Annotated in this window: 42 protein-coding genes (2 of these 42 cut by a window edge); 18 read left to right on the top strand and 24 right to left on the bottom strand. The window is 61.6% G+C overall.

Features of this window, described 5'->3' with window-relative positions:
* The 3 genes in view from NTD85_RS13355 to NTD85_RS13345 are tightly spaced (at most 3 nt apart) and all read right to left on the bottom strand, a layout consistent with a single transcriptional unit that may run on beyond the window.
* Nucleotides 1-341, bottom strand: the 5' portion of a protein-coding gene (locus NTD85_RS13355; protein ID WP_003223514.1) for a response regulator transcription factor. The gene continues 328 nt to the left of window position 1, outside the view; 341 of the gene's 669 nt are visible here — the first part of the coding sequence; it begins with the start codon at nucleotides 339-341; its stop codon lies beyond the left edge, outside the window.
* A 3-nt stretch (nucleotides 342-344) separates the two neighbouring features.
* Entirely contained in the window at nucleotides 345-665 is a 321-nt protein-coding gene (locus NTD85_RS13350) for a PepSY domain-containing protein (protein ID WP_003223510.1), read from the bottom strand.
* Entirely contained in the window at nucleotides 665-973 is a 309-nt protein-coding gene (locus NTD85_RS13345) for a PepSY domain-containing protein (RefSeq protein ID WP_003223509.1), read from the bottom strand. The genes NTD85_RS13350 and NTD85_RS13345 overlap by 1 nt, the downstream gene beginning before the upstream one ends.
* Nucleotides 974-1234: 261 nt before the next feature.
* Here NTD85_RS13345 and NTD85_RS13340 point away from each other — a divergent pair, with 261 nt between their 5' ends.
* The 6 genes from NTD85_RS13340 (at nucleotide 1235) to NTD85_RS13315 (ending at nucleotide 7978) form a co-directional block, all read left to right on the top strand.
* The gene (locus NTD85_RS13340; protein WP_262142375.1) at nucleotides 1235-2314 is read left to right on the top strand and encodes a patatin-like phospholipase family protein; all 1080 of its coding nucleotides are present in this window, start codon (nucleotides 1235-1237) and stop codon (nucleotides 2312-2314) included.
* A gap of 95 nt (nucleotides 2315-2409) precedes the next feature.
* The gene (gene queD, locus NTD85_RS13335; protein WP_003223505.1) at nucleotides 2410-2766 is read left to right on the top strand and encodes a 6-carboxytetrahydropterin synthase QueD; all 357 of its coding nucleotides are present in this window, start codon (nucleotides 2410-2412) and stop codon (nucleotides 2764-2766) included.
* A 448-nt stretch (nucleotides 2767-3214) separates the two neighbouring features.
* Complete coding sequence (gene codB / locus NTD85_RS13330; protein WP_262142374.1) at nucleotides 3215-4486, top strand: cytosine permease; 1272 nt, start codon at nucleotides 3215-3217, stop codon at nucleotides 4484-4486.
* A gap of 14 nt (nucleotides 4487-4500) precedes the next feature.
* A complete protein-coding gene (gene codA, locus NTD85_RS13325; protein WP_262142373.1) occupies nucleotides 4501-5736 on the top strand; it encodes a cytosine deaminase in 1236 nt (411 codons plus the stop codon).
* Between the two features lie 113 nt (nucleotides 5737-5849).
* On the top strand, nucleotides 5850-6506 hold the full coding sequence (locus NTD85_RS13320; protein WP_262142372.1) for a carboxymuconolactone decarboxylase family protein: 657 nt from the start codon (nucleotides 5850-5852) through the stop codon (nucleotides 6504-6506).
* Between the two features lie 320 nt (nucleotides 6507-6826).
* The gene (locus NTD85_RS13315; protein WP_262142371.1) at nucleotides 6827-7978 is read left to right on the top strand and encodes an MFS transporter; all 1152 of its coding nucleotides are present in this window, start codon (nucleotides 6827-6829) and stop codon (nucleotides 7976-7978) included.
* Between the two features lie 118 nt (nucleotides 7979-8096).
* Here NTD85_RS13315 and NTD85_RS13310 read toward each other — a convergent pair whose 3' ends face one another.
* From NTD85_RS13310 to NTD85_RS13295, 4 genes are all read right to left on the bottom strand, one after another.
* Nucleotides 8097-10520, bottom strand: a complete 2424-nt coding sequence (locus tag NTD85_RS13310) for a TonB-dependent siderophore receptor (RefSeq protein ID WP_262142370.1) — start codon at nucleotides 10518-10520, stop codon at nucleotides 8097-8099.
* Between the two features lie 98 nt (nucleotides 10521-10618).
* A complete protein-coding gene (locus NTD85_RS13305) occupies nucleotides 10619-11602 on the bottom strand; it encodes a FecR family protein (RefSeq protein WP_262142369.1) in 984 nt (327 codons plus the stop codon).
* A 40-nt stretch (nucleotides 11603-11642) separates the two neighbouring features.
* Nucleotides 11643-12143, bottom strand: a complete 501-nt coding sequence (locus NTD85_RS13300; RefSeq protein WP_003223490.1) for a sigma-70 family RNA polymerase sigma factor — start codon at nucleotides 12141-12143, stop codon at nucleotides 11643-11645.
* A 95-nt stretch (nucleotides 12144-12238) separates the two neighbouring features.
* The gene (locus NTD85_RS13295; protein WP_262142368.1) at nucleotides 12239-12616 is read right to left on the bottom strand and encodes a cytochrome c; all 378 of its coding nucleotides are present in this window, start codon (nucleotides 12614-12616) and stop codon (nucleotides 12239-12241) included.
* 224 nt (nucleotides 12617-12840) lie between these two features.
* Between NTD85_RS13295 and nhaA the strand changes: the two genes are divergently transcribed.
* Nucleotides 12841-14049, top strand: coding sequence for a Na+/H+ antiporter NhaA (gene nhaA / locus NTD85_RS13290; RefSeq protein ID WP_262142382.1), 1209 nt, complete (start codon nucleotides 12841-12843; stop codon nucleotides 14047-14049).
* A 169-nt stretch (nucleotides 14050-14218) separates the two neighbouring features.
* On the opposite strand, the gene NTD85_RS13285 is transcribed toward nhaA, so the two are convergent.
* The 3 genes from NTD85_RS13285 to NTD85_RS13275 all read right to left on the bottom strand — a co-directional run bounded on the left by NTD85_RS13285 (nucleotide 14219) and on the right by NTD85_RS13275 (nucleotide 21249).
* Nucleotides 14219-14599, bottom strand: coding sequence for a hypothetical protein (locus NTD85_RS13285; RefSeq protein WP_262142367.1), 381 nt, complete (start codon nucleotides 14597-14599; stop codon nucleotides 14219-14221).
* 339 nt (nucleotides 14600-14938) lie between these two features.
* Nucleotides 14939-19408, bottom strand: coding sequence for a hemagglutinin repeat-containing protein (locus NTD85_RS13280; protein ID WP_262142366.1), 4470 nt, complete (start codon nucleotides 19406-19408; stop codon nucleotides 14939-14941).
* 113 nt (nucleotides 19409-19521) lie between these two features.
* Nucleotides 19522-21249 carry a ShlB/FhaC/HecB family hemolysin secretion/activation protein gene (locus NTD85_RS13275; protein ID WP_262142365.1) on the bottom strand — a complete coding sequence of 576 codons (1728 nt, stop codon included), beginning with the start codon at nucleotides 21247-21249 and terminating at the stop codon, nucleotides 19522-19524.
* Between the two features lie 354 nt (nucleotides 21250-21603).
* Here NTD85_RS13275 and NTD85_RS13270 point away from each other — a divergent pair, with 354 nt between their 5' ends.
* Both NTD85_RS13270 and NTD85_RS13265 read left to right on the top strand, forming a co-directional pair.
* Nucleotides 21604-22725, top strand: coding sequence for an HlyD family secretion protein (locus NTD85_RS13270; RefSeq protein WP_262142364.1), 1122 nt, complete (start codon nucleotides 21604-21606; stop codon nucleotides 22723-22725).
* The gene (locus NTD85_RS13265) at nucleotides 22722-24314 is read left to right on the top strand and encodes a DHA2 family efflux MFS transporter permease subunit (protein ID WP_262142363.1); all 1593 of its coding nucleotides are present in this window, start codon (nucleotides 22722-22724) and stop codon (nucleotides 24312-24314) included. The genes NTD85_RS13270 and NTD85_RS13265 overlap by 4 nt, the downstream gene beginning before the upstream one ends.
* 138 nt (nucleotides 24315-24452) lie before the next feature.
* Here NTD85_RS13265 and NTD85_RS13260 read toward each other — a convergent pair whose 3' ends face one another.
* The 3 genes from NTD85_RS13260 to NTD85_RS13250 all read right to left on the bottom strand — a co-directional run bounded on the left by NTD85_RS13260 (nucleotide 24453) and on the right by NTD85_RS13250 (nucleotide 27508).
* Nucleotides 24453-24893: a carboxymuconolactone decarboxylase family protein gene (locus tag NTD85_RS13260; protein ID WP_003223476.1), complete on the bottom strand. Its 441-nt coding sequence runs from the start codon at nucleotides 24891-24893 to the stop codon at nucleotides 24453-24455.
* Nucleotides 24894-24990: 97 nt separating this feature from the next.
* Nucleotides 24991-26433: a mechanosensitive ion channel domain-containing protein gene (locus NTD85_RS13255; protein WP_226501910.1), complete on the bottom strand. Its 1443-nt coding sequence runs from the start codon at nucleotides 26431-26433 to the stop codon at nucleotides 24991-24993.
* A 208-nt stretch (nucleotides 26434-26641) separates the two neighbouring features.
* Complete coding sequence (locus tag NTD85_RS13250) at nucleotides 26642-27508, bottom strand: pirin family protein (RefSeq protein WP_262142362.1); 867 nt, start codon at nucleotides 27506-27508, stop codon at nucleotides 26642-26644.
* Between the two features lie 289 nt (nucleotides 27509-27797).
* On the opposite strand from NTD85_RS13250, the gene dkgB reads away from it, so the two are divergent.
* The gene (dkgB, locus tag NTD85_RS13245; protein WP_262142361.1) at nucleotides 27798-28601 is read left to right on the top strand and encodes a 2,5-didehydrogluconate reductase DkgB; all 804 of its coding nucleotides are present in this window, start codon (nucleotides 27798-27800) and stop codon (nucleotides 28599-28601) included.
* Nucleotides 28602-28605: 4 nt separating this feature from the next.
* Here the strand turns inward: dkgB and NTD85_RS13240 are convergent, their stop codons facing one another.
* The 9 genes from NTD85_RS13240 to NTD85_RS13200 all read right to left on the bottom strand — a co-directional run bounded on the left by NTD85_RS13240 (nucleotide 28606) and on the right by NTD85_RS13200 (nucleotide 41111).
* Nucleotides 28606-31824, bottom strand: coding sequence for a transporter substrate-binding domain-containing protein (locus NTD85_RS13240; RefSeq protein WP_262142360.1), 3219 nt, complete (start codon nucleotides 31822-31824; stop codon nucleotides 28606-28608).
* Between the two features lie 8 nt (nucleotides 31825-31832).
* Nucleotides 31833-32459, bottom strand: a complete 627-nt coding sequence (locus tag NTD85_RS13235; protein ID WP_262142359.1) for a response regulator transcription factor — start codon at nucleotides 32457-32459, stop codon at nucleotides 31833-31835.
* Between the two features lie 143 nt (nucleotides 32460-32602).
* Nucleotides 32603-33037 carry a chemotaxis protein CheY gene (locus NTD85_RS13230; protein WP_103484482.1) on the bottom strand — a complete coding sequence of 145 codons (435 nt, stop codon included), beginning with the start codon at nucleotides 33035-33037 and terminating at the stop codon, nucleotides 32603-32605.
* A gap of 87 nt (nucleotides 33038-33124) precedes the next feature.
* On the bottom strand, nucleotides 33125-34408 hold the full coding sequence (locus NTD85_RS13225; protein ID WP_262142358.1) for an EAL domain-containing protein: 1284 nt from the start codon (nucleotides 34406-34408) through the stop codon (nucleotides 33125-33127).
* Complete coding sequence (locus NTD85_RS13220) at nucleotides 34401-34766, bottom strand: hypothetical protein (protein WP_003223458.1); 366 nt, start codon at nucleotides 34764-34766, stop codon at nucleotides 34401-34403. The genes NTD85_RS13225 and NTD85_RS13220 overlap by 8 nt, the downstream gene beginning before the upstream one ends.
* A 230-nt stretch (nucleotides 34767-34996) precedes the next feature.
* Nucleotides 34997-35713 carry an MgtC/SapB family protein gene (locus tag NTD85_RS13215; protein WP_103484485.1) on the bottom strand — a complete coding sequence of 239 codons (717 nt, stop codon included), beginning with the start codon at nucleotides 35711-35713 and terminating at the stop codon, nucleotides 34997-34999.
* Nucleotides 35714-35870: 157 nt separating this feature from the next.
* On the bottom strand, nucleotides 35871-38570 hold the full coding sequence (mgtA, locus tag NTD85_RS13210; protein ID WP_103484486.1) for a magnesium-translocating P-type ATPase: 2700 nt from the start codon (nucleotides 38568-38570) through the stop codon (nucleotides 35871-35873).
* Between the two features lie 592 nt (nucleotides 38571-39162).
* A complete protein-coding gene (locus NTD85_RS13205) occupies nucleotides 39163-40497 on the bottom strand; it encodes a lysine N(6)-hydroxylase/L-ornithine N(5)-oxygenase family protein (RefSeq protein ID WP_103521839.1) in 1335 nt (444 codons plus the stop codon).
* A 131-nt stretch (nucleotides 40498-40628) separates the two neighbouring features.
* Complete coding sequence (locus NTD85_RS13200; RefSeq protein ID WP_045122362.1) at nucleotides 40629-41111, bottom strand: sigma-70 family RNA polymerase sigma factor; 483 nt, start codon at nucleotides 41109-41111, stop codon at nucleotides 40629-40631.
* Nucleotides 41112-41434: 323 nt separating this feature from the next.
* On the opposite strand from NTD85_RS13200, the gene NTD85_RS13195 reads away from it, so the two are divergent.
* From NTD85_RS13195 to NTD85_RS13185, 3 genes are read left to right on the top strand one after another with little or no spacing between them, the layout of a single operon-like run.
* Nucleotides 41435-42598, top strand: coding sequence for an efflux RND transporter periplasmic adaptor subunit (locus tag NTD85_RS13195; protein ID WP_003223449.1), 1164 nt, complete (start codon nucleotides 41435-41437; stop codon nucleotides 42596-42598).
* The gene (locus tag NTD85_RS13190) at nucleotides 42599-44572 is read left to right on the top strand and encodes a MacB family efflux pump subunit (protein ID WP_262142357.1); all 1974 of its coding nucleotides are present in this window, start codon (nucleotides 42599-42601) and stop codon (nucleotides 44570-44572) included.
* 7 nt (nucleotides 44573-44579) lie between these two features.
* Complete coding sequence (locus tag NTD85_RS13185) at nucleotides 44580-45974, top strand: efflux transporter outer membrane subunit (RefSeq protein WP_201138249.1); 1395 nt, start codon at nucleotides 44580-44582, stop codon at nucleotides 45972-45974.
* Nucleotides 45975-46165: 191 nt separating this feature from the next.
* Here NTD85_RS13185 and NTD85_RS13180 read toward each other — a convergent pair whose 3' ends face one another.
* Nucleotides 46166-47791 (bottom strand): PvdJ/PvdD/PvdP-like protein, encoded by a 1626-nt coding sequence (locus tag NTD85_RS13180; RefSeq protein WP_262142356.1) that lies wholly within the window; start codon nucleotides 47789-47791, stop codon nucleotides 46166-46168.
* 207 nt (nucleotides 47792-47998) lie between these two features.
* On the opposite strand from NTD85_RS13180, the gene pvdM reads away from it, so the two are divergent.
* The 5 genes from pvdM to NTD85_RS13155 all read left to right on the top strand — a co-directional run bounded on the left by pvdM (nucleotide 47999) and on the right by NTD85_RS13155 (nucleotide 55929).
* Nucleotides 47999-49369 carry a pyoverdine-tailoring dipeptidase-like protein PvdM gene (gene pvdM, locus NTD85_RS13175; RefSeq protein WP_003223442.1) on the top strand — a complete coding sequence of 457 codons (1371 nt, stop codon included), beginning with the start codon at nucleotides 47999-48001 and terminating at the stop codon, nucleotides 49367-49369.
* The gene (locus tag NTD85_RS13170) at nucleotides 49366-50652 is read left to right on the top strand and encodes an aminotransferase class V-fold PLP-dependent enzyme (RefSeq protein ID WP_262142355.1); all 1287 of its coding nucleotides are present in this window, start codon (nucleotides 49366-49368) and stop codon (nucleotides 50650-50652) included. Before pvdM ends, NTD85_RS13170 begins: the two co-directional genes overlap by 4 nt.
* Before the next feature lie 36 nt (nucleotides 50653-50688).
* Nucleotides 50689-51576 carry a formylglycine-generating enzyme family protein gene (locus tag NTD85_RS13165; RefSeq protein ID WP_226501899.1) on the top strand — a complete coding sequence of 296 codons (888 nt, stop codon included), beginning with the start codon at nucleotides 50689-50691 and terminating at the stop codon, nucleotides 51574-51576.
* A gap of 108 nt (nucleotides 51577-51684) precedes the next feature.
* Nucleotides 51685-53334 (top strand): cyclic peptide export ABC transporter, encoded by a 1650-nt coding sequence (locus tag NTD85_RS13160; RefSeq protein ID WP_262142354.1) that lies wholly within the window; start codon nucleotides 51685-51687, stop codon nucleotides 53332-53334.
* Nucleotides 53335-53448: 114 nt separating this feature from the next.
* The gene (locus tag NTD85_RS13155) at nucleotides 53449-55929 is read left to right on the top strand and encodes a TonB-dependent siderophore receptor (protein WP_177434675.1); all 2481 of its coding nucleotides are present in this window, start codon (nucleotides 53449-53451) and stop codon (nucleotides 55927-55929) included.
* A gap of 968 nt (nucleotides 55930-56897) precedes the next feature.
* Here NTD85_RS13155 and NTD85_RS13150 read toward each other — a convergent pair.
* Nucleotides 56898-57671 carry the 3' portion of an alpha/beta hydrolase gene (locus NTD85_RS13150; RefSeq protein WP_262142353.1) on the bottom strand. It continues 183 nt past the right edge of the window, so only the last 774 of its 957 coding nucleotides appear in the window; the start codon falls outside the window, past its right edge — the gene reads right to left on this strand; its stop codon occupies nucleotides 56898-56900.

Below are 57671 nucleotides of genomic sequence, written 5' to 3'. Positions count from 1 at the left end.
GACTGCACCCGCAAATGCAGCTCTTCGGGATGGAACGGTTTGGTCAGGTAATCATCGGCACCGGCCTTCAGGCCTTCGATGCGCTCGGCCCAGGAATCGCGGGCGGTGAGGATCAGCACCGGGGTCGACAGGCCCCCGGCGCGCCATTGCGCCAGCACCTCCAATCCCGGAACGCCGGGCAGGCCGAGGTCGAGAATGATCAGGTCATAGGGCTCGCTGCTGCCCTGATAAACCGCATCGCGCCCGTCCGCCAGCCAGTCCACCGCGTAGCCTTGGCGCTGCAGGCCAGCGATCAGTTCGTCGGCGAGCGGCACGTGGTCTTCCACCAGAAGCAAACGCATCGGTCAATCTTCCTTGTCTTTGAGTAATTGGCCGGAATCGGCTTTCAGGTGCAGTTCGCGCGCCACGCCCTCGACCGTCAGCAACTCGACTTCATAAACATAGACGTCGTGCTTTTCCTCCAGCTCGACTTCCAGCAGTTTCGCTCCGGGGTAGCGATCCAGTGCCTGTTGCAGCACCTGTTCCAGCGGCAGGATCACCCCCTGCTGACGCAGACGCAGTGCTTCATCGGGGCCAAGATCACGGGCCACCGCCACCGAGCAGAATGCCAATAGCACCAGGGCCAGTCGGCTGCCGGTGCGTGGCTGTAACAAATACGGCTTCATTAAGTATCCTGATGATCCTTGAGCACTTGCCCACTGACCGCGTCCAGTTCCAGGTCCCACTCCAGCCCTTGCGGGTCACGCATTTCGATCTGGTAGATGTACTTGCCGTACTGCTCTTCCAGCTCGGTATCGGTGATGGTCGAACCCGGGTGTCTGGTCAGCGCCGTGGCGTTGAGCTTCTCGAAGGACACGATAGTACCAGCGTCGCGCAGGCGCAGGGCTTCATCGGGTCCAAGATCGCGGGCGTGGGCGAGGCTGGCGGTCAGGCCGATGATCGCGGCGATGGACAGGGCAGTCAGGGTTTTCATGGGTGTCTCCGTATTTTTATGTGCAGCTACGGTGGGCACCTTAGCGGGATGAACTTAACTGAAACTGAATTGCCATCATTGCCCCTGGCACCAACCTCATTTGCAGATTCATGCAAAACCCTGTGGGAGCGGGCTTGCTCGCGAATGCGGTGGGTCAGCAATAATGATGGCGACTGACACACCGCATTCGCGAGCAAGCCCGCTCCCACAGGGTCAAGTAGTGCGCCTATAATCCAAAGCTTGCTAACGATCGAGACCGGTATGACCGCCATCCACATCAAGTTCCCAGCCCTCACCCTCAAGGCCGGCCCTCGGGCCATGGCACGCATTCGTGCCCAAGGGCTGAACGCCGCTGACGTCGGCACCCTGCCCGGTGCGGCCGGCGGGCCGAAGGCATTGGGGATTCAGGGGCTTGATCTGGCGTTGTTCGGCGAATGGCTGCCGAGCGCGCCGCGCGAGCGCTCGCTGATCGGTGCGTCGGTCGGCTCCTGGCGCTTCGCCAGCGCCTGCCTGCCGGATGCCGCCGAAGGCATTCGCCGCCTCGGCCATTTGTATGCCGAGCAGAACTTCAACAAAGGCGTGACCATGGCCGAGATCAGCGCGAGCTCGCAGCGCATGCTCAATGACCTGCTTGACGGCCGCGACGCCAGCATCCTCAACAATGCCGACTACCGCCTGAACATCATGGTGGTCAAAAGCCACGGACGCCTGGCCGACGATCATCGTGGCCGCCTCGGCCTGGCGCTGGGTTCGGTAATCGCCGATAACCTGCGCGGTCGCGCGCGCCTGTCGCGACACTTCGAACGGCTGATCATTCACGATCCGCGCCTCGCCCCGCCGGTCAATGCGCTGCACGACTTCCCGTCGCGCTTCGTCGCCCTCAATGCCGGCAACCTGCGCCAGGCGCTGCTAGCCTCGGGGTCGATCCCGATGGTCATGGAAGGCGTGCGCGACCTGCCGGGTGCCGGTGCCGGCACCTTCCGCGATGGCGGGCTGCTCGACTATCACCTCGACCTGCCCTACAGCGGCGACGGCATCGTGCTCTATCCGCACTTCACCGACCGGGTGATTCCGGGCTGGTTCGACAAGACTCTGCCTTGGCGCAAGGCCTCGGTCGAGCGCTTGCAGGACGTGCTGTTACTGGCACCGTCGAAGGAATATCTGGCGCGCCTGCCCTACGGCAAACTGCCGGATCGTAACGACTTCAAGCGCTTCATGGGCGATGCGCCGAGCCGCCAAAAGTACTGGCACGCGGCGATGGACGAAAGCCGCCGCCTCGGCGACGAGTTTCTTGAACTGGCTGCCAACGGTCGCCTCGCCGAGCGCTTGCTGACCCTTTAGTCAGTGTTTTCCCGCATCGCCAAACACAAGCTGGTAAACTCGCCGCCTGCCCGAATCGCTGCGGCGAACGCCACCTGAACAGAGCCGAAAATACTGTGGAAATCTTCAAGGAATTTACTTTCGAATCCGCCCACCGCCTGCCGCACGTACCGGACGGCCACAAGTGCGGGCGCCTGCACGGTCACTCGTTCAAGGTGGCGATTCACCTGAGCGGCGACCTCGATCCGCACACCGGCTGGATCCGCGATTTCTCCGAGATCAAGGCGATTTTCAAGCCGCTGTACGAGCGTCTGGATCACAACTACCTGAACGACATTCCCGGCCTGGAAAACCCGACCAGCGAAGTCCTGGCCAAATTCATCTGGAATGAAATGAAGCCCCTGCTGCCGGAACTCAGCGCGATCCGCATTCACGAGACCTGCACCAGCGGTTGCATTTATCGCGGTGAGTGATTCAACACAATCCCCCCTGTAGGAGTGAGCCTGCTCGCGATAGCGGTTTGTCAGACACATTGATTTCAGATGTGCCGATGCCATCGCGAGCAGGCTCACTCCTACAAAGGACTGGTGTTTTGTCAGGAAAATAGAGAACAGCCCCCCGAGGCTGTTTTTTTATGCCTATGCTTTTTGGCTTCCCGCGACATCCCCGACATCTGCCCCCAACACAGTTCAAAACTGTGGGAGCGGGCTTGCTCGCGAAAGCGGTGTATCAGTCGCCATCTGCATTGGCTGATCGGGCGCATTCGCGAGCAAGCCCGCTCCCACATTGGGCCTGTATGTGTTCTGGTGCACTGCTTTCGCCCCGAAATCCCTGACTCAGCTATACATAATCCGCATAACGGTCTTTGGCACGACCACTGCAACCCACCCCGCGTCTCCCCAATCCAGCAAGGAACGCCCCATGACGCAGAACGATCCCGGCAACGACTACCCCCTCAGCGAAGTCCCGATGCATGCACGCAAAGGCCTGGCCTCAACCGCTATGGTGCTGCTCGGTTTCACCTTCTTCACCGCCACCATGTTTGCCGGCGGCAAGCTCGGCGTCGCGTTCAGTTTTGGCGAGATGCTCGCGGTAATCATCATCGGCAATCTGCTGCTCGGGCTCTACGCGGCAGGGCTGGGTTACATCGCGTTCAAAAGTGGCCTGAATTCGGTACTGATGGGCCGTTTCTGTTTCGGCGAGGTCGGCAGCAAGCTCAGCGACCTGATCCTCGGTTTCACCCAGATCGGCTGGTACGCCTGGGGCACTGCGACCGCCGCCGTGGTGCTCGGCAAATACTTCGATCTTGATGAGGGCACGGTGCTCGGCCTGATGGTGCTGTTCGGCCTGGTGTTCTGCGCCACGGCGTATGTCGGTTATCGCGGCCTGGAGATCCTGTCGTACATCGCAGTGCCAGCGATGATGTTGCTGCTGATGCTGTCGATGTGGGTGGCGACGGTGAAAGTTGGCGGCTTCGATGGTTTGCTGGCCGTGGTGCCGAGCGGTTCGCTGGACTGGTCGACCGCGATCACGCTGGTGTTCGGCACTTTCGTCAGCGGCGCGACCCAGGCGACCAACTGGACACGCTTCTCGCGGTCGGCACGGGTTGCCGTGCTGGCGAGCCTGATCGGTTTTTTCATCGGCAATGGCCTGATGGTGCTGATCGGTGCCTACGGCGCAATCGTCTATCAGCAGCCGGACGTGGTTGAAGTGTTGCTGCTGCAAGGTTTCGCCATGGCCGCGATGGCCATGCTGTTGCTGAATATCTGGAGCACCCAGGACAACACCATCTACAACTTCGCCGTCGCCGGCTGCAACCTGCTGCGCACCGGGCGGCGCAAAACCGTGACCCTGGCGGGCGCGGTGATCGGCACCCTGCTCGCCCTGCTGGGCATGTACGACATGCTGGTGCCGTACCTGATTCTGTTGGGTACGGTAATTCCGCCGATTGGCGGGGTGATCATGGCCGACTTTTTCTTCCGTTGGCGCGGGCGCTATCCGCGTCTGGCCGACGCACGGCTGCCGGCGTTCAACTGGCCGGGGCTGGGGGCTTACGCGGTCGGCACACTCGCTGCGTTCCACTCGCCGTGGGTTGCGCCGCTGGTAGGGATTGCTGCCGCCGCGCTAACGTATGTCATCGTCACCGGCCTGCTCGGCGCCCGTCGCGCCGCCGTGCCATTACAAGACCTATAAGAAGGATTCGCCTGATGCACATCATCAACGCCCGACTGCGCAACCAGGAAGGTTTGCACGAATTGCACCTGGAAGACGGTCTGATCCGCAGTATCGGTCGCCAGACCGAAGCTCCGACCCTCAACCCCGGCGACCTCGACGCCGGCGGCAATCTGGTGGTGCCGCCCTTCGTCGAGCCGCACATCCACCTCGACGCCACGCTGACGGCCGGCGAGCCACGCTGGAACATGAGCGGCACGCTGTTCGAGGGCATCGAGTGCTGGGGAGAGCGCAAGGACACCATCACCGAAGAAGACACCAAGACCCGCGCCAAGAAAACCATTCAGGCCTTGGCCGCCCACGGCATCCAGCACGTGCGCACCCACGTCGACGTCACCGATCCGCAGCTCACCGCGCTCAAGGCGATGCTCGAAGTGCGCGAAGAATCCCGGCATCTGATCGACCTGCAAATCGTCGCGTTCCCGCAGGAAGGCATCGAGTCGTACCGCAACGGTCGCGAGCTGATGGAAGAAGCGATTCGCATGGGCGCCGATGTGGTCGGCGGCATTCCGCATTTCGAGTACACCCGTGATCAGGGCGTCAGTTCGGTGAAGTTTCTGATGGACCTGGCCGAACGCACCGGGTGTCTGGTTGACGTGCATTGCGACGAGACCGACGACCCGCACTCACGCTTTCTCGAAGTGCTCGCCGAAGAGGCACGCAGTCGCGACATGGGCGCGCGGGTCACGGCCAGCCACACCACGGCGATGGGTTCTTACGACAACGCTTACTGCGCCAAACTGTTCCGCCTGCTCGGCCATTCCGGGATCAGTTTCGTCTCCTGCCCGACCGAAAGCATTCACCTGCAGGGGCGCTTCGACAACTTCCCGAAACGCCGGGGCGTGACCCGGGTCAACGAGTTGCTTGAAGCCGGGATGAACGTGTGTTTCGGCCAGGACTCGATCGTCGATCCGTGGTATCCGCTGGGCAACGGCAACATCCTGCGCGTGCTTGAGGCCGGGTTGCACATCTGCCATATGCTCGGTTATCGCAACCTGCAGAACGCGCTGGATCTGGTCACCGATAACAGCGCCAAAGCCATGCATCTGGGCGAGCGTTACGGCCTGGAACAAGGACGCCCGGCCAACCTGCTGATTCTGTCGGCGGACAGCGATTACGAAATGATCCGCAGCCAGGGCCTGCCGCTGTATTCGATTCGCGGCGGCAAGGTGTTGATGAAACGGCAAATGGCGGTGGTGGAGTTCGTCTAAGGTGTAGAGATCGGTGTCATTTCGATGCCGATCCATCCTTATGATGTCGTCCTTTCATGCCGTAGTTCGCGAAGTTGAACAGCCGCCATCCTCACGTTGCTTGAGGACATGCCATGCAACCGAAAACCGCTAACGCTCCCATGCTCACGCTATACAACGAAGGTCGTCAGACTTTCATCGACCTTGTTCCCGACGGCGGCGCCCGCCTCGATGCACTGTTTCATACAGTCCCCACGCTGGCTGAACTGGCAGTGGGTGTGGTGTACGGGCATCTGCACGCTCGGCCGGGCCTTGATCCACGCCTGCGTGAAGCGGTTTCATTTGCTGCAATCGTTGCGTCGGGCATGGTCGGGCCACCGCTGAGCGTACATTTCAAAACCGGAATGGCGGCGGGTCTGGCGCCTGGGGAAATCACCGAAGTGTTGTTGCAGGCTTCAGCCTTTGCCGGCTTCCCCCGTGCTGTGAGTGCTGCGGATCAACTCAATCATCTGTTCGAGGATGCCGGACTGACTTCGCCACCGCCCCCCACTCCCCGGGAAGTGGCGCTGCAGTTTTGTGATCAGGTTCGTGCGGGACATCCACCGATTCCTGTCAGCACTGCGCTGAAGCGCCAGTTGCGTCAGGCCGACACACTGACATTGCAAGCGTGCTCGGCACAGACAGTGATCATCGAGTGCTTCCAAGCGGACGAGGTCACGCCGCAAGCAATCCTGCACCTGATGGTGCAAGGTGATCAGGCGACGAGAGTGACGCTTTTTGCTCCCCGCTGAACGCAGAAACTGATGCAGGTTTGAGCGCTGTTTCAGGCGCCAAATGCATTGCCTGAACCACCGCCTTCGCGGGCAAGCCCGCTCCCACAGGGTTCTGCACAGAACGGGCATTTGTGAACACCGGTCATCCAATGTGGGAGCGAGCTTGCTCGCGAAGGCTGCGTATCAGTCGCCATATTCATTGGCTGATATACCGCATTCGCGAGCAAGCTCGCTCCCACAGGTTAGGATGTCGACTGCACTTCCCCAAGACCTGCGATCGAACCTCGACGCGCGATCACTGTCATTCGGGGACGCGACGTTTTTTGCCAAGGATCGATATGACCAGCCTCAACCCCCAAGACACCCTCGTCCCCGGACGCCTGCAACAGATGTCGACGCGCATCGCCTTTTTCATCGCCGGCCTCGGGATTGCCGCGTGGGCGCCGCTGGTGCCGTACGCCAAGGCCCGCGCCGGACTCGATGAAGGCACGCTGGGCCTGTTGCTGTTGTGCCTGGGAGTCGGCTCGATTCTGGCGATGCCGCTTGCGGGGATTCTCGCCACGCGCTTCGGCTGCCGCAAAGTCGCCACCGGCGGCACCCTGCTGATTTGCGCGGCCCTGCCATTGCTGGCAACGGTGTCGTCGATACCGGCGCTGATCGCCACGTTGTTCATGTTCGGCGCCGGTTTGGGCACGGTGGATTCGACCGTCAACCTGCAAGCGGTGATCGTCGAACGGGCCAGCGGCAAGCACATGATGTCCGGGTTTCATGGCCTGTTCAGCCTCGGCGGGATCGTCGGCGCGGCCGGTGTCAGCGCCCTGCTCGGCCTCGGGCTGACACCGCTGGCAGCGATGCTGGTGGTGGTGGCGGTGTTGATCGGCGCACTGTTCAAAGCGGTGCCGCACATGTTGCCCTACGGCAGTGAAAGCTCCGGGCCGGCGTTCGCCATTCCCCACGGTATCGTGCTGTTCATCGGCGGGATGTGTTTCATCGTGTTCCTCACCGAAGGCGCAGCGCTCGACTGGAGCGCGGTGTTCCTCGCGCAGGAACGCGGGATCGACACGGCGTATGCAGGACTCGGTTACGCGGCGTTTGCCCTGACCATGACGGCCGGACGTCTGATGGGTGACCGGATTGTCCGGCGTCTAGGCGCCACGCGGATCATTCTGTTTGGCGGTCTGCTGGCAGCGGCAGGCCTGTTTCTGGCGACCTTCGCCCCGAGCTGGGAAGCCGCGCTGCTGGGTTATGCGCTGGTCGGCGCCGGCTGTTCGAACATTGTGCCGGTGCTGTACACGGCGGTGGGCAAGCAAACCGTGATGCCGGAAAGCATCGCGGTGCCGGCGATCACCACACTGGGTTATGCGGGGATTCTGGCGGGGCCGGCGGTGATCGGCTTTGTCGCGCATGCCAGCAGTTTGAGTTTTGCCTTCGGCTTGATGGCGCTGCTGTTGGTGGCAGTAGCCATTGGCGGCAAAGTCCTCAAGGTCTGAACACCCATCATTGTGGCGAGGGAGCTTGCTCCCGCCGGGTTGCGAAGCGACCCCAAAAAATCGGGCCTGCTGCGCAGTCCAGCGGGAGCAAGCTCCCTCGCCACAGGGTCAGGCGTCATTAGAAACCGACGCTGGCCTGTACAAAGAACGTCCGCGGTGCGCCCACATACATTCCCGAATTGTTGTCGCTGGAACGGGTGAAATACTGCTTGTCGAAGACATTTTTCACCCCGGCGCCGAGCTTCAGGTTCGACACCTGCGGCCCGAAGTCGTACCCGCCGCGCACGTTCCAGGTCACGTAACCCGGGATGTCGCCGTACTGCCCGTCAGCCGTGCCTTCGGTGATGTAGTTGCCGTTGAAGCTGCCATCGGCGTTGACCCCAGTGCCCGGCGAGCGCTGTTTCGATTGGGCGAAACCGTCGATGTTGTACGTCCAGCGATTGATGTCGTAACGCAAGCCCACGGTCGCCACCTGCCGCGAATAGAACGGCAGATCACGGCCCTTGAAGCCCGGAATCTCGCCTTCGTAGGTGGCGCGGGTGTAGGTGAAACCGGCGTTGGCGGTCAGGCCGTCCAGACGCGGATCGAGCGCCGCCATGTCGTAATGTACCGACGCTTCGATGCCTTGGTGCTTGGTCGCGCCAAGGTTGGTCCAGCCGACATCGTTGCTGATGTATTGCAACTCGTCATCGAAGTCGATGTAGAACAGCGTCACTTCCCCGCCCCACACGTCATCGTTGTAGCGCGTGCCGATTTCGTAGGTCTTGGCCTTTTCCGGCTCCAGACCGTTGGCGGTCTGGTCACCCGAGCCGCCCTGACCGAGCTGGAAATACTGCAGGCTGCCGAACGAAGTTTCGTAGTTGGCGAACAGTTTCCACGCGTCCGACAGGTGATACATCACGCTCAGCGCCGGCAGCGGTTCGTTGCTTTCGATGCTGCGGTTTTTCTCCGGCACGCGTTTACCCGAGGTGTCGAGTACGGCGCGGTCGTGCCAGTCGGTGCTGATGTGCTCGAAGCGAATGCCCGGGGTGATGGTCCAGTTGCCGACGTCGATCTTGTTGTCGACATACACCGAGTTGGCCTCGGTGCCACCGGTGCGGTCCTGGAACACATGGCCGTCGGACGTCGGGGTGACCACCGGCTGATTGTTGACCAGCGCCAGACGGCTCGACTGCTCGTGCATCGCCTCTTTCAGGTAGCGATAACCGACGCTGACTTCCTGAGTGGTCGGGCCGACATCAAACACCCGCGACACACGCGGCTCGACACCGAGGGTGTAGTAGGAACGCGGGTACGAGTTGAGGGTTTTCTGGTCGCGCGCGGCGATGGTGCTGCCGCGAAAGCTGTCGGTGTAGTAGGTGAGGATTTCTGCCTGGGTGCGCTCGTCGATCTGGCGAATCCACTTGAACGACACGTCCTTGCGCCGCCCGCTGAAATTGTCGTAATCGCGCACCGAATCATACGGTTTGTCGTCGTACTGCTTTTGCGTCAGGCCGCCGGGCATGTCGGCACTGGCGTCGTAGTAATGGAAGTTGAGGCTGAAATCGTCCTGATCGGTCGGCGCCCAATGGGTCTTGAGCAGCACGTCGTCGATGTCGTTGTCGTTGTTGCGCTCGCGGTAACCGTTGCCGTTGACCCCGGAATACAACAGCGCCACGCCCATGCCGTTGTCGGCAGTGCCGCCGAGGAACGCCGTGTCGATGTGCTTCCAGCCGCCGTAACGGGTGGTCTCCAGCGTGGTGCCGATTTCCCCGGTGGCTTTTTCCGGAATGGCGCGGGTGACGAAGTTGATCACCCCGCCGACGTTCTGTGGGCCGTAACGCACGGAACCGGCGCCGCGTACCACGTCGATGCTGTCGAGGTTGCCCGAGGAGATCGGCGCCATCGACAGTTGTGGCTGGCCGTACGGTGCGAACGCGGCGGGCACGCCGTCAATCAGCACCGTGGAGCGTGGCGACAAGCGTGAAGTCAGGCCACGCACGCCAACGTTCAACGCGATGTCGCTGCCGCCGGTGCCGTTGGAGTCCTGCACCTGCACACCGGGCACGCGCTTGAGCACGTCACTGACGTTCATCGCGCCCTGCTCGACCATGGCTTCGCGGCGGATCACCGTGCGTGCGCCCGGGTGGTTCTGCACCACGGCGGCATCGGCGTCGCCGAGCCAGTCGCCGACCACTTTGATGTCGGTCACGCCCAGTTCCAGTGGGCCATTGCTGGCGGCAGTTGCGGCCGGCGACAGGGTCACCGAGCCTTCGTTGATCTGATAGTCCAGGCCGCTGCCCTGCAACAATTGGCGCAACGCCTGCTCGGGAGAAATGTCGCCATCGACCGCCGGAGCCTGTTTGCCGGCGACCAGATCCGGGCTGAAAAACACCTGCAGCGAGGTTTGCTGGCCCAGCTCGCTCAGGGCCTGGCCCAACGGCTGGGCGCGGATGTGAATGGCCTCGGCGGCATAGGCCAGCGGCATCGCCGCATTGACCGCCAGCGCGAGGGCCAGCGGCAACCAAGGGGATTTTTTGTTGTTGGCTGAGGTGTTTTTCACGTCGAACGTAGTCCTGTGGATCGCAAGAGTGTGCGTCTGTTAATGCAAACCAGTTGCAGTTGAACAGGAAGACGATGAACTCGAAAAAAACCTGAATTTTATTTTGAAATTATTTCCTGACTGCCATCGGCCAGGGTGCGGACGGCCACCGGCAGGATGTTTGGCAGGGCCTTGAGCAAGGCGTCGGTGTTGTCGGATTTGAACACGCTGGTCAGGCGCAGACCGGCCACGGCCGGGTTGCTGACCGTCAGTGGCTTGTCGCGATAACGCGAAACTTCCGCCGCCACTTCGCTGAGACTGGCGTTGTTGAACACCAGTTTGCCGCTGCGCCAGGCCGTCAGTTCGGCGGGCTTGACCGCATACGCGGCAGCGACTTTGCCCTCGGCATCGACATGGGTGCCGAGGCCTGCGGTCAGGTTGATGAACTCGTTGTCCGGCGTATTGCGCCCCTGCACCTTGACCGTGCCCTGCTCCACCGCGACCCGGGTTTGCGTGACATCGCGGCGCACATCGAAACGCGTGCCGGTGACCGTGACCTTGCCACTACCGGCCTCGACCACGAACGGGCGCCCGGTGTCGTGCTGAACGCTGAACATCGCCTCGCCTTCACTCAATTCGATCAGCCGCCGATCCTTCTCATAGCGCACCTGCAGACGGCTGCGGCTGTTGAGGTCGATTACCGATCCGTCCGGCAGCGCCACATGCTTGCGCTCACCCAGCGCCGTCGCGAACTCGGCGCTATAACCGTCAGGGTGATTCAAGCCACTGAACAAACCGAGGCCGAGCGCCACTGCCAGCACACTGGCCGCCACGGCATAGCGCACCAGTGGGCGACGTTCGCGACGGCTCGGCGGGGTTTCAACGAGGGCCTTGAGGCGCGGCGCCGGCAGCAGATCCGCCGCCGTCCACAAGCCTTGCAGCAACTGGAATTCGTCACGGTGTTGCGGATGCTGGTTCAGCCAGACGTCGAAGCGCTGCTGTTCGTCGGCACTGATCAGTGGCTCCTGCAAACGCACAAACCAGCGTGCTGCCTCATCACGCACCGTTGTTTGCCCGCACGCGCAATCACGGGTATCCATCATGGAATGTCCTGTCGGGCTGGGGATGAAAAGCAGCGGCCGCTCATGACTGCATGCCGTCGAGGCGATCGCGCAAGTGGCGCAGGGTGCGGATCATATACTTTTCGACCATATTTCTGGACAGCCCCAGGCGCTCAGCGATTTCCGCCTGGGTCAGGCCTTCGATCTTCTGCCAGACGAAAATCTTCCGGCAGTTGAGCGGCAATTCCTGCAGCGCCCGTTCGATGGAGTCGGCCAGCTGGATCGCCTGCATGTAATGCTCCGGGTCGCCGGTGGACGACACACTGTGATCGATCGCCTGCGACTCCATGGCTTCCCGCCGATCCTCACGCCGATAACCGTCGACCGCGATGTTGCGGGCGGTCTGGTGCAAATACGCACGTGGCTGCTGCACCGCTGCCGAATCGGATTCGAGCACCCGCACAAAGGTGTCATGCGCCAAGTCCTCGGCCTGCGCGCGATTGCGCAGACGCCGGGTCCAGGTGCCGATCAACTCTTCGTAATGCTCGAAAAAGCCGGGTCTGCGGGGCAGCATGGGGTTCATGGCAGCGTGTGGTGGAAAGGGGCGTGAATAGTAATGCTTCCTATTAAGCCCGGCAATTCATTCCTTGGAGACCCGATCCGCCGTTCATCTCCAGGTCATCGTGCTTTTGCAATCACCTCACTCATGTATTGATGCAGATCGCGAAAATCCTGAACGCTCCAGGCGTGCGGCGCGATCTTCACGCCGTTGTCCTGCAAGGTTTTTGGAATCAGGTTTCCATTGGGACGAAGGATGATCGAGGACACGATGACGCCCGGATAATCCCTAAGGCGTTTCTTGAAGGTGGCTGTTGTCAGGTCAGGCGTTGGCGGATTGCTTTTATTGGCCAATGGCCCGGTTGCCTTGATATCGGCGCCGTGGCACACAGCACATCGCTGGACATACAGATTTTTGCCGTTGGCATTTTCCGCAACGGACAGGGAGGTCTGAATGACTGATAACAGAGCGAATAAGGTGACGAGGGTTGTTTTCATTTTTATAGAGGGTCAGAGGCTGAAACGGACGGCGCACAGCTAAGCACACATCAGGAAGCCAATTTCCACGTATCGAGAAATTGCCGGGCAGCGACCCACGTCGTCGAGTTTTTCGCAGCCGTCCCGCCTATTGTGTAAAATGCCGCCCGGGTGCCACCGCAACAACGCGGCAGGGCAGGTTTAATTCAGCGCAGGTCGGGCCGCCGCGCGGAGTTGCCGTGCCTATGAGCCACGATCCGTCACGCCTGCATGCTGCCCCTGCCCGCCAGGAGTCGCCTTCTGCGCTGGCCTTTCTCTCCCGATTCTTCGCCGCCGAGTCCGCCGGTGGTCTGATCCTGATGGCCGCGGCCCTCGCCGCACTGTTGGTCGCCAACTCGCCTTGGGCGGCCACGTATTTCTCTACCCTGCATATCAAAGTCGCTGGCTTGTCGATCGAGCACTGGGTGAACGATGGCCTGATGGCGATCTTCTTCATGCTGGTGGGCCTGGAGATCAAGCGCGAAATGCTCGCCGGTCAATTGTCGACTTGGGGTCAGCGTGCGCTGCCGGGTTTCGCCGCTTTGGGCGGGATGCTGGTGCCAGCCTTGATCTACGTCGCAATCAACTGGGGCAATCCGCAGACCCTCAGCGGTTGGGCGATCCCCGCGGCCACCGACATTGCTTTCGCTTTAGGCGTGCTGTCGCTGCTGGGCAAACGGGTGCCCGTGTCGCTGAAAATCTTCCTGTCGGCGCTGGCCATCCTCGATGACCTGGGCGCGGTGGTGATCATTGCGATTTTCTACACCAGCGGCCTGTCGATAAGCATGCTGCTGGCCTCGTTGGCGGTGATTGCACTGCTGGTGATCCTCAACCGCTGCGGTGTCAGAAAGCTTTGGCCATACCTGATCGCCGGCGCCTTCCTGTGGTTCTTCATGCTGCAATCGGGGATCCACGCGACCCTCGCCGGGGTGATTCTGGCCCTGTGCATTCCGCTGGGTAACCCGGAAGACGAGCACAACTCGCCACTGCTGTACCTCGAAGAAAAAATGCACCCGTGGGTGGCCTTCGCCGTGGTGCCGATTTTCGGTTTCGCCAACGCTGGCGTGTCATTGACCGGCATTTCTCCGAGCAACCTGCTTGAGCCGGTGCCGCTGGGCGTGGCGCTCGGGCTGTTGTTCGGCAAGCAGATCGGCATCCTCGGCCTCGGCGCCCTGGCGATTCGCAGTGGTCTGGCGCAGCTGCCGCAAGGCGCGAGCTGGCTGCAGCTGTACGGCGTCGCCCTGCTCTGCGGGATCGGCTTCACCATGAGCCTGTTCATCGGCGCACTGGCGTTCCCGGGCGCAGCGCACCTGGTCGATTCGGTGAAGGTGGGTGTGTTGCTGGGTTCGATTTTGTCCGCGCTGCTGGCGGTGGTCGTGCTGATGAGCGCTGGCAAGGCGAAGGCTTCGAACTAACCCTATGCAGCATGCAGTCTCAGTCAACTCGCGTTGACTGAGACTGAGGCGACTTGGGAGCAGCCGAGCTACGCAATCTGCAACTGTTGCGCCCCTACGATTCTGGATTCCTCAAGACATTGCGCCCGCGAAAGATCCCGCTCGCTGTGCAAATCAGTCTTTATGCACCTCAAACTTCGTCGCAAAACTGCCCATCGAAATTCACTAAAATTACCCGGACCACTGCATTTGTCTCCCCGCCACCATTGATCGTACAGGTAACACGCGCCGATCCATGTTTGATTGGCTTGATATGCGTTAACCACTGACCAATGGTTTCGTCAACACCATTGGAGATGTCAGCCTCAGTGACAAAGTGATTGAGCGAAGTCTCGGTACCGGGAATGGGTTGCTGGCCCGCCGGATCGCTACATCCCTGCCAATCCAGTTTCAATACGGCCCCGATCTGCGTGCCTGGCAACAGCCGCACTTTTACCTTTACACCGTTCATCGGATCCGCACTGCAAAGGATAGTGTTGTTAATTGAGTCTGGAAAAAGGATCACGCTCATTTTTGTAGCTCCTTGAAAGATTTGTTGGATGCCGGGACGAAATCATTCTGGGTTGAAGTACCGGATCCATATCCTGATTTTTCAAGGTCCTCTTCACAACTGTTAGAACTGACAGTTTTTTAAAGCGTCTAGCTATAACGGTTATTAATATCCGCGATATATATATTCGACCTGCGTGTGTGCCTGCGATGGTTCAGCAGTGACTATTGTCGCCGCAATGACCCCAGATCAAGACGAGCGAGCCTACTAGCGATGGCGCTGGTTCAGTCAACAGCTTCGCTGACTGAATTGACGCCTTCGCGAGCAAGCCCGCTCCCACAGTTTTTACAGCGGTGATGCTTAGCCTTTTTCGTCGATCCCGGCCTGCAGAGTCTGGCTGTCCAGATTGCCGCTCAGGGTCACCGGACCGACTTTCAGATTGCCGTTATCGAACGACACCTTGGGTGCGTTCTCCTCGGTTTTCTGCGGCAGGTCCAGTTCGGCTTTTACCCCGTACTCACGACTGACCAGATCGCTGCTACCGACCTTCGAACCGCCCAGATCCACTTTCCCCTCGCTCGCCGATATCCGCGCGCCGGTCAGCTGTGTCGCGCCGCCCACCGCGAGGTTTACGCCTTGGCTGCCACTGATGCCGGAGGCCTGCGCCACGCTGTCCTTGTGCGCGTATTCGCCCTGCGCTTTCAACGTTGGTTTGTAGTCAGTGCCGGCGAGTTTTTCCTTGTCGTCCGGTGGATTTTTCTTCGCGGTCAGGCCCAGATCGACATCGACCTTGGCTTGCGTCTTCGAGTCCTCACGGCTTTCGACGGTCAGGTCACCGGCAATCTTGCCGCTGACATTTTTCGCGTCGATCCGCGCCCCCGAAAGCTGTGCATCACCTGCGCTGTTGAGCACCACGCTGTCAGCCTTGATCTGGCTGTTCTGCTGGGTGGTGCCTTGCAGGTAGTCGACGCCGACCTTGGCCCCGGCGTTGAAGCCGTGATCGCTGCTGGCCTTTTCGTCGGCAGCGGTCGGCGTCTTGCTGCTCAGGTTGCCACCGGCATTCAGCGCGACGTTCCAGTTGTTGCGGCTCTCGGTGGACTGCGCCGACTCCTGAACCAAACCGCCCTTCTGCGCATCGATGCTGACGTTCGGCGCGCTAACTTGCGTGCCTTGCAGGTGCACCGCGTCACCGCTCAAGGCGATTTGGCTCTGGCTGTTGAGCTGGCCACCGGTCAGGGTTTGCGAGTTTTCGTTGATGCGGCCGATGTTGAAGTTGCCGCTCAAATTACCGCCCTGCTCGCGACTTTTCTCGCTGCTGGATTTGCTGCCGCCGCCCTTCAAGCCGCCGCCGATATTGCTGCCAGTCGCGGTGTGGGTATCAATGGCCGCTTGCAGATCGAGTTTGCCGTCAGCGTGCAGCTCAATGCCGCCAGCACTGTCGATCTGCGTGCCTTGCTGAACCTGATTGCCGCCGCTGCTCAGTTGCACCAGGCCGTTGCCGCTGATGCTCGCCACGTGAGCCTGCGTGTCAGTGGTCTGCTTGCCGGTGTGGTCGAGCTGGAAGCCAGCGCCGAGGTCGACGTTGGTGCCGTCGGTGCCCGGCAAGGTGCCGACGGTCAGCGAGCCGTTGCCGCGCAGGCTGGAGTCGCTGCTGCTCTGGCGGTCGTTTGCCTGATTCAGCGCCAGATCGCCGCCGGTCTTGATGTTCACACCGCCCTGCCCGCCGTCGAAACGGCTGCCAGCGAACTGCGCGTCAGCACCGACGTTGATGTTCACGCCTTGATTGCCGGCATAGCCGCCGACCACCGCCGTGCTGCCGTCCTTGCTGGCGTAGCTGTTGCCGCCCGCGCCGCTGGCGGCAACGTTCACGTCTTCGCCGGTCTTGGTGTAGACGCGCACGTCGACCTTGGCGTCCACCGAATTATCGGTGCTGCTGTGAGTGTTGCTCGCGGCATCGGCAACCAGTTTGTCAGCGCTGATGTTGACCTTGCCGTTGCTCGCACTGTACTGGGTGCCCTGGTCGCGCAGGGTGCCGGCGGTTTTCACGTCGACGCTGCCACCGTCGAAACGGCTGACCACAGCGTTGCTGCTCTGCTCGGTCTTGTCGGCGCTGCCGTGACCGATCGCCACGTCGAGGCCGACGTTCGGCTGGCCGAGATTGCTCAGGGCTTCCTTGTCCGGCACTTTGGCATTGAGCACATCCTTGACCGCACCGGCAATCGGGCGGGCGATGTCCTTGTACTCGACGTTGGCGCCGATGTCCGCCGACCAGTTGCTCTGGTTGTGCGTGGTGCTTTCGGTGTTGCTGGCCGCGCGGTTGTCGATCGCGTTGGCCGCGACGTTCAGACCGTTGCCAGCCTTGACCTGCGCACCTTCGGTCAGCAGCTTGTCGGCGTTGATGTTCAGGCTGCCGCTGCTCTGCACGTGGGTGGTTTGCGCGGTGGTTTTGCTGCTGCTGTCTTGCGTGGTGCTGTGGGCAAAATCAACGCCACTGCCGGCGCGATCGAGGCCACCGGTGTAGTAGAAACCACCGCCGGTGCTGGAGGTGTCGGTCGAAGTTTTGTGGCTGTCCTGTTCGGCCAGCAACGACACATTCTTGCCACTCAGCGTGGTATCGCCAGCAGTGGATTTGACTTCACCGCCCTTGATCGTCAGATCGCCGCCGGCCTTCACTTGCACGCTGCCGGCGCTGAGGCTCGAGCCTTGCTGGTTGACGTCGTTGCGGGTGACGGTCTGCTGCTTGTCTTCGTAGTGCACTCCGGCGCGGTATTGCTCCGGCGTTTGCTCTTTGGCGTAGGCATCGAAGCCTCGGGTCTCGGTGGTCGAACTGCTGTCGTGGGTGTTCTGCGTGGAATGCACGTTCACATCCCCCGCAGCGTCCGCCGTCAGCGCGCCGCCGGCCTTGACCGTGGAACCGGCGACTTCGATGTCCTTGGCGCTCTTGAGCTTGAGGTTGCTGTCGGAGACCAGCTCGCTGCGCACCGTGGTGCTGTCCTTGGCATTCTGCCGCGACTCGTCCTTGGTGATCCCGAAGAACTTGCTGTCCTTGTCGTGGTTGTTGCTGTGCGAGGTGTCCTGCACGCCGTCGATCACCAGCGAACCCTGATCGCTGATCACGCTGGCCTCGGTGCCGCCACGGACCTGGCTGCCGCTGATGCGTACATCGTCGGCCTTGACGATCAGTTTACCGGCGGCGTTGATTTTGCTGCCCTGATGCCGGGTCTGGCCCTTGTCGGCGTCACCGGTCTTGCCGAAGAAACCACCGCCGACCAGGTCGCCAGAATAACTGTTGTTATTGCTGCGGTTGGTGCGGGTGGCCGTGGTGACCTCCACCTGTTTGCCCGCCAGTTTCACATCACCGGCGCTGTTCAATTCAGCGCCTTCGGAACGCAACAACGCGGCGGTTTGCAGAGCGATATTGCCGCCCTTCAACTGGCTGCTGATGCTGCGCTGTTCTTCGCTGCTGTTGTTCCAGTCGGCCTTCCACAGATGCTTGCGATGGTTGCCCTGATCGGTCTGGGTGTGGCTTTCGGTGGCCGCGGTCAGGCGCAGATCGCCGCCGCTTTGCACATCGAGATTTTTCGCCGCTTCAACCTTCGCGGCTTTGAGTTCGGTGTCTTTGCCGGAGGTCAGCCTGGCGTCGCGGCTGGCGACGATCTGACTGCCGTGCTGGCGAGTTTCACTGTCGGTCTGGGTCCGGTCGTAGGTTTCCCAAGTGATGCCGATGGTGCTGTTGCTCCAGTTTTCGCGCTTCTCCTGGAGCTTGCGGCTTTCAACGGTGCTCAGGGTCAGGTTGCGCTTGGCATTGACGCTGACGTCGCGACCACTGACATCGGTGGCGGCCAGCGTCAGGTCGTTGCCGCTGTGCAGGCCGACATCACCCTGACTGCTGCGAATGCCGGCACGGGTCACTTCGAGGCTGTTGGGGATGGCTTCACCGCTGACGCTGAGGTCGCCGGCGGAACGGATCTGCACGCCGTCACGCCCGGCCACTTGCACCGCCCCCACACGCACGCCCGCGCCTTCGGCGGTGCTGACGATGTTGATGCGCCCGGCCTGCATAGCGCCGAACAGGCTGGCGTCGATGCGTTGATCCTGGGTGTTGCCCGCCGGGTCCACGGCTTTGACCTGACCGCTGGCGTAATCCACCTGATTGCGTCCGACCGTGAGGTTCAGCTGATCGCGGGCGTCGATGCGGCCCTGGCTGTCGATACGCGGGGCGATCAGGTTGACCGATCCCTCGGCGTTACGCAGGCCGCCGCTCTCGATCTGCAACTGACCGTTGGCGTCGCGGGTGCTCAGGGCTTGCAGTTTGCCGTCGTTCAATTCCGGACGCCCGACCAGCAGACTGGCGTTCGGCGTGTTGATGAAGCTGCCGCCATTCACCGAAATGCCGTTGGGGTTGGCCAGCACATAATCGGCCGCACGGCCGAAGATTTCCTGGGCGCCGTTGATGGCCGAAGGGTTGCGGCTGATCACCTCGTTGAGGATCACGCTCGCCGCCTGGCCCTGCAGTTGCGGGTTGGCTGCCAGTTGCCCGGCGAGCTGCGATTGCCCGGCCTGCAAGGCGTTATTCAGCACCAGGCCCTGACGGTCGACGTTGTAGTCGAGGAACTGGTTGTGCGACAGGCCCGAGCCGTTGGGCGCGACGATATTGACGATGGGCACGCCGCCCTGGGTCTGCAATTGCGCGGTGCCGCCGGGGCCGGGAGCGACCACCACACCGCCGGCGATGGCGCTGGGCAGGTGCACGGCGAAGAACAGGCTGGCGATCGCCCAGCGCAATTTGCCCCGAGGAGAAAGATGGAATGCAAAGGTGTGTGCTGGCATAAAAACGTCTCCATGTAAGTACGGCATCACGGCGCGCGATTTGGTCTTGGCCGTGGCTGTCGCGCTCAGATCCGACGGCTGTTTGTTCACTGCTTGATGAGTCTCGGTAGTGCTCATATCTGCAACCCCACGCGCATCAGCCAGGTCTCCGGCTCGTGCTGCAAACCGTTGGGGGTGTTGAGGGCGCGTTGGTAATCGACGTCCACTTGCAGATTCTTCCAGCCCAGATTCAGCCCGACGCTGGCACCGCTCAGGCGTTGGCCCTGGGCGCCGTGGTCAGTCTTGAGCCAGCCGTTGTCCAGGCCCACGCGCGGGGTGATCTGCACCGGCCAATCACTGCGCAGCGGCAGACGCAGAGTGTTGCGCCAGATCGCGCCGCTGGCACCGGAAGCGCTGCTGACCCGATAGCCGCGCACCGCCGAATCATCGGTGCCGAGCAACTGTTCGATGGCCGGTAAGGGGTCGGGGCTGTATTGCAGATTGAGCTGGCTTTGCCACTGCCACACTTGCGCGCCGAACTGGCCGTTGCGCCATTGACTGAGGCCGGCGCGGTACTTGCGAAACTGCGCTTTGGGCAGGTTGTTGACCGCATGATTGGCGTCGTCATCGGCGCCCAGCCAGCGCAAGCCTTGCGAATAAGTGAAATCGAGGTTCCACACCGCACGGTCGAGCCAGAACAGGTTGAGTCCGGCTTCGGCCACGGTCAGGGTCGGGCTTTGAATGCCCAGGCGGACATTTTCCAGATAGCTGTCGACGTCCTTGTGCGCCAACTGCAGATTGGCGCTGAGCTGGCGGCTCTGGTCGCGCCATAACACGCGGTCGGCGCGCAGGCTCAGTTGATCGGTGATGCCGGTGCTGTACAAGGTCGCGCTGGGCAGTTTGAACGGCGCGCGGTATTCGGCGTGGCTGGCGAACGCGCTGTAGGTCCAGTAGCCGTAGGGAATCGCGTAATACAGGCTGGCGTTGCGACTGTAGCGGTCGCCCTGATTCAACGTGTCGCTGGCGCTGAGACTCAACAGATCGTTGAGTTGCAACGGGCTGTCGAAGCTCAGGCTGACGGTATCGCGGTCACGCCCGGTGCTGGCGCTGCCAAGGTTGTCCATGCCCAGGCCCAACGCCCAGCGCGACTGCCCGGAGGTGCGCGAGCGCAGGATGATGCGCGAGGCACCCGGTTGGCTACCGGGGGCGATGTCGGCGGTCAGGTCGATCGAACGCAAGCGGTTCAGTTGATCCAGGCCCTGCTCCAGATCGCGCAGGTTCAGCGGCTGGCCGAGCATATGCGGGAACGCGCCGCCCAGTGAAACGGGCAGGCTCTGATCGGCCAGTTCGATGGACTCGATGTAGCCCTCGTCGATCATGATGTCCAGCGACTGCCCCGCCGCCGGCGCACTCAGCAAGTACGGGCGGCTGGCGATGTAGCCCTGCTCGACGTAGGCGGCGGTGATGGTCGCCAGCAGATGGTTGATCTGGCCGACGCCCATGCACGGCGCCAGCAGCGGCTCGATCCGCGCGTTGAGTTTGTCGCTGTCGATCAGCGTAACGCCGCCAATGCGCGTACCGCTCAGCGGCCAGCAGCGCTCATCGGGGGTGACAGTTTGCGGGATGGCCGGCGTGGCCGGTGCCGGACCGAACGCACCGCGCTCCAGTTGGCGCTTGCGTTGTTCCATCTGCAGTTGTTGCAGATCGCGCTGTTGCTGTTGCTGCTGGCGCAGCACTTCCTGGCCCGGCGCAACAGGGTCAGCCGCTTGAATCGAGGAAGCACACACACTCAACACAAAAGCCGACAACAGCGGGCAAAGCGAGGAACGACGACGGAAAACAGCGCAAAGCGAATACGGCACGCAACATCCTTGCAATCATAAAATGGCGTAATGCCACCCCATCAATGCGAGTGATAGTCAGAGCCTTCCTACACAAATGCAAGACGCTTCCTACAGTGCTTACATTTCTTAAACAATTGATTTTGCTGCGCTCACCGCCAGCAAAGGCGCAAGGCATAAGGGTTTCCCCGAGGGCGGATATCGAGTTCTCCAGCGCTCGACCCACTTCCCCGTCGGAACTGTTTAGCGGAACCGCTCCAAAACCTGAGTCGCAAACAGGCAACTGACGACCGGCACAAAAACTCAATTGCCACAAAATATTACTTGCGTCATATTACGACCGTAATAACGATCATCTTCCACAGGTATTACGTCATGACCAGCATGCCCACCCTTGAGCCCGAGCTGTCTGTTCCGGTCCCCCCTGCCAGGCCGCCACTGCGCAAACGTCTGCTGCTGACCGGTGCCGGGCTGATCGCGCTGGTGGTGGTCGGGGTGTACGCCGCTCACTGGTGGGGCACCGGGCGCTTTCTGGAGGAGACCGACGACGCCTACATCGGTGGCGACGTCACGGTGATCGGGCCGAAGGTCGCCGGGTACATCGAAGAGGTGCTGGTCAGTGACAACCAGCCAGTGAAGGCCGGTGACGTGCTGATCCGCCTCGACGCACGTGACTATCGCGCCAACCTCGCCAAAGCCGAGGGCGCCGTTGCCGCCGAGGAGGCGCTGCTGGCCAACCTCGACGCTACCGAACAATTGCAGCAAGCGGTGATCGGCCAGGCCCGCGCCGGCATCGATGCCGCCGGTGCCGAAACCGCCCGCTCGCGGGATGACAATGCGCGCTACAAACGCCTGGTCAGCACCAATGCCGTGTCGGTGGAAAGCGCCCAACGCGCCGACGCCACCTTCAAGACCGCCCAGGCCCTGAGTGCCCGCGCCCAGGCCGAACTGCTCGCCGCACAGCGCCAACTGGCAGTGATCGACACCCAGAAACAACAGGCCCGTGCCGCCCTGCAACAAGCCCGGGCCGAGCGTGATCTGGCACAACTGAACCTCGGCTACACCGAGCTGCGCGCACCGGTCGACGGCGTGATCGGCAACCGTCGCGCGAGGGTCGGCGCATACGCCCAGGCCGGTTCGCAACAGTTGTCGGTAGTGCCGGCCAGCGGTCTGTGGGTCGATGCCAATTTCAAGGAGGACCAGTTGGCGCGGATGAAACCCGGGCAACGGGTGAGCATCCGCGCCGACGTGCTCTCTGGCCAGGAATTCCATGGCCGCCTCGACAGCCTCGCTCCCGCCACCGGCTCGCAATTCAGCGTGCTGCCGCCGGAGAACGCCACCGGCAACTTCACCAAAATCGTCCAGCGGGTGCCGGTGCGGATCCTCCTCGATCCGGCCGACGGTGTGCTCGGTCATCTGCGGCCGGGGCTGTCGGTGACCGCTGAAGTCGACACCCGTGCGCAAGCCGAAACCAGCGCGGTGGCCGTCGCGCCATGAGTACCGCCCTCACCGCCCCGGCGCAACCGTTCAACGCCGCCGACATGGCCACCGCGACCAAAGTGTTCGCCTTCGCCACGATGTGCATCGGCATGTTCATTGCGCTGCTGGACATCCAGATTGTCTCGGCGTCGCTGCGTGATATCGGCGGCGGACTCTCGGCCGGCACCGACGAAACCGCGTGGGTGCAGACCAGTTACCTGATCGCCGAAATCATCGTGATTCCACTGTCGGGCTGGCTGTCGCGGGTGTTCTCCACGCGCTGGCTGTTTTGCGCCTCAGCGGTCGGCTTCACCCTGGCCAGCCTGCTCTGCGGCGTGGCCTGGAACATCCAGAGCATGATCGCCTTTCGTGCGCTGCAAGGCTTTCTCGGCGGCTCGATGATTCCGCTGGTGTTCACCACCGCGTTCTTTTTCTTCACCGGCAAACAACGGGTGATCGCCGCCGCAACCATCGGTGCGGTGGCTTCGCTGGCGCCGACCTTGGGGCCGGTGATCGGCGGCTGGATCACCGACATTTCCTCGTGGCACTGGCTGTTCTATATCAACCTGGTGCCGGGAATTTTCGTCGCCGTGGCCGTGCCGATGCTGGTGAAGATCGACCAGCCGGAACTGTCGCTGCTCAAGGGCGCGGACTACCTGAGCATGGTGTTTCTCGCACTGTTTCTCGGCTGCCTGGAATACACCCTCGAAGAAGGCCCGCGCTGGAACTGGTTCAGTGACAGCACCATCCTGACCACCGCATGGATCAGCGGTCTGGCGGGTCTGGCCTTTATCGGGCGCACCTTGCACGTGGCCAATCCGATCGTCGATCTGCGTGCACTCAAGGATCGCAATTTTGCCCTGGGCTGCTTCTTTTCCTTTGTCACCGGGATCGGCCTGTTCGCGACGATTTACCTGACCCCGCTGTTTCTCGGACGGGTACGCGGCTACAGCGCGCTGGACATTGGTCTGGCGGTTTTTTCCACCGGGGTGTTCCAGATCATGGCGATTCCGCTGTACGCCTTTCTCGCCAATCGCATGGATTTGCGCTGGATCATGATGATCGGGCTGGGGCTGTTTGCATTGTCGATGTGGGAATTCAGTCCGATCACCCACGACTGGGGCGCGGGCCAGTTGATGCTGCCGCAAGCGTTGCGCGGGATCGCCCAGCAACTGGCAGTACCGCCGGCGGTGACGCTGACTTTGGGAGGGTTGGCACCGGCACGCTTGAAGCACGCTTCGGGGCTGTTCAACCTGATGCGTAACCTCGGCGGTGCCATTGGCATTGCCGCGTGCGCGACCATTCTCAATGATCGCACCAACCTGCACTTCACCCGCTTGGCCGAGCATTTGAACAGCAGCAACGAGGCGATGAATCAGTGGTTGTCGCAGGTCGGTGGCAACCTGGCGACGCTGGGTCAGAGCGGTGATGTCGGGATCACCGCCGCCCTGCATCAGCTGTGGCTGCTGACCTACCGCGAGGCGCAGACCCAGACCTACGGCGATACCTTTTTGATGATCATGCTGTGCTTCATCGTCGCCACGGCGATGGTGCCCTTGATGCGCAAGGTGCAACCACCGGCCGCGCCGAGTGCGGATGCGCATTGATCACGGTTTCCGAAACGCCCCTCCCCCTGTAGGAGCTGCCGCAGGCTGCGATCTTTTGACTTTGATTTTTTAAAAACCAGATCAAAAGATCGCAGCCTCGTTTCACTCGACAGCTCCTACAGGGGCATGTGTTGCGGCTTAGAGCTGCGGGGTTTTGCGGAAGCCCACGGCCAGACGGTTCCAACTGTTGATGGTGCTGATCGCCACGCTCAGGTCGACCATTTCCTTGGGTGTGAAATGCGCCGCGACGATGTCGTAGTCTTCGTCCGGGGCGTGGGTCAGGCTCAGTTGGGTCAGCGATTCGGTCCACAGCAGCGCCGCACGTTCGCGGTCGGTGAAGAATGGCGCTTCACGCCATGCGGTCACAGCGAACAGACGGCGCGGAGTCTCGCCGCCCTTGATCGCGTCGGCGGTGTGCATGTCGATGCAGAACGCACAGCCGTTGATCTGCGAAGCACGCAGTTTGACCAGTTCGACCAGAGTCTTTTCCAGCGGCAGTTTCGAGACGGCGGTTTCCAGCGCGATCATCGCTTTCAGGGCGTCTGGGGAGGCGGTGTAGAAATCGGTACGAGCTTTCATGATGGAGTTTCCGGGGCCAGTGAATGTGTGACTAAGGTAGTCCCGCCACTGCCCCGGACAAATAGCCAATCTCCCGGAAGACGAGTAGACCACCGCGTCACACGCGATTGCGCAACCAGTGCAGGAACCCGGTTTTCGCCACCACGGTCGGCACGTCCTGGGTCAGGGTCTGGGCCTTGTGCAGGCGATAATCGAGCAAGGCTTTCATCGCCTCGTTGATGTCATGGCGCGCATCCAGGCACGGCTTCAGGTAGGTCTTCTCGATGCGGTACAGCGCGCAAAAGGTTTTCGCCGCGAAGGTCGCCGGCACCGAGGAATCGGAAAGGATGCCGGCCTCGCCGATCACCTCCCCCGGCCCCATGCGCCCGGATTCGAACGGCGTGCCATGGCGGGTCAAGGTCACGCTGACCACGCCGGATTCGATGATGAACAAATGATCGCTGACCTCCCCGGCATCGAGAATCGTCTCCCCGGCGCGGAAGGTCTGCAGGGTCATGTTCTGGCTGAAGGTGTCTTTTTCTTCCTGACGCAGCGTGGAGAAAATCGGCGAACTGTCGAGCAACGCCCGTGGCCGCGAGAGGTTGCCGGTGACAATCGGTTCGACGCTCGACAACAGATTGATCCCGGACGCCTGCAAGTGTCGGTAAGCCAGATCGAACAGCTGATTGCGCACCGAGCGCTTCTGATCCATCGACGAGACGAAACCGCTGATCTCATATTCCGCACCGGCGCTGCTGGAGCTTTTCAACGCGACGCTCGGCGAAGGATTGTCCAGCAGCGGACGGCAGCCCTGCATCGCCCGTTCCAGCGCGTCGATCACCGTGTTGGGGCGAGCGTGCGGGCTGACCTGGACGCTGACGGCCACCCCGAACATGTTGCTCGGTCGGCTGAAGTTGATGATCTTGGCCTTGGCCGCCAGCGAGTTGGGAATCACTGCCATGCTGCCCTGACTGGTTTGCAGACGCGTGGCGCGCCAGTCGATATCGACAACCCGGCCTTCGGTGCCATCGATGGAGATCCAGTCATCGATCTGATAGGGCTTGGTGGTGTTGAGCACGATCCCGGAGAACACGTCGCTCAAGGTGCTCTGCAACGCCAGACCGACAATGATCGCCAAGGCCCCGGACGTCGCCAGCACGCCTTTGACCGGCAAATCCAGCACATAGGCCAGCGCGGCAATAATGGCGATCAGGAAAATCACCGCGCCGAGCAGATCCTGCAACAGTCGCCCGGTGTGGCCGACCCGCTGCATCATCACCGCGCCGATCAGCACGGTCAGGGTGCGCGCGCCGAACAGCCACCAACCGATCTGCAATCCGGTCGCTGCCAGATGCAGCGGCACGTTGTCGGCCCACGGCGCCGGCTCCATCGGATTCAGGCCCTCGTTGAACAACAGCACGCTGAACAGGCTGAAAATCAGCACTCGCACCAGCAGCTTCCACTCGCTGCCACGGGAACTGATCAGGCGCCACAGCCCGAGATCGAGGAGGATCAGGATCAACGCGCAGAACAACGGATGTTCGCTCAAAAAAGACAACATCAAACCACTCCGACAGGGGCCAATCGCGAGAAGATCGCACAGATTGGGCAAGTGTAGGAGCAATTGATTTCAGTGGATGAACGCCCGCGTAAAAACACCCAAAAACCAATGTGGGAGCGGGCTTGCTCGCGAAGGCGGTGGATCAGTCAGACTCGCATCGACTGACACTCCGCTTTCGCGAGCAAGCCCGCTCCCACAGGGGGGGTAGTTACCCGTGCATTCGGCCGAATTGCCCGGACTGGAAGTCGGCGAATGCCTGATGAATTTCCTGCTCGGTGTTCATCACGAACGGGCCATGGCCGACAATCGGTTCGTCGATCGGCTCGCCGCTGAGCAGCAACACCACCGCGTCTTCACTGGCCTCAAGGGTCAACTGACGACCGTCGCGCTCGAACAGCACCAACTGCCCGACACCCGCCGTTTGCGCACCGTTGATCGTCACCGAACCTTTCAACAGCACCAGCGCGGTGTTGCGCCCTTCGTGCAGATCCAGTGTCAGCAACTTGCCGGCGTTCAGCCGCAGGTCCCAGACGTCGATCGGCGTGAAGGTCTGCGACGGGCCTTTCTGCCCCTCGAACTCACCGGCGATCAACCGCAGGCTGCCGGCGCCGTCCTTCAGCGCGATATTCGGAATGTCGCGATCAAGAATGGTCTGGTAGCCGGGCGCGGCCATTTTGTCCTTGGCCGGCAGGTTGACCCAGAGTTGTACCATTTCCAGTTTGCCGCCGGTTCTGGCGAAATCATCCGAGTGAAACTCTTCGTGCAGGATCCCGGACGCCGCCGTCATCCACTGCACATCGCCGGGGCCGATGGTGCCGCCGCTGCCGGTCGAGTCGCGGTGCTGCACTTCGCCATCGTAGACGATGGTCACCGTTTCAAAACCACGGTGCGGGTGCTGGCCGACGCCACGGCGCTCGGTGGTCGGAGTGAATTCGGCCGGGCCGGCGTGATCGAGCAGCAGGAACGGGCTGATGTGTTTGCCCAGGTTGTCATAGGAAAACAGGGTGCGAACCGGGAAGCCATCGCCGACCCAATGGCTGCGAGGGCTGGTGTAGATACCGATGATGTTTTTCATGGTTGCCTCCAAAAGGTGGGTGACGCAATGGATTGAGCTTAAATCCATGACGGCTGGAGGACTAGCCGGCAAAAACCGGCTTTAGTGTTCCATATTTAGAACAGTCCCACCTTTGAATCTCGTCCCTTCTGGGAGAGGGCTTGCTCGCGAAGGGGCCAGTCCAGACAACACAACTATTGGAAAAGATTCATGACTTCTGCTCAACAGTGCTTTGCCCCACCAGCGGTTTTTCTCAAGGACGCAGACGCGGATACTCCTGCCCATTCCCACTGCAACCCTGGAGTCATCAATGTCTGTTCCCGCTTTTGGTCTGGGTACGTTTCGCCTGCAAGGTCAGGTGGTCATCGATTCGGTGCGCACCGGCCTTGAACTTGGCTACCGTGCCATCGACACCGCGCAGATCTACGAGAACGAAGCCGAGGTCGGCCAGGCCATCGCCACCAGCGGCATTGCTCGCGAAGAGCTGTTCATCACCAGCAAGATCTGGATCGCCAACTTCGCCAAGGACCGTCTGATCGACAGCCTCAAGGAGAGCCTGCAGAAGTTGCAGACCGACTACCTCGACCTGACACTGATCCACTGGCCGTCGCCGGAAGATCAGGTGCCGGTCGCCGAATTCATGGGCGCGCTGCTCGAAGCCAAGCGTCTGGGCCTGACCCGGCAGATCGGGGTGTCCAACTTCACCATCGACTTGATGCAACAAGCCATCGCAGCGGTCGGCGCGGAAAACATCGCCACCAACCAGATCGAGCTGCACCCGTACCTGCAAAATCGCAAAGTGGTCGAGTTCGCCCGCAGCCAAGGCATCCAGATCACCTCCTACATGACCCTCGCCTATGGCGAAGTGCTGAAGGATCCGGTGATCCAGCAGATTGCTGAACGCCTGCAAGCGACCCCGGCGCAAGTCACGCTGGCCTGGGCGATGCAGTCGGGTTACGCGGTGATTCCATCGTCGACCAAGCGCGCCAACCTGCAAAGCAACCTCGGCGCCACTGCGCTGACATTGAGCGAAGCAGACATGGCGCTGATCGCCGGTCTGGAGCGCGGCCATCGCCTGACCAGCCCGAAAGGCATTGCCCCGCAGTGGAATTGAGCGCTCAGCCCTGAAGATGCTGCGCAAGGCCGAGCATGGCCGTGCGCAGCGCATCCGCCGAGCGGTGGACAGCCAGTGTTTCGGCGTCTCGACACGCCTGTTCGAGATCCGAGCATGCCGCCGCCACCCGCGCGGCACCGACCATTTGCGCACCGCCCTTGATGTGATGCGCCAGCGTCCGCAACCCGTCCAGATCCTGGGGCTGGCGCGCCGCATCCAGCCGTTGCAGATCGTCCTGCAGACTGCGCAATACTTGTTCGCGCAGGCGTTGCATCACCGAGTGATCGTCTCCAGCCATCTGCTCCAGCGCGCTCAGGTCGATCTCGGTCAACGTCAGAGCCGGGGTCGGCAAGTGATCGCTTTCGCCGTGACTGGCCGCCTTCAACGCCTGCTGCAGATCGTGCAAGCGAATCGGCTTGAACAGACAATCGTCCATGCCGGCCTCAAGGCAACGAACCCTCTCCTCGACTTGCGCGTTGGCGGTAAAACCGAGGATCAGGCAACGCGCCCGGCCGCTCGCTGCTTCTTCGTCACGGATCGTCCGGGCGAGTTCGTAACCGTTGCGCTGCGGCATGTTGCAGTCGGTGATCAGCACATCGAATGCTTGTGCTCGCCAGCGTTGCAGCCCCTGTTCACCGTCTTCGATGTCGACCGTACGGTGGCCGAGTTCGCTCAGTTGCCAGCACAACAGCAAGCGGTTGACCGGATGATCGTCCACCACCAGAACACTCAATGAACGCGCCGGCGTGTCCGCCACTTCAGGGCTTGCCGCTTCGGGGGCGAGCGCGGCCAACAACGGCAACTGCAGATTGATGTCGACCCGCGTTCCAAGCCCCGGCTCGCTGTCGAGGTGCAGCGTTCCGCCCATCATTTCGCAGAGGTTGCGGCTGATCACCAGTCCCAGCCCCGAGCCGCTGCGCGCCGACTGACCATGGTTGCCGGCCTGGACAAACGGGCTGAACAGGCGTTGCCGGTCATCGGCGCTGATGCCGATGCCACTGTCTTCAATCACGACTTTCACGGCCAATTGATCGGGAGCGGTCCTGGTCACCACCAGTTGCACGCTCACCTGGCCGTGCTCGGTGAATTTGATCGCGTTGCTCAACAGGTTCGACAGCACTTGCTTGAAGCGTGTCGGGTCGACCATGACGTCAACGCCACTCTGTGCATCCAGTTCGACATGCCACAACAGGCGCTTCTGCCGCGCCAGTGCCTCGAACACCCGGCACACCGAGATCACCAGCTCGCGCAGATTGGCCCGTTCCGGTGCGAGGGACAGATGCCCGGACTCGATGCGTGCGATGTCGAGAATGTCGCCGATCAGCGCGAGCAGTTGCTGGCCAGCGCCGGATGCGACTTCGATCGCCAGCTTGTCGGTGACACCCTCCTCGGCCCGCTTCAGGGCCAGTTCAAGCATGCCGATCAAGGCATTCATCGGGGTGCGGATTTCATGGCTCATGGTCGCCAGAAACGTGGTCTTGGCCCGGTTGGCGTCGTCGGCGGCCTCCTTGGCCTGCTGCAACTGCCGCAGCCATTGCTGACGCTGGCGCAACTGCCAGCGCTGCAAACCGATCCAGGCCAAGGCCAACAACAGCAGGCTCGCGGCACCGGCAAAAGCCAGGAGAATCTCCCGGCGATAGCGCTGCCAATAGCTCTCCTCGACCAACACATCATGGCTCCAGCGCTCGACCAGCTCGTCCATCTGTTGCGGCGCGATGCTCAGCAGCGCCTTGTTCAGAATCGTGTGCAGCGCCGTATCCTGCGGTGCGGTGGCCAGGGCGATGCGCGCCGGTTGATCGCCGATGGTATTGGTGATGCGCAGGCGCTCACGGTAATGGCGGGCTATCAGAAAACGCGCGACCAGCAACGAGCTGACGGTCGCGTCGGCCTGCCCCTTGGCGATCAGCTCCATGCCCTCGGCCGGGCTGCTGACCTCCACCAGACGTACGCCCGGCACGCGCTGCAGGATGTAACCGCGTAACGGATGACCGCGATAAATCGCCAGACGCTTGCCCGGCAGATCGGCGAGGTTGCGCGGACTGCCCGCCGTTATCGCACTGACCAGTACAAACGGATTGTTCAGGTACGCACGGGTGAATTGCAGCTCGGCTTCCCGTTCGCTGCTCGGGGTCACCACCGGCAGCACATCGAGTTCACCGGCCTTGAGCTGTTCGATCTGGCGATCCAGCGAACGCCCCCGGATCACCTCGAAATGCAGCCCGGTGCGCTGACTGATCAGGGTAAGCAATTGCGCTGACAGACCGTTGAATCGCCCGCTGGCATCAAAAAAAGTCAGCGGTGCGAAATCCTCGATCACACCGACCCGCACCAGCGGATGTTGCTCCAGCCACTCCTGCTCGCCGGCACTGAGGCGCACCCGCGACTGCGCGGCCATTTGCGCACGCCCCGCGCTCCAGCGCTGCTCGATAAGCTGACGACGCTCCAGGGGAATCACCGCCAGCGCCTTGTCGATGATGCGTTTGAGGCGAACTTCGCTGCGCAGCATGGCGAAACCGAAGGGGCTGGCATCCAGGCCCGACGGACCGGCCAGTTGCAAGTCATTACGGTAGTTGGTGTTGATCAGGTAATTGGCGCTGATCAGATCGCCGAGATAGCCGTCATCGACACCGAATGCCACCGCACCCAACGCATCCATCGCCGAGGGGTAACGCTGCAAGTCCGCCCCGGGATAGAACGCCTGCACGCTGGCCAGCGGCAGATAGTCCTCGACCATGGCGATGCGTCGGCCCGCCAGATCCGCCGGCAGAGTTTCGTCAAGCCGGGTCACCAGCATCGGCTGATCTTCGGCGTAGGGGCGCGACAGCATGAAATCCGGGTCGGCCAGCTCGAAATTGTTCGAGGTCCCCAGCAGGTCCAGTTCACCGCGCTTGAGTGCGGCCATCACCTCGTCGCGATGGGCGAAGCGTCGAACGTCGATCCGCACATTGAGCAGTTGCGCCAGAAGCTCGGCGTAATCGGCGGTGAGGCCTTCCAGCTCCTGCCGATTGCGGGTGATTTCGAACGGTGGGTAATCGGCTCCGGAAATGCCCATGCGCAACACCGGGTGCTGGCGCAGCCATTGGCGGTCCTGCTCGTCGAGCGGGACCTGAATATTTTCCAGTGCTGCCTGGCTCAACAATTCCAGGGGTTGTGGCGCCTCGCTGGCGCAGCAGGTGGCCGTGATACTCAACCACAGAACCCACCACCCGCGTTGCCGACTCACTTTGCCACTCAGATCAAATGATTGCGCTTGGCGAATTCGCGCAAGTGCACCGTGGAATTGATCGCGAGTTTTTTCATCAGGCGGGTCTTGTAGGTACTGACGGTCTTATGGCTCAGGTGCATGTCTTCGGCGATCGCCTTGTTCGATTTGCCCAGTGCCAATTGCTCGAGAATGCTCAGTTCGCGGTTGGAGAGCTGATCGATCAGCTGTTTTTCACTGCGGTCCAGCGGGGACGATGCATGGGTGGTGTCGGGCAACGCTGCAAAGTATGAGTAGCCCGACATCAGTGCCTGGATTGCCTTGTGCAATTGCAGCAACTGGTTGGTTTTGGTCACGTAGCCCATGGCCCCGCCCCGCAGGCATCGGTTTTGATAATGCAGCGGGTCCTGGGAGGTGAAGATCAACACCTTGCACTCGGGGTTATCGGCCTTCAGCCGCTCCAACACCTCCAGCCCGCCGAGCCCCGGCAACTTGAGATCGAGTATCACCAGTTTGGGTTGGTGCTTGCGGATCAGCGCCATGACTTCACCGGCGCTCGATGCTTCGTGAATAACCTTGAACCGTTCGGCTTCGAGGACGAGTTTCACGGCCGCCCGTACCACCGGATGATCATCGACGATCAGCGCTGACTTCATGACCGCTCCCAGTGCAAAAACATGACGATGGCGCCACTGGCATCGGCTGTTCCTGCCGCAGTGGCTGCGCAAAGACTGTTACACGGGAATCAAACCGTATCTACCTGTCAGATCTGACAGTTGCGCCAAAGGGGAATCCGTGCTCAAGCCCGACGCTGCAGGGCTGATAGCGGGTTCCAGGTGTCAGCCGCACACACCGGGGCAACATCGACGCGCGCCATCAGATGCTTGATCGCGGCCGCATTGGGCAAGGCGACATGGCTGATCTGCAGGTTTTCCTGAGCGAAGCCGGCGGGTGTCAGCGCAGGCGCCGAGGGCTCGTTATAGATCAGCGCGTGGCGCACATGCGGGTTGTTGAGGAAAAACCCCGGCAGGTCCAGCGATCCGGCCGCCAGCTCGGCGTTGATGACCACCGCATCGAAGGGTTCACAGCCGTACTCCACCAGGGTCAGCAGCTCAAGCAGACTCTGTACCGGAGCGATGCGGAAGTATTCAAGGCCATTGAACAGGCGCTCGATTTTCATCCGGTGAAAATGCTGCGGATCGGCAATCAGGATGCGCAGGGTTTTATTGATCATGCTCGATCTCCTGGAGGTCACGGGTGGAAGCGCCAAGGCTACGCAAGCCGCAGGAACAACTCTGTAGGATCTTTCCTAAAAATCCGCTCATTCATCCGCGTTTTTCCCGTGGTTGCGCCGTTGCAGCCAGTTGAGCAAATCGGCCCCGGCCATCGGTCGTGCGTACCAGTAGCCCTGCCCTTGCGTGCAGCCCAGCGCCAGCAGTTCACGACGTTGCGCATCGGTTTCGATGCCCTCGATGACCACGCTCATGCCCAGGGCTTCGCCCAGTGCCAGGGTGCTGCTGATGGCGGCGCGGCAACGGGGTTCGTGCGCAAGGTTGCGAATGAAATCGGCGTCGAGCTTGATCTCGTTGAATGGCAACTGGCACAGGCGCTGCAATGAGGAGAACCCCGCGCCGAAGTCATCGATCGACAAACGACAACCCATAATGCGCAACCGCACCAGACTCTCCAGGCTGGTGGCCGGCGCTTCGAGCAGACCGCTTTCGGTCAGCTCGAACGTCAGGCTCGAACCGCAGGTTTTATGTTCAGCCAAAAGGCTTTTCAAAGTGGACGTCAGTTGCGCATTGGCCAATTGCACGGTTTGCAGGTTGAACGCCATGTTCAAGACAAAGCCCTGAGCCCGGGCACTGTGCTGTACCCGCAAAGCCTGATCGATCTGCGCGAACAGCATCTCGTCGAGCAATCCGCAACGTTCAAGTACCGGCACAAACAGCGCCGGCGAAATCAGCCCGCGTGTCGGATGCACCCAGCGGCACAGCACCTCAACGCCACAGACTTCGCCGCTCTGCAGGTTGAACTTGGGTTGATACCAGGCATGCAATTGGCCCTCGGCCAGCGCATGGCGTACCGCCGCTTCACTGGCCAGCGTCGTGGTGCGAACCGACTGCGCCGGGCTGATCTGCCGATTGACGAATTTCTCCAGCAACTCGGCCAACACTTGGGCGTGCAGCGGTTTGCCGACATCACCGAGCAGGTCCAGCCCAAGCAGCGCAACCATCTGATGCACTGCCCGCCGCAGATCCGCCGACAGCGAACTGCTGATGATCACCGACCTGACCTGCCCCGACGCGCCGACCCGCTGCAGAAACTCCAGGCCGTCCATGCCCTCCATCTGCAAGTCGCACAGGGCGATGTCCACCGAGCCGACTTCATCGAGCAACGCCAGCGCCTGCGCGCCATCGCTGGCCTCCAGCACCTCCCGACACCCCAGCCCTTGCAGCATGTTCACCGCTACGGAGCGCTGGAAAGCGTGGTCTTCAAGCACCAGGATACGGAGCGGCAGATCGGGCATGAGGGTTGGCTCGCTGTGGGTGAAATGCGGATGAGTGTCGAGCTCGCGAGGGGGCGTCTGCGATCGCTTAACCATCGAGATGCTCCAGCACGGTGCCAAGGGTCTGCCGGTCCGGCGTATGGAGCATGAACAGCTGCCGACGCCGGGTGGCATAAATCGCCTCGGCCTGCGGCTGACCACGCCGGACATCGTGGATCACACCGTGGCGAATCTGTGGATTGCCCTGAAAGAACCGCACCGGATCAACACCCGCAGCGGCAATCAGTTCGCCATTGATGATCATCAGGTCGAATTGCTCGAACGGCTCATGGGAGTAATGCGTCAACGCCAACAGTTCACGAAACGAACGCACTGGCGTGAGGTGGCGGTACCCCAGCTCGTTGAAGACTCTGGCGATTCTGGATTGCAGAGCCTGCTGCTCTTCGACAATCACGATTCGCCTGCACTTGTAGGACATAAGGTTTAACGGCGTAAGAAAATGTGCTGAACACGCTAACCAGAAGTCGTCAGAACCTATGTAGGAAAAGTCCTAAAAGCAGGAGGAAACCTCTCGAAAACCGACAGTACGCCGCCTGGACACTGGCCAAAGCGGCGATTTTCTTGCCAGAGGCGGCGATAGCGATCGCCGAGAGCCACGCCGAATGGCGGCTCGAGGTTGTTGCCTTATTCCGTGGTACTCGGACTCCAGAACGCCTGCACCACCAGCGCTGAAGTCGAGATCCGCGCCACCAGGGCATCGAGTTCGTCACCGTCCACCGAGGTGGTCGCCAGCGTCGCTTCGATCTCGATTTCGTCAGCGCCGAAGGCGTGTACATCGACATCGCTGGCCGGGTAGTTGCTGCGCTCCAGCTCGGCTTCGAGCAGGGCGAACACGGCTTTCTGTTGCGAGCGTCGGGCGATCACGTAAACGATGTTGGTGACTTCGGCCGAGACCACATCCAGTGGCTGGCGGTTGATATTGTTGACAATCGGCCGCAGCAAGGTGTTGGCGGCGAGGATGAACAGCGTGCCGAGCACCGCTTCGGCCAACAGGTCGGCACCGGCGCAGGCACCGACGGCGGCGGAGGTCCACAGGGTCGCGGCGGTGTTGAGGCCACGGACGTTGCCCTCCTCGCGCATGATCACCCCGGCGCCGAGAAAGCCGATGCCGGAGACCACGTAGGCAACCACGCGCACCGCGCCATCAGCACCGCCGAGGCGGTTGGCCATGTCGACGAAAATCGCCGCGCCGACCGCCACCAATACGTTGGTGCGCAGACCGGCGGTGCGCTGCCGGTACTGGCGCTCGAAACCGATCAGGCCACCGAGGATGAACGCTGCGCTGAGGCTGACGAGAGTGTCGAGCAGCGAGGTGAGGTTGAGGTTGTTGATGGCTTGCATGATGAAGCTCCTTGAATAAACCACTGCCCCCTGTGGGAGCGGGCTTGCTCCGGGCGGCGATCCGACGAAGGCGGTTATTCAGTCACAGTTGTAGTGGCTGACACACCGCCTTCGCGAGCAAGCCCGCTCCCACAGGGGAACAGTGTTGTCCGAACCTTTATTGCCAGCCGAACCGGCGGATGTAGAAGCCTTTCACCGCCTGGGTCAGCGCCATGTACGCCAACAGGATCATCGGCAGGAACACGAAGTACATCGACGGCAGCGCCTGCAGTTTGAAGTAGTCGGCCAGCGGCCCCATCGGCAGGAAGATCCCGACCGCCATGATGATCCCGGTCATCACCAGCAGCGGCATGGCTGCACGGCTTTGCAGGAATGGAATCTTCGGCGTGCGGATCATGTGCACGATCAGCGTCTGGGTCAGCAAGCCCACCACGAACCAGCCGGACTGGAACAGGGTCTGGTGATCCGGGGTGTTGGCATCGAACACATACCACATCAAGGCGAACGTCAGGATGTCAAAGATCGAACTGATCGGACCGAAGAACAGCATGAAGCGTCCAACATCAGCCGGCTGCCAGCGTTGCGGCTTTTTCAGCATCTCGTCATCGACGTTGTCGAACGGAATGGCGATCTGCGAAATGTCGTAGAGCAGGTTCTGTACCAGCAGGTGCATCGGCAGCATCGGCAGGAACGGAATGAACGCACTGGCGACCAGTACCGAGAACACGTTGCCGAAGTTGGAGCTGGCGGTCATCTTGATGTACTTGAGCATGTTGGCGAAGGTGCGGCGCCCTTCGAGCACGCCCTCCTCCAGCACCATCAGGCTCTTTTCCAGGAGGATGATGTCGGCGGCTTCCTTGGCGATGTCCACCGCGCTGTCCACCGAAATACCGATGTCAGCCGTGCGCAGTGCCGGCGCATCGTTGATGCCGTCGCCCATGAAGCCGACCACATGCCCGTTGCCCTTGAGAATGCGCACGATGCGCTCCTTGTGCGACGGAGTCAGCTTGGCGAAGACATTGGTCTTCTCCACGGCGATTGCCAGTTGGGCATCACTCATGCGCTCGATGTCATTGCCCATCAGCAGGCCCTGTTGGGCCAGACCGACTTCGCGGCAAATCTTCGCCGTCACCAGTTCGTTGTCACCGGTCAGCACTTTGACGGCGACACCGTGTTCGGCCAAAGCCTTGAGCGCCGGCGCGGTGCTTTCTTTCGGTGGATCGAGGAACGCCACATAACCGATCAGCGTCAATTCCTGCTCATCCGCCAGGCTGTAAGTGTCGCGACCTTCCGGCATCGAGCGGGCAGCCACGGCCACCACGCGCAAGCCTTCAGCGTTGAATGCTGCGGTGACCTGACGAATCCGGGTCAGCAATTCATCGCTCAAGGCTTCTTCGACTTCGCCGTGCTGCACACGGGTGCACACCGCCAGTACTTCCTCTACCGCGCCTTTGCAGATCAGCAGATGCGGTTCACCACGCCCTTCAACCACCACCGACATGCGCCGGCGATTGAAGTCGAACGGGATCTCATCGACCTTGCGAAACGCCGTGCCGACCTTCAGCTCACGGTTGATTTCCACGTGCTCCAGCACCGCTACATCGAGCAGGTTTTTCAGCCCGGTCTGGTAGTAGCTGTTCAGATAAGCCATTTCCAGCACGTCATCCGAGTCTTCACCCCAGACATCGACGTTGCGCGCGAGGAAGATCTTGTCCTGGGTCAGGGTGCCGGTCTTGTCGGTGCACAGCACGTCCATGGCGCCGAAGTTCTGGATCGCGTCGAGACGCTTGACGATGACTTTCTTGCGCGACAGGAACACCGCACCTTTGGCCAGGGTCGAGGTGACGATCATCGGCAGCATTTCCGGAGTCAGGCCGACAGCGATCGACAGCGCGAACAACAGGGCTTCAGTCCAGTCGCCCTTGGTGAAACCGTTGATGAACAGCACCAGCGGCGCCATGACGAACATGAAGCGGATCAGCAGCCAGCTGACTTTGTTCACACCGAGCTGGAACGAGGTCACCGCACGGTCAGTCGCGCCGACCCGTTGCGCCAGCGCACCAAAATAGGTGCTGTTGCCGGTGGTGAGAATCACCGCCATCGCCGTGCCGGACACCACGTTGGTGCCCATGAACAGGATGTTCTCCAGCTCTAGCGGATTGCGCGTGTCGCGGTCGGCCTGGCGGGCAAATTTTTCCACCGGCATCGATTCACCGGTCATCGCCGCCTGGCTGACGAACAGGTCCTTGGCGCTGAGCACCCGGCAGTCGGCAGGAATCATGTCGCCGGCAGACAGTACGATCAGGTCGCCCGGCACCAGTTGCTTGATTGGCAGTTCGATCCGTGGCTCATCGCGGCGCATCACTGTGGCGGTGTTGCTGACCATCGCCTTGAGCGCATCGGCGGCCCGGTTGGATTTGCTTTCCTGCCAGAAGCGCAGCAGCGTCGACAGCACCACCATGGAGAAAATCACCGTGGCGGCTTTGAGGTCTTCGGTCAGCCACGAGATCACCGCCAACAGGGTCAGCAGCAGGTTGAACGGGTTTTTGTAGCAGTGCCACAAGTGGGTCCACCATGGCAGCGGCTGCTCGTGTTCGACTTCGTTGAGGCCGTACTGCGCGCGCAGTGCGTCGACTTCAAAATCGGTCAAACCGTCGGTGTGGGTGCCCAGCGACGACAGCAGTTCGCTGCTGTCGCGATGGGCCGCATCGACCAGGGTGTTGGCCAGGGTGGGCGGCACTTCACGGCTGACCGTGGTGTCGTTGATCGATTCCAGCAACGCCAGACGGCGGAAGTGCCGGGCGATGTGGCGTGTACGCAGGAAGCCTGCGAAAAATTCCTTGAGCGTAAGTTTCATGGCTGTTGCCCCTATGGTCAGCCGGGAAACCGTCGAGCAGGTACGACCATGCCTCGAGCGCCGGAAAATCCGGCACGGCAAGGCTTGGCGCGCCGGTCAGAAAAGACAGGCGTGTCGATAGGTTTGCGATCACGACCACACGGTCGGAACCACACACGTTCAGTGTCGATGAGAAGGACGTCGGGACATGGTCTCAGCTGACCATGATCGGGATGCCGCTGCTCGCTTTTACGGCGAGACAACGGCAGAGAAAGGCTGCGCGTTATCTTGCCGAGAATCTGCCGGTTACCGAGACCGGCCGACAACTGTCACTCGAACAAGTACCCACTGTGGGTCTCCGCTATTGATGAAAACGCGCGAAGCTTACGCCTCGATGATGGATGAGTAAACCCGTGTAAGAAGGTGTGTCGAGGAATATCGGGGGATATTCAGGAAGGGTTCAGGAATGGGTTTTTGCGGTGGTCTTGGAGGCCCCTTCGCGAGCAAGCCCGCTCCCACATTGGATCTCTGCTGACCACAAAATCTGTGTTCAATGAAGATCCCCTGTGGGAGCGGGCTTGCTCGCGAAAGCGGTGTATCAGGCAATACAGAATCAGCTGGCCGTCGCCAACAACAAATCCGCCATCGAACGATGCCCACGGTGCTTGCCATGCTCGTACAGCGAGCCGGCAATCTCGTCGGCGCGCACCGGCAGCACCGACAGCAACGTGTCGCTCAGACCATGGCTGGCCTGGCAGAAGCCCTGCATGTACAGGCCGGCCTTGCAGCGCTCGTCGGTGATCAGTCTGTAGTTGCGATCGACCTCGAAATCACCGAGGTATTCCTCCAGCGGAGCCAGCAGTTTGCGGTGCATCTGCCGCTCGTAACCGGTGGCCAGGACCACGGCGTCATAGACACGCACGGTGACTTCGCCGGTGGCGTTGTTGCGCACCGCCAGTTCAATACCGCGCTCGGTGGCGGTGGCGCTTTCAACGGTGGTCAGGGTGCGGAATGCATGACGGGCGATGCCCGAGACTTTCTGCCGATAGAAGATGCCGTAGATGCGTTCGATCAGGTCGATGTCCACCACTGAGTAGTTGGTGTTGTGGTACTCGTTGACCAGGCGCTCGCGCTCGGCACTGTTTTGCTGGAACACCAGATCGGTGAACTCCGGCGAGAACACTTCGTTGACGAACGGGCTGTCGTCCGCAGGCTTGAGGGCCGAGCCGCGCAGGATCATGTCGACCTGCACCGACGGGAACGAATCGTTCAGATCGATGAAGGCTTCCGCCGCGCTCTGCCCGCCACCGATGATCGCAATGCTCATCGGTTGATTGTTCACACACGGCTGTCTGGCCATCTGCGACAGGTACTGCGAGTGGTGGAACACGCGGCTGTCGCCCTTGAGCGCCTTGAACGCTTCGGGAATACGCGGCGTGCCGCCGGCGCTGACCACCACCGAACGCGCGGTGCGCACGAACTGCTGACCTTCGGTATCGCGGGAGATCACGCGCAGCGCTTCAACCTGATGGTTGTGCAGCACCGGTTCGATGGTCAGCACTTCTTCGCCGTAGCGGCTCTGCTCGGTGAACTGCCCGGCGACCCAGCGCAGGTAGTCGTTGTACTCCATGCGGCACGGGTAGAAGGTGCCGAGATTGATGAAGTCCACCAGACGCCCGTGGTGCTTGAGGTAGTTGACGAACGAGTACGGACTGGTCGGGTTGCGCAGGGTCACCAGATCCTTGAGGAAGGAAATCTGCAACTCGCTCTGGGTCGACAGGGTGTTGCCGTGCCAGCTGTAGTCGGCCTGCTTGTCGAGGAACAGCACATCCAGCTCGCCGTGGGTCGGGCCGCGCTCTTGCAGAGCGATGGCCAGGGCCAGGTTGGAAGGGCCGAAACCGACGCCGATCAGGTCGTGAACGATGGGCGATGCAATTGCCTGTGTCATTTCCAGTGTCCTCTGGATGAACCCCTCAACACGGGGATAAAGCCTGGGTGACCTGACCGGCCCGAAACAGGTCAGCAGGTCGTCTGTTGAGTAGGAACGAGGACGATGAAAGGAAATTTAACCAGCCGGGATCAATGGGCATCCCATTGTTTGATTCGCAACCGGCAATGCTTCATGGCATTGACGATGTGTTTTTCCACCAACGCCTTGGAGATCCCGAGGGTCGCGGCAATTTCGGGGTGGGACAGGCCTTCGATCTTGCGCAGCAAAAAGCTGTCGCGGCACAACGGCGGCAACTCCGCCAGCGCACGCTGGAGCATTTCCAGACGCTGGCCGTGATCGAGGGTGCCATGGGGTGACGGGGTGAAATAGCGCTCTTCGCTGTCGAGCACATCAAGCGACTCGACCTGACGCAGGGCATTGCGCCGATGATCATCGATGACCAGGTTCAGCGCGGTGCGATAGAGAAACGCCCGGGGTTGCTCGATGGGCGTGTCGCTGGAACGCTCCAGCACCCGCAAATAAGCGTCATGCACCACATCTTCGGCAACCTGACGGTTGCCCAGCCTGGCGTTCAGGAAACACACCAGCTCCCGATAGTAGTTTTCCAACATGACTCCCGACCGCATCGATGCAGTTCCTGTCCTTGAGCACACGGATTCCGCCGCCCGCGATCCGCAGTAGCAAGATGGTGGCAACTTGAGTTGCGTAATTTATAGTAATTCTCATATAGATTTAAAGAGCTGTTTCCACATCCGGGCCAAATAGTCCTCTGCGGCTACCTGTTACTTGATGTGTGCGCACTTAAATTCCCTTGCGCACTCATCGTTTACAGGACAGCTCCCCGTATCTGTCGCGCCTTGCGACAGCGTTCACCCCCCGCGCACTGCGCCGCCGCGGTTGAACGACGGGCCGAACCTACTGGCCGGAACCCTGCATGAAACGTCCCCGCTCCGCCCGACGCGCCCTGTTTGCCGCCCTTTGTCTGATTCCCGTGATCGCCGTTGCCGCGTGGCAGGTTTTGCCGCCCGGGCGGGACGCCCTCGCCACCGTTCAGGTGACCCGCAGCAATATCGAAAACAGCGTGACCGCATTGGGCACTTTGCAGCCGCGTCGTTATGTGGATGTCGGCGCGCAGGCTTCCGGGCAGATCCAGAAGATCCATGTCGAGGCTGGCGATACGGTCAAGGAAGGCCAGTTGCTGGTGGAGATCGACCCCTCCACGCAAAAAGCCAAACTCGATGCCGGGCGTTTCTCGATCGAAAACCTCAAGGCGCAACTGCAGGAGCAGCGCGCCCAGCACGATCTCGCACAGCAGAAATACCAGCGCCAGCAGAAGCTCGCCGCCGGTGGCGCGACCCGTGAAGAAGATGTGCAGACCGCACGCGCCGAAGTTCGCGCCACCCAGGCGCGCATCGACATGTTCCAGGCGCAGATCCGCCAGGCCCAGGCAAGCCTGCGCAGCGACGAGGCCGAGCTCGGCTACACACGCATTTATGCACCGATGAGCGGCACGGTGGTGGCCGTCGGCGCGCGGGAAGGCCAGACACTCAATGCGCAGCAACAGACACCGTTGATCCTGCGCATCGCGCGGCTATCGCCAATGACGGTCTGGGCCGAGGTGTCCGAAGCGGACATTGGTCACGTCAAACCTGGCATGACCGCCTACTTCACCACCCTCAGTGGTGGCAGCCGGCGCTGGAACAGCACTGTGCGGCAGATTCTGCCGGTGCCGCCGCGCCCCCTCGAACAGAATCAGGGCGGCAGCCCCACCAGTGGTCGCAGCGGCAGCGAACGGGTGGTGCTGTACACCGTACTGCTCGATGTCGACAACGCTGACAACAGCCTGATGACCGACATGACGGCGCAGGTGTTCTTTGTCGCGCAACAGGCCAGGGACACCCTGACCGTGCCAAGCGCCGCCCTGCAGCCAGGCACGCGGGCGCAGTGGCAACGGGCGCAGGTCGTTGCCGCCAATGGCGAAATCCAGTCCCGCGACGTGCGAACCGGCATCAGCGATCGCCTGCGCACGCAAGTGCTCGAAGGTCTGGTCGAGGGCGATCACGTCCTCAGCGCTCCGGCCACCGGCAGCGGAGGCTGAATGCAAACGCCCCTGATTGACCTGCGGCAGATCCGCAAATCCTACGGCGGCAATGACAGCCCGCTGGTGGAGGTGTTGCGCGGCATCGATCTGTCGATTCATGCCGGCGAGTTCGTGGCCATCGTCGGCGCGTCCGGTTCCGGCAAATCGACGCTGATGAACATCCTTGGCTGCCTCGATCGCCCCACCAGCGGCGAATATCGTTTTGCCGGTGAAGATGTCGCGCAACTGGACACCGACGAACTGGCGTGGCTGCGCCGCGAGGCGTTCGGTTTCGTGTTCCAGGGCTATCACCTGATTCCGTCCGGCTCCGCTCAGGAAAACGTCGAGATGCCGGCCATCTACGCCGGCACTCCGGCGGCGGAACGCCACGCGCGGGCCAGTGCATTGCTGGAGCGCCTCGGCCTGGCCAGTCGCACCGGTAACCGCCCGCACCAACTCTCCGGCGGTCAGCAGCAGCGTGTATCGATTGCCCGGGCGCTGATGAACGGCGGTCACATCATCCTCGCCGACGAACCCACCGGCGCCCTCGACAGCCACAGCGGTGCCGAGGTCATGACCTTGCTCGACGAACTCGCCAGTCAGGGCCATGTGGTGATTCTCATCACCCACGACCGCGAAGTGGCGCAACGCGCCAAACGCATCATCGAAATCCGCGACGGCCTGATCATCAGCGACACCGCCGAACATCCGTCAGCCGCGCCCCGTACCGCCAACCCCGGCGCCCTGCAAGCGGTCGATCTGCGCCAGCGCCTGAGCGCCGGCAGTACCCAGACCGGCGCCTGGAAAGGCGAACTGGTGGATGCGGTGCAAGCCGCCTGGCGAGTCATGTGGATCAATCGGTTTCGCACCGCGCTGACGCTGCTCGGCATCGTCATCGGCGTGGCTTCGGTGGTGGTGATGCTGGCGGTTGGCGAAGGCAGCAAACGCCAGGTGATGGCGCAGATGGGCGCCTTCGGCTCCAACATCATTTATCTGAGCGGCGCCGCGCCCAACCCGCGCACGCCACCGGGGATCATTACGCTCGATGACGTCGCCGAGCTGGCCACCCTGCCCCAGGTCGAACGCATCATGCCGGTCAACGGCTCGACCGCCGGCGTGCGTTTCGGCAACGCCGATCACAGCAGTTATGTCGGTGGCAACGACACCAACTTCCCGATCATCTTCAACTGGCCGGTGGTCCAGGGCAGTTACTTCACCCAGGCCGACGAAGACAGTGCCGCCGCTGTGGCGGTAATCGGTACCAAAGTGCGCGACAAGTTGCTCAAGGATGTCGCCGATCCGATCGGCCAGTACATCCTGATCGAAAACGTGCCGTTCCAGATCCTCGGCGTTCTCGCCGAAAAAGGCTCAAGCTCGGGCGACTCGGACAGCGACAATCGCATTGCCGTGCCCTACTCCGCGGCCAGCATGCGTCTGTTCGGCAGCCGCAATCCGGAATACGTGGTGATCGCCGCCAGGGATGCGCGCAAGGTCAAGGACGCCGAACAGACCATCGAACAAGCGATGCTGCGCCGGCACAACGGCAAGAAGGACTTCGAACTCACCAACAACGCCGCGATGATCCAGGCCGAGGCGCGCACCCAAGGCACGCTGTCGCTGATGCTCGGCGCCATTGCTGCCATTTCGCTGCTGGTGGGCGGTATCGGCGTGATGAACATCATGCTGATGACCGTGCGCGAACGCACCCGGGAAATCGGCATTCGTATGGCCACCGGCGCCCGTCAGCGCGACATCCTGCGCCAGTTTCTCACCGAAGCGGTGATGCTTTCGGTGGTCGGCGGCATTGCCGGCATCAGCCTGGCAATGCTGGTCGGCGGCGTCCTGATGTTCAGTGGCGTAGCGATCGCGTTTCAATGGCTGGCTGTGCTCGGCGCCTTTGCCTGCGCACTGGTCACCGGTGTCATCTTCGGCTTCATGCCTGCCCGCAAGGCCGCCCGGCTCGATCCGGTCACGGCCCTTACCAGTGAATGATCGATCTATGAAAGCGCCACTGACCCTCCTCGCCGCCAGCCTGTTGCTGGCGGCCTGCAGCAGCCCTGCGCCACGCCCCGACAGCGGCGTGCAGCCACCGCCCGCCTGGCAGTCACCGGATCATCCCGGTGCGGTGCAAAGCAACCGCCAATGGTGGACGCAGTTCGGCAGCCCCGAACTCGATCGACTGGTCGAACAGGCACGCCTGGGCAGCCATGACCTCGGCGCCGCGGTGGCCCGGGTCAGGCAGGCGCAGGCCAGCGCGACGATTGCGGGCGCCCCGCTACTGCCGGAAATCAAGGCCGGACTGAATGCCAATCGGCAGAAACTGTTGCACGGCAAGGGCTACAGCCAACTGGACGTGAACCCCGACAAGCGTTCGCTGGATTACTACGACGCAGAGCTGAGCGCCAGTTACGAAATCGACTTCTGGGGTGGCAAACGCGCCGCCCGCGACAGCGCGGTGTTCGGCGTGCAAGCCAGCGAATTCGATCGCGCCACCGTCGAACTGACCTTGCAAAGCGGCGTTGCCACCAGCTACACCCAGGCCCTGGCGTTGCGTGAGCAGGCGCGCATCGCCGAACTCAATCTGGCCAACGCGCAAAACGTATTGCACCTGGTGCAAACCCGCTTCGACGCCGGCAGCGCCACCGCACTGGAACTGGCCCAGCAGAAAAGCCTGGTGGCCGAACAACAGCGCAAGTTGCCGCTGGTGCAGCAACAGGCACGCGAAGCACTGATCAGCCTTGCCGCCCTGCTCGGCCAACCGGTGCAGACGCTGTCCTCACCTCAACAGTCATTCGAACAATTGCAGTGGCCGAACATCGCCAGTGGCGTGCCCAGCGATCTGCTGAGCCGGCGCCCGGACATCGCCAGCGCCGAAGCCAGACTCGCGGCCGCGCAAGCCGATGTCACCGTGGCCCGGGCGGCCATGCTACCCAAAGTCACCCTCACCGCCAGCCTCGGCACCGGCGCCGATCTGGCGGCGGATCTGCTGCGCACGACGTTCTATAACCTGTCATCCGGGTTGACCGCGCCGATCTTCAACAATGGCCGTCTGAGCGCCGAACGCGACAAGGCCAAGGCCCGTCAGGACGAACTGCTGGAGACGTATCGCGGGGCAATCATCAATGGCTTCGCCGACGTCGAAAAAGCCCTCAGCAGCATTCGCGGCCTCGACGAACAACGGCAATGGCAAAGCGAAGAGCTGAGCCAGGCGCAAACCGCATTCGACATCGCCCAAAGTCGCTATCAGGCCGGTGCCGAAGACTTGCTCACCGTGCTGCAAACCCAGCGCACGCTGTATGCGGCGCAGGACATGAACGTGCAACTGCGCCTGTCGCGCTTGCAGGCCAGCATTGCCTTGTACAAGGCATTGGGCGGCGGCTGGCAAGTCATCTGACCGTCCCTTGTCGACTGTCCCGACGCCTTCGCGAGCAGGCTCGCTCCCACAGGGGTGATGGGGCGCGTCGCAGATCGAGGCTCAACGCAGATCCCCGTGGGAGCGAGCCTGCTCGCGAAAGCGCCAGGTCAGGCGAAACCAATCCCTCAGGGCAAAAAAAATCGCAGCTCCGGGCTGCGATTTTTTTGTGCTTAGAGTTGCCGCCCCTTCACCTTCAAATGTCGGGCGTACCACGGTCGCTGCGGCACCTTGCGGAACAGGTCGGCCATGTGGTCTTCATCGCCAAAGGTGATGCGCAGCGCGAGCTTCATGGTTTCCGGGTCCATCTCCACCGAGCGGCCGATCTGCAGGCCCGGCACGGTACTGCAGCCATGGGTGTCCGGCCCCAGCCACGGATCGTCGACTTCAACCCAGCGCCCCGGGGCAAACCACGGCACGCCATTGACCTCCAGGCGACTGACTTCGCCCGGGTGAAAACGCTCATGGGCGCGAAACCAGTCTTCGAGGCGATCATCGATCCAGCCGTGAAAACGCCAGAACACCGGGTTCACATGGGAGGAAAACGGGTCGCCGAGAAAGTCGTTTTCCGGGGCGTACCAACGCGCGGCAAAATCCGCCTGATCGCGCGCCATCGGCACCGGAATATCGTTGGACGGGTCGCGTGCCACCGACGCCCAGCGCATATGCAACCAATCGTGCAGGCCCAGCTCTACTTCTGAGCCGAACTGGCCAAGGGTGAGTTTCGACAAGTATCGCGGGTCGCGGTACTGCGATTCCCAGACCTGGAAATTGCTGTGGTAAGTCTCGGCCGCCTTGATGTCGCTGACCCACTGGGTGTACTCATCATCGCCGTCGGTCACCCAGGTCGGCGGCAAGGCGTTGCCGTCGTGGTTGTCGAAGTAGCGGGCGAAGCCCTGACGGTCGCGTTCCAGTTCCGGTTGCGGCATGGGGAACGCCGGCCACGACGGCAAGTCCTGCATCGAGCGGGCCTTACCCAGCATGTGCCGGTGCATGAAGAAAAAGTCGATGCCCGAACCATTGCGATCCTTGCGTGGCCCGCGAGCATCCCGTTCCTTGTCGCGCGGCCCGGGTTGCCAGCCGATTCCGCGCAGGGCCTCGCGCTTTTTCTCCGAGAGTTTGTGCCACTTGTCACGGGTCGCATGCCAGAGCTGGTGGAACAAGCGATGTTCCGGAGCGACCAGCCACGCCAACAGTGTCGGGTTCAATCCAGTGCGCTCGCGAGCCTCGGGAAAGCGTCGCTTGATGGCGATGAAATGGTTGTCGAGCTCGGGCAAGCCCAACGGTCGATCCAGGCGCAACACCTGCCCGGTAAGCGTGCCGCTGCCGGCATTGCCGAACGCCGCCCAGACTTCGTCCAGTTTGACTTTGAATTCATAGACTGGCGGCGCTTGCGGCGCATCGGTGCGCAGCAGCCGCCAGTACATCTCGGCGCCATTGCCCGGCGCCAGATCGCCAATCACCCGATAACGCGCCGGCGCGTCAGAACGCAGATTGGCCCCGGTATCGAGGAATCCGCGCAAGCCGCGGCCACGACGGGCAATGTCGAGAAACAATTCCAGACCTTCGTGTGGCAGGCCGTCCAGCCCTGCGGCGGCTCCGCTGAAACGGATATCCCACACGCCGCGCAGGTTGTCCGCCAACTGCTGACCGGCCGTGTCGGCCAGATCCACTGTGGCCTCTCCCGGTGTGATCGGAAACTCCTCACGGGTCAGCTCACGATGTGCATAAAAAGCGGCAGGCAGCGCGGCGCCCGTAAGTGCCATGCCCGCCATGAACCAGCGTCGAGAGATCGTCATTGCCCTACCTGTGTCAGCCATGAAGCAGGCTTTATCCAAGCTAGAACGTTTGCTCGCCGAGGAAATTTATGGCCCCGGCAAAAGATCACAGCACGCCATCAACGCTTTTCACCCGCACCACTAAATTACCCGTCCGGTCACTCGTTCCTCCCAGATAGCAAAGGCCCCTGCGCCTGCACTTCGACGGCGAACCTGAATGAGATGGCAATGACAAAACCGCGTTCGAAAAAGGCTCTATTTATCGGCCTGCCGCTGGCCTTGGCGATCAGCGCCGGCGCAGGGTTTCTGGCCTGGGATTACTGGTTTCGGGACAACCCCGGCTATCCGGTCAAAGTGATGAAACAGGCAACCGAGCTGCAGGATCGCATCCTCTCGTTCGACAGCCACATCACCGTGCCCCTGAGTTTCGGCGCACACGGCAACGAAGCCGACAAGGACGGCTCGGGCCAGTTCGACCTGATCAAGGCCAATCGCGGTCGCTTGTCCGGCGCGGCACTGACCGTGTTCGGCTGGCCGGAAATGTGGAACGGCCCGAATGCGCCGCATCGCCCGACCGAGGGCTTTGTCGAGGAAGCGCGCAACCAGCAGGAAGTGCGCTACAAAATCATTTCCGGGATGGTCCGCGACTTTCCCAATCAGGTTGGCATCGCCTACACCCCGGATGATTTCCGCCGCCTGCATGGCGAAGGCAAGTTTGCGATTTTCATCAGCATGCTCAACGCCTACCCGCTGGGCAACGACCTGAGCAAACTGGACCTGTGGGCCGGGCGCGGCATGCGCATGTTCGGCTTCAGCTACATCGGCAACAACAGCTGGGCCGACTCGTCGCGCCCGCTACCGTTTTTCAATGATTCCCCCGATGCCCTCGACGGTCTCTCGGACATCGGCAAGCAAGCAGTGCATCGCCTGAACGATCTGGGCGTGATCATCGACGTCTCGCAGATGTCGACCAAGGGCCTGGAACAGGTCGCGCAACTGAGCCGTACACCGCTGGTGGCTTCGCACTCGGCGCCACGGGCAGCGGTGGATATTCCGCGCAACCTCAGCGACAAGGAATTGCAGCTGATCAAGAACAGCGGCGGCGTGGTGCAGGTGGTCGGGTTCTCGCAATACCTCAAACCGCTGACCCAAGGCACCCAGGACAAACTCAACGCACTGCGCGCGCGCTTCGACCTGCCGCCGTTGCCGAACCTGGCCATGGCGCTGATGCCGGGCGATCCGATCATCACTGCCTGGTCCGAACAGAAACTCGGCCAGTACGCCAGCGGCCTCTACGCGATCCTTGAAGAAGAACCGAAAGCGACCCTCAAGGACCTCGGTGACGCCATCGATTACACCGTGCGCAAAATCGGCATCGACCATGTCGGTATCGCTTCGGACTTCAACGACGGCGGCGGTATCAAGGGTTGGGAAAACGTCGGGGAGATCCGCAACGTCACCGCCGAACTGATCCAGCGCGGCTACTCCGAAGCAGACATCGCCAAACTGTGGGGCGGCAACTTCATGCGCGTCTGGGATCAGGTGCAGAAAGCGGCCAAACCTGCGTTGATCTCCCGCCAGGACAGCGCCCAGCCATGACCGACCGCCGCACGTTTCTGAAACAGGCAGGCGTGGTCGCCGCCGCCCTGCCGTTTGGCGCAACGCTCGCTGCGCCAGCAATGGCCGCACCCGCCGCCGTGCCTTCCGGGAGCAAATGGACGCAGTTGCGCCAGTTGTTCGAGCAGGATCCGCAAGCGATTCACTTCGCCAACTTTCTGGTCACCTCCCACCCCAAACCCGTGCGCGAGGCCATCGCACGCCATCGTGCAGCGCTGGATCTGAACCCGGGCCTGGCCATGGACTGGGATTTGGGCGTCACCGAAAAGCGCGAAGACAATGTGCGGGTCTGGGCCGGCAAATACCTGCAGGCCAAACCGAGCCAGATCGCCCTCACCGGCAGCACCACCGAAGGCCTGGCGATGATTTACGGTGGCGTGCATATGCGCCCGGATCAGGAAATCCTCACCACCGAGCACGAGCACTATTCGACCCGCAACATCCTCGATTTCCGCACCCGCCGCGATGGCACCCGGGTGCGAAAACTCAAGCTGTTCGAAACCCCGCAAAGCATTTCGCTGGATCAGGTGCTCGACACCATCAACCGCAACATCCGCCCTGAAACCCGCGTACTGGGGATGACCTGGGTGCATTCGGGCAGTGGCGTGAAGTTGCCGATCGGCGACATTTCGCGGCTGGTCGATGAGCACAACCGTCAGCGCGAGGATCAGGACCGATTGATTTACGTGGTCGACGGTGTGCACGGCTTCGGCGTCGATGATCTGAGTTTCCCGCAGATGAACTGCGACTTTTTCATTGCCGGCACCCACAAATGGATGTTCGGCCCGCGCGGCACCGGCATCGTCTGCAGCCGCAGTGAAGAAGTGAAATACGTCAGCCCGAGCGTGCCGACGTTCTCCGAAGCCACGACGTTCGCCACCACCATGACCCCGGGCGGCTACCACGCTTTCGAACACCGCTGGGCACTGGACGAGGCCTTCAAACTGCATCTGCAACTGGGCAAGGCCGACGTTCAGGCACGCATTCATCAGCTCAACAGTTATTTGAAAGAGCGCTTGCGGGAACACGCGAACATCGAACTGGTGACCCCGCTCGATCCGCAGTTTTCTGCCGGTTTCACGTTCTTCCGGGTCAAGGGCCAGGACAGCGACGAGGTCGCCGCCTACCTGATGAACCAGCGGGTGATCTGCGACGCCGTCAGCCGCGATGTCGGCCCGGTGATCCGCACCGCCCCCGGGCTGCTCAACAGCGAAGCCGAAGTCGACCGGTTCATGGACATCCTCGGCAAAAAACTGCGCGCCTGAGCGCTCGCCCCCGGTTTCCTTTCACAGAGACGACTCATGAAAAAGCCTCACGCCTCATTCATCTTCAAGGCCCTCCCCGCACTGGTCCTGACCGCGCTCTGCGTCGGCCTGTTGCCCGGTGCCGCCCAGGCTGCGACCCCGCCCGCTCCGGGCAAAGTGTTCAAGGACTGCAAGGACTGCCCGGAAATGGTGGTGCTGCCCACTGGCAGCTTCACCATGGGCACCCCGGAGGACGAAGTCGGCCGCGAGCCGGATGAAGGTCCGCGCCACGTGGTGACCTTCAGCAAACCGTTCGCCATCAGCCGTTTCCAGGTACTGGTCGGCGAATGGGACGCGTATGTGCGCGATACCGGCAACAAGCCCTACGACTTCGATGATCGCCCGGGCCGCCGCTGCACCGCCGGCAAACCGGAGTTCAAGCAGACCGCGCGCGACCCGGCGGTGTGCATGAACGTGGCCGAAGCTCAGGGCTATATCGATTGGCTGTCGAAAAAGACCGGCCACAGCTATCGCCTGCAAAGCGAATCGATCCGCGAATACGCCGCCCGTGGCGGCAGCACCGGGCCCTTCCCGTTCCCGTTCGATGAAGGCAACAACTACCAGATTTCCAAACACGCCAACACCTATGGCGCCGCCGACGGCTACAACTTCACCTCGCCGGCCGGGACCTTTCCGGCCAACGCTTTCGGCGTCTACGACGCCCACGGCAACGTCTATGAGTGGACCGCCGATTGCTATCACAAGGACTATTCCGGGGTACCCGACGACGGTCGCCCGTGGGTGCAGGAACACTGTGAACGCCAGGTCATGCGCGGCAACGACTGGGGCGAAGCGCCGGTGTTCTCCCGCTCCGGCAACCGCAACAGCAGCTGGCCGACCAGCAAGGGTGACTGGCTCGGTTTCCGCGTAGTGCGTGACCTCTGATCCTGCCCGCCACGACCGCAGCCCGTCTGCGGTCGTTTAAAGAAACTCCGTGACCATTCGTTTTCCTTAAGTACCGGCACTCCCTCCGCACCGAAGCAGGAATCCTCCATGACCAAGCCTACGCGTGGGGCGATCAACGAATTGTTCGCCCTGCTCAAGCCCTTCCGCCTGATCGTCTCTGTGTCCATCGTGCTCGGCATGATCGGTGGCCTGAGCGTCACCGTGCTGCTGGCGACCATCAACAATGCCTTGCACTCCGATGACGGCCTGACCCGCACGGTGGTCATGATCTTCGCCGGCCTCTGCGCCGTGGCGTTGCTGACGACGATTCTGTCGGACATCGGCACCAACTATGTCGGCCAGCACATCATTGCCAGGCTGCGCAAGGAACTGGGGGAGAAAGTGCTGTCGGCGCCGATCGACCAGATCGAACGCTATCGCAGTCACCGCTTGATCCCGGTGCTGACCCACGACGTCGACACCATCAGCGACTTCGCCTTCGCCTTTGCGCCGCTGGCGATCTCCATGACCGTCACCCTTGGCTGCCTCGGTTACCTGGCGATGCTGTCCTGGCCGATGTTCCTGATGATGCTGGTGGCCATCGCCATCGGCACCACGATTCAGGCGATTGCCCGGGCCAAGGGCATGCGCGGGTTCTACGCCGCGCGCGACTCCGAAGACGAACTGCAAAAGCACTACAACGCGATTGCCGAAGGGGCCAAGGAGCTGCGTATCCACCGCCCGCGGCGCCAGCGCATGTTTGTCGCCGGCATTCAGAAAACCGCGGAAAAGATCTGCGACACCCAGATCAAATCCATCAACACCTTCGTCATCGCCAAGTCGTTCGGCTCGATGCTGTTCTTCGTGGTGATCGGCATGGCTCTGGCGCTGCAATCCTTCTGGCCGAGCGGCGACAAAGCGGTCATGAGTGGATTTGTACTGGTGCTGCTGTACATGAAAGGCCCGCTGGAGCATCTGGTCAGCACCTTGCCGATCATCAGCCGCGCACAGATTGCGTTCCGCCGGATTGCCGAGCTGAGCGAACAGTTTTCCTCGCCGGAACCGCACCTGCTACTGGAAGACACGGGCAGCAAAGCGGCAGCCGTCAACAGCCTGGAGCTGCGCAACGTGCGCTACGCGTTCCCGGCCGTGGAAGGCAGCGAACCGTTCCGTCTGGGGCCGGTCAACCTGCGCATCGAACAAGGCGACATCGTGTTCATCGTCGGTGAAAACGGTTGTGGCAAAACCACGCTGATCAAATTGTTGCTCGGCCTGTACGCACCGACCGAGGGTGAAATCCGCGTCAACGATCAAGCAATCACCGCACTCAACCGCGATGACTACCGACAGAACTTCACCACGATCTTTGCCGACTACTACCTGTTCGACGACCTGATCCAGGGCGACCGTCAGGTGCCGCAGGACGCCACCCGCTACCTCGAGCGTCTGGAAATTGCGCACAAGGTCAGCGTGCGCGACGGTGCCTTCAGCACCACCGATCTGTCCACCGGCCAGCGCAAACGCCTGGCGCTGGTCAACGCCTGGCTCGAAGAGCGCCCGGTGCTGGTGTTCGATGAATGGGCGGCGGATCAGGATCCGACGTTCCGGCGGATTTTCTACACCGAGTTGCTGCCCGACCTCAAACGCCTGGGCAAGACCATCATCGTGATTTCCCACGATGACCGTTACTTCGACGTTGCCGACCAACTGGTGCGCATGGAGGCCGGAAAGGTCAAAAGCGAACTGCAGACTGCTTGAAATACGGGGCCGCGGCCAGGCCGGAAAAATAGTTTTCCGGTTTGCCGCGGCTTCCTCGTCTTAATGAGATGAATAAGAACCATTAACAACTATACCTGCCAAGGTCTTAACCTCATGTCCGCATCCCGTTTCATGCTTCGCCCCCTGACTCGAGCCCTGTTGATGCAGGGCGTCACACGTTCGCGACTGGCCGGCACCGGTCTCGGTCTGGCACTGACCGTTGCTGCCACCCCGTATGTCCAGGCGCAGGAATGGACACTGAACATTCCGGCCCAGCCACTGGCACAGGCTCTGCAGACCCTCAGCCAACAGACCAGCCTGCAAATCATCTACAGCCCGGAAAGCCTGCAAGGTCTGCGCTCCAGCGCGCTCAGCGGGCGCTATCAGGGTGATGATTCGCTTAACGCGATCCTCAAAGGCACCGGCATTCGCTATCAGCGTGACGGCAACACCGTGACCGTGCTCGGCCCGGCCACCGGCGATACCATGGAACTGGCGCCGACCAACGTCAACGCGCAACGCATGAGCGCCACCACCGAAGGCAGCAACTCCTACACCACCGGTGGCGTGACCATTGGCAAGGGCACGCATTCACTGAAAGAAACACCGCAGTCGATCACCGTCATGACGCGCAAGATGCTCGATGACCAGAACCTCAACACCATCGAACAAGTGATGGAGAAGACCCCGGGCATCACCGTTTACGACTCGCCAATGGGCGGCAAGTATTTCTACTCCCGCGGTTTCCGCATGAGCGGCCAGTATCAGTACGACGGCGTACCGCTGGATATCGGCAGCAGCTACGTGCAGGCCGACAGCTTCAACAGCGACATGGCCATCTACGACCGCGTGGAAGTACTGCGTGGCGCCGCCGGCATGATGAAAGGCGCCGGCGGCACCGCCGGTGGCGTCAACTTCGTGCGCAAGCGCGGCGGCGATACCGCCCACACTGAACTCTCGCTGTCGGCAGGCACCTGGGACAACTATCGCGGTCAGGTCGATACCGGTGGCCCGCTGAACGACTCGGGCACCATCCGTGGTCGCGCCGTGGTCACTGAGCAGACCCGTCAATATTTCTATGACGTCGCCAGCCGCAAGGATCAGATCTACTACGGCGCCCTGGACTTCGACCTCAGCCCCGACACCACCCTGGGTGTGGGCGTCGCCTGGGAAGACGTCGACGCCACGCCTTGCTGGGGCGGCCTGCCGCGTTACGCCGACGGCTCCGACCTGCACCTCAAGCGCTCGACCTGCCTGAACACATCCTGGAACAACCAGCGCAGCAAACGCGCCACCTACTTCACTGACCTCAAGCACCAGTTCAATGACGACTGGTCGCTCAAGGTCGCGGGCGTCTACTCGCGCAACACTCAGGACATGGAATACGCATTCCCGAGCGGTGCCGTGCCGGTCGGCGCCACTTCGTCCAGCACCTTGATGCTGGGCAGCACCTACGATTACGACCAGGTCGACTACGGCTTCGATACCTACGTTGACGGCAAATTCGACGCGTTCGGCCAGCAACATGAACTGACCGTCGGCGTAAACGCCAGCCGTTCGAACAAGGACGACTTCTACGCAGTGGCCGCGTTGCCACAACGTCAGAACGTGCTGGATCCGAACCACCACATCCCGCAACCGGATGAAAGCTATTACCTGGCCAATGCATCCCGTGGTGGCCCGGTGGACATGCACATCAAGCAATACGGCGCTTACTCCATCGGCCGCTTTAAACTGGCTGATCCGCTGACCCTCGTACTGGGCAGCCGGGTGAGCTGGTACAAGTCCGACACCGACTCGGTGCAGTACTTCCGCGGCGAAGGCACACCGGTCAACACCAAGTCCACCGAAACCGGCCAAGTCACGCCGTTCGCCGGTCTGCTGTTCGACCTCAACGACAACCTGACCGCCTACGCCAGTTACACCGACATCTTCACCCCGCAAGGCGCTTACAAGACCATCGATGGCAGCACCCTCAAGCCATTGATCGGCCAGAGCTACGAGTTGGGGATCAAGGGTGAGTGGTTCGACGGTCGTCTGAACAGCTCCTTCAGCCTGTTCCGCACCATTCAGAAAGATGCGGCCCAGGATGATCTGCGCTGCGAAGACAGCTCTTGCTCGATCAACTCCGGCAAGGTCCGCGCTCAGGGCTTCGAAGCGGAAGTCAGCGGTGAAGTGATTGACCGCCTGCAACTGCTGGCCGGCTACACCTACACCCAGACCAAAGTGCTGGAAGATGCCGACACCACGCTGGACGGCACCGCCTACAACTCTTATGTGCCACGTCACCTGTTGCGTGTCTGGGGTGACTACAGCCTGACCGGCCCGCTGGATCGCGTCACCGTCGGCGCCGGCGTCAACGCGCAGAGCGGCAACTATCGCGTCTCGCCGATTGGCGGTGGCAACATCAACGGTGCCGGTTATGCGGTGTGGAACGGTCGCATCGGCTACAAGATCGACGACACCTGGTCGGTCGCGCTCAACGGTAACAACCTGTTCGACAAGCGTTATTACTCGACCATTGGTACCGAGGGTTTCGGTAACTTTTATGGTGATCCGCGTAATTTCGTGATGTCGGTCAAGGCTGTCTTCTGATTGCTTCGGTTGTGAGAAAGCCCCGCTTTGGCGGGGCTTTTTTTTGTCTGTCTGGTGTTGGGGTGTTGGGATTAATGGGGGTTGGGATTGGGGGCATATCCGTTGCTGCGGGGGTTGCCGCTGGCGGTTTCGCTCTTACAGCGAGTCACCTTTTCCAAACGCCGAAAAGGTAACCCAAAAGGCTTTGCCCCGGCGTACGGCACTTCGCTGAGGCTCAGTGTTCCCTCGCTACGGTGTCCATCCGGGGGCATCGCCTCCGGTTTGCTTCGCTGCACCTCCTCTCGATGGATGCGGCTTCGCCGCATGGCGCTGCGCGCCTACCCCCCGGATGAACACCTACGCTCGGCCTGCCGAAGGGGCTGAAGATCAAAAGCCACATCAAAAGCCAGAGCCAAAGCCAAAGCCAAAGCGGATCAAAAGATCACAGCCTTCGGCAGTTCCTACATGGGATTGGGTGTATTCAGTTGGAGATTGGTCGGCTGACAGGCCGCCTTCGCGAGCAAGCCCGCTCCCACAGTTGGGCCGGGTGCATCAGCAAGAGATTGGTCGGCTGTCAGGCCGCCATCGCCAGCAGGCTGGCTCCTACAATTTAGAGAGCGTGCACCCCACGCGGCGAAGCCGCCCCACTCAACACAATGAGCGTTAGCTCGAGTAAAGCTTTTGATCTCAGGGCCCGTCGGCAGGCTGAGTGGAGGGATTTATCCGGGGGTGGGAGCGCAGCGACCGTTTGGCGCAGCCAAACACAGCGAGAGGAGGTGCAGCGAAGCAAACCGTAGGCGCTGCCCCCCGGATGAATCCCGCAGCGAAGGAACCCGAGCCCAGGCGAGGGCCGAACGTCAGGGCACAGACCTTTTGGTTACTTTTGGGGCGTTTGCCAAAAGTGACCCGCCGTAAGGGCGGAACCATAGGAGGCCGTAACCGCAGCAACGGATATTCACCCCAACCAAGGCATCACCCCAACCAAAGCATCACCCCAACAACCGCCCCAACGCCCTGCTCAAATCTTCATGCACCTGCAACACATCAGGCATGACCGCAGCCATACGCAGCAAATCATGGGTCAACCCCGGACAATGTTCGAGCTCAACCCTCACCCCGTGAGCACGCAATTTATCGACATAAGCCTGCCCTTCATCGAGCAACGGATCAAACCCGGCCAACAGCACAATAGCCGGTGCCACACCACGCAGATCCTCGGTCAGCAACGGCGAAAAACGCCAGTCCAGACAGTCGTGCGGGCTGCGCGCATAGTGCTGGTAGAACCAGTCCAGCGTTTCGTTTTCCAGCAAGTAACCTTCGCCGAACAGCAGACGCGAATCGTGGGGGCGTGAAGCATCGGTGACCGGATAACACAGCAACTGCGCCTTGGGCGCGATGGCTACGGTTTGCGGTTGTACGACTGCCTGTATCGCCAGCACGGTAGCCAGTGTGGCGCCGGCGCTGTCGCCGCCGAACGCTACGCGCGTGGTGTCGAGGCCGAGGCTCGTGGCGTTTTCCGCCAGCCACGACAAGGCGTCTTCGCCATCTTCCAGGGCCGCAGGAAAACGATGCTCGGGGGCCAATCGATAACCGACCGACAAAACCGCGCATGGCGTGCGCTGGCAAAACTCGCGGCACACACCGTCGTGGGAATCGAGGCTGCCGACGACGAATCCGCCACCGTGGAAATACACCAGCACCGGCAGCGGCGTGCCGGCGCCGTTCGGCCGATACAGGCGCAACGCCAAAGGCGTGCCGTTGCG

The sequence above is a fragment of the Pseudomonas sp. 13B_3.2_Bac1 genome (genome assembly GCF_025466205.1).
Lineage (GTDB): Bacteria > Pseudomonadota > Gammaproteobacteria > Pseudomonadales > Pseudomonadaceae > Aquipseudomonas > Aquipseudomonas fluorescens_H.
This window is presented reverse-complemented; position numbering and strand designations above follow the sequence as displayed.

What these genes read in the sequence shown, in the direction of transcription:
- NTD85_RS13350 (WP_003223510.1), bottom strand. Translation starts at nt 665, where the DNA reads ATGAAGCCGTATTTGTTACAGCCACGCACCGGCAGCCGACTGGCCCTG.
- NTD85_RS13345 (WP_003223509.1), bottom strand. Translation starts at nt 973, where the DNA reads ATGAAAACCCTGACTGCCCTGTCCATCGCCGCGATCATCGGCCTGACC.
- NTD85_RS13340 (WP_262142375.1), top strand. Translation starts at nt 1,235, where the DNA reads ATGACCGCCATCCACATCAAGTTCCCAGCCCTCACCCTCAAGGCCGGC.
- codB (WP_262142374.1), top strand. Translation starts at nt 3,215, where the DNA reads ATGACGCAGAACGATCCCGGCAACGACTACCCCCTCAGCGAAGTCCCG.
- codA (WP_262142373.1), top strand. Translation starts at nt 4,501, where the DNA reads ATGCACATCATCAACGCCCGACTGCGCAACCAGGAAGGTTTGCACGAA.
- NTD85_RS13320 (WP_262142372.1), top strand. Translation starts at nt 5,850, where the DNA reads ATGCAACCGAAAACCGCTAACGCTCCCATGCTCACGCTATACAACGAA.
- NTD85_RS13315 (WP_262142371.1), top strand. Translation starts at nt 6,827, where the DNA reads ATGACCAGCCTCAACCCCCAAGACACCCTCGTCCCCGGACGCCTGCAA.
- NTD85_RS13305 (WP_262142369.1), bottom strand. Translation starts at nt 11,602, where the DNA reads ATGATGGATACCCGTGATTGCGCGTGCGGGCAAACAACGGTGCGTGAT.
- NTD85_RS13300 (WP_003223490.1), bottom strand. Translation starts at nt 12,143, where the DNA reads ATGAACCCCATGCTGCCCCGCAGACCCGGCTTTTTCGAGCATTACGAA.
- NTD85_RS13295 (WP_262142368.1), bottom strand. Translation starts at nt 12,616, where the DNA reads ATGAAAACAACCCTCGTCACCTTATTCGCTCTGTTATCAGTCATTCAG.
- nhaA (WP_262142382.1), top strand. Translation starts at nt 12,841, where the DNA reads ATGAGCCACGATCCGTCACGCCTGCATGCTGCCCCTGCCCGCCAGGAG.
- NTD85_RS13285 (WP_262142367.1), bottom strand. Translation starts at nt 14,599, where the DNA reads ATGAGCGTGATCCTTTTTCCAGACTCAATTAACAACACTATCCTTTGC.
- NTD85_RS13280 (WP_262142366.1), bottom strand. Translation starts at nt 19,408, where the DNA reads ATGCCAGCACACACCTTTGCATTCCATCTTTCTCCTCGGGGCAAATTG.
- NTD85_RS13270 (WP_262142364.1), top strand. Translation starts at nt 21,604, where the DNA reads ATGACCAGCATGCCCACCCTTGAGCCCGAGCTGTCTGTTCCGGTCCCC.
- NTD85_RS13265 (WP_262142363.1), top strand. Translation starts at nt 22,722, where the DNA reads ATGAGTACCGCCCTCACCGCCCCGGCGCAACCGTTCAACGCCGCCGAC.
- NTD85_RS13260 (WP_003223476.1), bottom strand. Translation starts at nt 24,893, where the DNA reads ATGAAAGCTCGTACCGATTTCTACACCGCCTCCCCAGACGCCCTGAAA.
- NTD85_RS13255 (WP_226501910.1), bottom strand. Translation starts at nt 26,433, where the DNA reads ATGTTGTCTTTTTTGAGCGAACATCCGTTGTTCTGCGCGTTGATCCTG.
- NTD85_RS13250 (WP_262142362.1), bottom strand. Translation starts at nt 27,508, where the DNA reads ATGAAAAACATCATCGGTATCTACACCAGCCCTCGCAGCCATTGGGTC.
- dkgB (WP_262142361.1), top strand. Translation starts at nt 27,798, where the DNA reads ATGTCTGTTCCCGCTTTTGGTCTGGGTACGTTTCGCCTGCAAGGTCAG.
- NTD85_RS13235 (WP_262142359.1), bottom strand. Translation starts at nt 32,459, where the DNA reads ATGAAGTCAGCGCTGATCGTCGATGATCATCCGGTGGTACGGGCGGCC.
- NTD85_RS13230 (WP_103484482.1), bottom strand. Translation starts at nt 33,037, where the DNA reads ATGATCAATAAAACCCTGCGCATCCTGATTGCCGATCCGCAGCATTTT.
- NTD85_RS13225 (WP_262142358.1), bottom strand. Translation starts at nt 34,408, where the DNA reads ATGGTTAAGCGATCGCAGACGCCCCCTCGCGAGCTCGACACTCATCCG.
- NTD85_RS13215 (WP_103484485.1), bottom strand. Translation starts at nt 35,713, where the DNA reads ATGCAAGCCATCAACAACCTCAACCTCACCTCGCTGCTCGACACTCTC.
- mgtA (WP_103484486.1), bottom strand. Translation starts at nt 38,570, where the DNA reads ATGAAACTTACGCTCAAGGAATTTTTCGCAGGCTTCCTGCGTACACGC.
- NTD85_RS13205 (WP_103521839.1), bottom strand. Translation starts at nt 40,497, where the DNA reads ATGACACAGGCAATTGCATCGCCCATCGTTCACGACCTGATCGGCGTC.
- NTD85_RS13200 (WP_045122362.1), bottom strand. Translation starts at nt 41,111, where the DNA reads ATGTTGGAAAACTACTATCGGGAGCTGGTGTGTTTCCTGAACGCCAGG.
- NTD85_RS13195 (WP_003223449.1), top strand. Translation starts at nt 41,435, where the DNA reads ATGAAACGTCCCCGCTCCGCCCGACGCGCCCTGTTTGCCGCCCTTTGT.
- NTD85_RS13190 (WP_262142357.1), top strand. Translation starts at nt 42,599, where the DNA reads ATGCAAACGCCCCTGATTGACCTGCGGCAGATCCGCAAATCCTACGGC.
- NTD85_RS13185 (WP_201138249.1), top strand. Translation starts at nt 44,580, where the DNA reads ATGAAAGCGCCACTGACCCTCCTCGCCGCCAGCCTGTTGCTGGCGGCC.
- NTD85_RS13180 (WP_262142356.1), bottom strand. Translation starts at nt 47,791, where the DNA reads ATGACGATCTCTCGACGCTGGTTCATGGCGGGCATGGCACTTACGGGC.
- pvdM (WP_003223442.1), top strand. Translation starts at nt 47,999, where the DNA reads ATGACAAAACCGCGTTCGAAAAAGGCTCTATTTATCGGCCTGCCGCTG.
- NTD85_RS13170 (WP_262142355.1), top strand. Translation starts at nt 49,366, where the DNA reads ATGACCGACCGCCGCACGTTTCTGAAACAGGCAGGCGTGGTCGCCGCC.
- NTD85_RS13165 (WP_226501899.1), top strand. Translation starts at nt 50,689, where the DNA reads ATGAAAAAGCCTCACGCCTCATTCATCTTCAAGGCCCTCCCCGCACTG.
- NTD85_RS13160 (WP_262142354.1), top strand. Translation starts at nt 51,685, where the DNA reads ATGACCAAGCCTACGCGTGGGGCGATCAACGAATTGTTCGCCCTGCTC.
- NTD85_RS13155 (WP_177434675.1), top strand. Translation starts at nt 53,449, where the DNA reads ATGTCCGCATCCCGTTTCATGCTTCGCCCCCTGACTCGAGCCCTGTTG.